Below are 47,304 nucleotides of genomic sequence, written 5' to 3'. Positions count from 1 at the left end.
GCCGTGCCCCGTGCGCCCCGCTCACCGGCCAGGCCCGGTCGGCCGCAGGACCGCCGCCCGGCCCGGCGGGCCGCGGGGCGGTCGGCGCCGTGAGCCGTGGGGCCCCTGCGACCGCTGTGACGCAAGCGATGCAAGCGAGCACGGTCAGCGATAAGCAGAGCGTGACCGCCCCGAGCCGCGGCCGAAGGCGCCCGCGGATGCCGCCCGGAAGGCTTCGCCGGCGGGCGGGAGATCGTGTGGGGCGCCGCACGGGACGCCGGGTGAAGGTCATGGCGGCACTCTGGCCCGGCCGGCGGATTCGTGGGGATCTTGCCCAGGATCTGTGGACTACTCGCGGGTTGTGCACAACGCCGTCACCCGGGCCTTCCCCGGTCCCGTACACTTCTCATGGCGATCCGGGTGACCGGATCGACTTCGCACGCCCCGCTACCGGCGCGTCAGTCCCTTTCGGGCAGCCCGGTGGCCGTGTCTCTCGGTCCGCGGAACGGTTCCTCGCAAGGGCGCCTTCCACGGCGGACACGTCGGGGCGTCAGGAGCGGCGGCCGCCCGGCCGCCGTGGAACCGAGTATTTCAAGGAGCGCGGCCATGGCCGTCGTCACGATGCGGGAGCTGCTGGAGAGCGGCGTCCACTTCGGTCACCAGACCCGTCGTTGGAACCCGAAGATGAAGCGTTTCATCTTCACGGAGCGCAACGGCATCTACATCATCGACCTGCTCCAGTCGCTGTCGTACATCGACCGCGCCTACGAGTTCGTCAAGGAGACCGTCGCGCACGGCGGCTCCATCATGTTCGTCGGTACGAAGAAGCAGGCCCAGGAGGCCATCGCCGAGCAGGCGACGCGCGTCGGCATGCCGTACGTCAACCAGCGCTGGCTGGGTGGCATGCTCACCAACTTCTCCACCGTCTACAAGCGCCTGCAGCGTCTCAAGGAGCTCGAGCTCATCGACTTCGAGGATGTGGCCGCGTCCGGCCTCACCAAGAAGGAGCTGCTCGTCCTCTCCCGCGAGAAGACCAAGCTGGAGAAGACCCTCGGCGGTATCCGCGAGATGCAGAAGGTGCCCAGCGCCGTCTGGATCGTGGACACCAAGAAGGAGCACATCGCCGTCGGTGAGGCGCGCAAGCTGCGCATCCCGGTCGTCGCGATCCTCGACACCAACTGCGACCCCGACGAGGTCGACTACAAGATCCCGGGCAACGACGACGCGATCCGCTCCGTCACCCTGCTGACCCGTGTGATCGCCGACGCCGTCGCCGAGGGCCTCATCGCCCGTTCCGGTGTCGCCACCGGTGACGCGAAGGCCGACAAGGCCGCCGGCGAGCCCCTCGCCGAGTGGGAGCGCGACCTGCTCGAGGGCGAGAAGAAGGCCGACGACGAGGCCGAGAAGCCCGCCGAGGCCCCCGCCGCCGAGGCTCCGGCCGTCGAGGCCCCCGCCGCCGAGGCCGAGGCCGAGAAGCCGGCCACGGACGCCGAGCAGGGCTGACACCTTAAGTCCCGGTAGTTGAACGGCGGGGGCCGGCGCGAGACGCGCCGCCCCCGCCGTGCACCCGTAGTCACACCGACTTTCGAGAGAGATTCACCATGGCGAACTTCACCGCCGCTGACGTCAAGAAGCTCCGTGAGCTCACCGGCGCCGGCATGATGGACTGCAAGAAGGCGCTGGACGAGGCGGCCGGCGACCTGGAGAAGGCCGTCGAGATCGTGCGCGTCAAGGGCCTCAAGGGCGTTGCCAAGCGCGAGAGCCGCACCACCTCGAACGGTGCCGTCGTCTCCGTCATCGCCGACGACAACACCTCCGGTGTCATCGTCGAGCTGAAGTGCGAGACGGACTTCGTCGCCAAGGGTGACAAGTTCGTCGCCGTGGCCAACGCGCTGGCCGCCCACATCGCCAAGAGCGCCCCGGCCGACGTCGACGCCCTGATGGCGTCCGAGATCGAGGCCGGCAAGACCGTCCAGGCGTTCGTGGACGAGGCCAACGTCACCCTCGGCGAGAAGATCGTCGTCGACCGCTTCGCGCAGTTCGCCGACGGTTTCGTCTCCGCGTACATGCACCGCACCGCGGCGGACCTGCCCCCGCAGGTCGGTGTCCTCGTCGAGCTCGACAAGGAGAACGCCGAGGTCGCCAAGGACATCGCGCAGCACATCGCCGCCTTCGCGCCGAAGTTCCTCTCCCGCGAGGAGATCCCGGCCGACGTCGTCGACAACGAGCGCCGCGTCGCCGAGGCCACCGCTCGCGAGGAGGGCAAGCCCGAGGCCGCCCTCCCGAAGATCGTCGAGGGTCGCGTCACCGGCTTCTTCAAGGAGAACGTGCTGCTGGACCAGGCGTTCGCCAAGGACAACAAGAAGTCCGTCCAGAAGATCCTGGACGAGGCCGGTGTCACGCTGAAGCGCTTCGCGCGCATCCGCGTCGGCGCCTGAGCCGTCAGCAGGGCAGCGATTGACCTGCGACCCGCTAGGGTCGTACGCAGCCGACCCTCCACCGGTCGGCCGCTGATGTGACGAGGAGGCCATTGCCGAACAGGGATCTGATAAAGACCCAACCGGCAATGGCCTTCTTCGTATGTGCACGAGGAGATCTCCAATGAATCAGGGTGCGGACGCCCGGCAGGCCGCCGACGACAAGAGTGCTGACCACGGCAAACGCCGTCGGTTCATGCTGAAACTGTCCGGCGAGGCCTTCGCCGGCGGCGGGGGCCTCGGTGTCGACCCCGATGTGGTGCACGCCATCGCCCGCGAGATCGCGGCGGTCGTCCGCGAGGGGTACGAGATCGCGGTCGTCATCGGCGGCGGCAACTTCTTCCGCGGCGCCGAGCTCCAGCAGCGCGGCATGGACCGGGCCCGCTCGGACTACATGGGCATGCTCGGCACCGTGATGAACTCGCTCGCCCTCCAGGACTTCCTGGTCAAGGAAGGCGTCGAGACGCGGGTGCAGACCGGCATCACCATGGGCCAGGTCGCCGAGCCGTTCATCCCGCTGCGCGCGGTGCGCCACCTGGAGAAGGGCCGCGTCGTCATCTTCGGCGCCGGCATGGGCATGCCCTACTTCTCCACCGACACCACCGCCGCCCAGCGCGCCCTGGAGATCCACGCCGAGGCGATCCTGATGGGCAAGAACGGCGTCGACGGGATCTACGACTCGGACCCGAAGAAGAACCCCGGCGCGGTGAAGTTCGACGCCCTCGAGTACGGCGAGGTGCTCGCCCGCGGCCTGAAGGTCGCCGACGCCACCGCCATCTCCCTGTGCATGGACAACAAGCTGCCGATCCTGGTCTTCGAGCTGCTCGCCGAGGGCAACATCGCCCGTGCGGTCAAGGGTGAGAAGATCGGCACGCTCGTGAGCGACGAGAACACGCGGGCCTGACGACCCGCACGCCGTCAGGTCGGGCACGCCCGATACGGACGGCAACTCCGTGCCGTGGGAAGACCTCGGCACGGGGATGGACAACTGCCTGCCGGTCGGACACCGTGCAGGAGAAGACGCGCGCAGGGGCGAGGCTCTGCTTACTGATAACACCAGGAGCAAGTGGTGATCGAAGAGATCCTCCTCGAGGCCGAGGAGAAGATGGAGAAGGCCGTTGTGGTCGCCAAGGAGGACTTCGCGGCGATCCGCACCGGGCGTGCGCACCCGGCGATGTTCAACAAGATCGTGGCGGACTACTACGGTGCGCTGACGCCGATCAACCAGCTGGCGTCCTTCTCGGTGCCGGAACCGCGCATGGCGGTCGTGACGCCCTTCGACAAGAGCGCGCTGCGCAACATCGAGCAGGCGATCCGCGACTCCGACCTCGGCGTCAACCCGAGCAACGACGGCAACATCATCCGGGTGACGTTCCCGGAGCTCACCGAGCAGCGCCGCAGGGACTACGTCAAGGTCGCCAAGACCAAGGCCGAGGACGCGAAGATCTCGATCCGTTCCATCCGCCGCAAGGCCAAGGAAACCCTCGACAAGCTCGTCAAGGACAAGGAGTCCGGCGAGGACGAGGTGCGCCGCGCGGAGAAGGAGCTCGACGACACCACCGCGAAGTACGTCACGCAGGTGGACGAGCTGCTCAAGCACAAGGAAGCCGAGCTCCTCGAGGTCTGATGAACGACACATCCTGGGGGGCTCCGTCGAGCGCCGGATACTGGGGGTCCACCGACCGGGGGCCCTCCTCTCCGGCGCCCTCGGCGGGTCCTGTGCGCGAGGCGGGCGTCGCGGCGCAGACTCGCCCCATGCCCACCGTGCCCGCCTCAGGCGGAGACCAGGACGACCGTGACCAGCGGGCCGCACACCTTCGCGGCCCCCTGTTCCGCGATGAACAGGAGTTCGACATCCACCCCCAGGAACCGGCCCCGGTGCCTGACTCCCCTCAGGCACCGAAGGCGGGAAAGAAGAGCGCCGGCCGTGATCTGCGGGCCGCGATAGGGGTGGGGGTGGGCCTCGGCGCGGTCATCCTGGCCTCCCTGTTCATCTACAAGCCCGTCTTCCTCGGCGTCATCGTGCTGGCCGTCGTCGTCGGGCTGTGGGAGCTCACCTCCCGCCTCGCCGAGCGCAAGAGCATCAAGGCTCCCTTGGTGCCGCTGGCGCTCGGTGGCGCGGCCATGGTCATCGCGGGCTATGTGGACGGCGCCGAGGGCGCCTGGATCGCCATGGCCTTCACCGCCCTGGCGGTGCTCGTATGGCGCATGACGGAACCGCCGGACGACTACCTCAAGGACGTCACGGCGGGCATCTTCGCGGCGTTCTACGTGCCCTTCCTCGCCACCTTCGTGGCGCTGATGCTCGCGGCCGGCGACGGCGCGTGGCGGGTGCTGACCTTCCTCATCCTGACGGTGGTCAGCGACACCGGGGCGTACGCGGTCGGCTGGAAGTTCGGCAAGCGCAAGCTGGCGCCGCGCATCAGCCCCGGCAAGACCCGCGAGGGGCTGCTGGGCGCCGTCGCCTTCGCCATGGTGGCGGGCGCCCTGTGCATGCGCTTCCTGATCGACGACGGGGTGTGGTGGCAGGGTCTGCTGCTCGGCCTGGCCGTCGCCGTCAGTGCCACGCTCGGCGACCTCGGCGAGTCCATGATCAAGCGTGACCTCGGGATCAAGGACATGGGCGCGCTGCTGCCGGGCCACGGCGGGATCATGGACCGGCTGGACTCGCTGCTGCCCACCGCACCGGTGGTCTGGCTGCTCATGGTGGTCTTCGTCGGTGGCGCCTAACCGCGCACACCGCCTCTGACCTGGCGTTTCATCGACAGGCCGGTACGGTACGGGGTCCGTTGTCCACAGGGCGGCGGGCCCCGTCCGTATGTCTGCGACACTGGTAGAACCATGCCTGTACCCGGAGAACTCACTTTCGTCGCGCCGCGTGGGGCCAAGAAGCCCCCGCGGCACCTTGCCGACCTCTCGCCCGCCGAGCGCCGTGAGGCGGTTGCCGCGATCGGCGAGAAGCCGTTCCGCGCCAAGCAGCTGTCCCAGCACTACTTCGCCCGGTACGCGCACGACCCCGCGGCATGGACCGACATCCCGGCGGCGGCGCGCGAGAAGCTCGCCACCGAGCTCCTGCCGGAGCTGATGAGCGTCGTCCGGCACATCTCGTGCGACGACGACACCACCCGCAAGACCCTCTGGCGGCTGCACGACGGCAAGCTGGTCGAGTCCGTGCTGATGCGCTACCCCGACCGGGTCACCATGTGCATCAGCTCGCAGGCCGGCTGCGGCATGAACTGCCCGTTCTGCGCCACCGGCCAGGCCGGCCTGGACCGCAATCTGTCGACCGCCGAGATCGTGCACCAGATCGTCGACGGCATGCGCGCCCTGCGCGACGGCGAGGTGCCCGGCGGCGCCGCCCGCCTGTCCAACATCGTCTTCATGGGCATGGGCGAGCCGCTCGCCAACTACAAGCGGGTCGTCGGCGCCATCCGCCGCCTCACCGACCCCGAGCCCGACGGCCTCGGCCTCTCGCAGCGCGGCATCACCGTCTCCACCGTCGGCCTGGTCCCGGCCATGCACCGCTTCGCCGACGAGGGCTTCAAGTGCCGCCTCGCCGTCTCGCTGCACGCGCCCGACGACGACCTGCGCGACACCCTGGTGCCGGTCAACACCCGCTGGAAGGTCCGCGAGGTCCTCGACGCCGCGTGGGAGTACGCCGAGAAGTCCGGCCGCCGGATCTCCATCGAGTACGCCCTGATCCGCGACATCAACGACCAGGCATGGCGCGGCGACCTCCTCGGCCGGCTCCTCAAGGGCAAGCGCGTCCACGTCAACCTCATCCCGCTCAACCCGACGCCGGGCTCGAAGTGGACGGCCTCCCGGCCGGAGGACGAGCGGGCGTTCGTCGAGGCCATCGCGGCGCACGGCGTGCCCGTGACCGTCCGCGACACCCGTGGCCAGGAGATCGACGGCGCGTGCGGGCAGCTGGCGGCCACCGAGCGCTGAGCCGCCCGCCGGAGGCGCACTGATACTGTGCCTTCGCACAAGTGAACAATCCGACAGGGGAGCGCGCGAGCGCTGAGAGTGCGGCACGGCCGCAGACCCTCGGACCTGATCCGGGTCATACCGGCGTAGGGAGTCAGCACCACCATGAACACCAACCTCCGGCGTGCCCTCGGCGCGACCGTCGTGGCCGCGCTCGGCCTGCCCCTCCTGGCCGCCTGCGGCGGCTCGGGCGGCTCGGGAGCCTCCGAGGAGGCCGACGGCGGCAAGACCGTCACCCTCGTCTCGCACGACTCCTTCGTCGCCTCGGAGGGGGTGCTGAAGGAGTTCACGAAGCAGACCGGCTACACGGTCAAGGTCGTCAAGGGCGGCGACGCCGGCCAGGCCGTCAACCAGGCGATCCTCTCCAAGAAGCACCCCCAGGGCGATGTCTTCTTCGGCGTCGACAACACACTCCTGTCGCGCGCGCTCGACCAGGGCCTCTTCGACCCGTACGAGGCCAAGGGCCTGGACCGGGTCCCCGGGAAGCTTCAGGCCGACGCCGCCGAGCACCGGGTCACCCCGGTCGACACCGGTGACATCTGCGTCAACTACGACCGCGCGTACTTCACCGAGCACAAGCTCGCCCCGCCGCAGTCCTTCGACGACCTGATCAAGCCGGAGTACAAGAACCTCCTCGTCACCGAGAACGCGGCGACCTCCTCTCCCGGTCTCGCCTTCCAGCTCGCCACCGCCGCCAAGTACGGCGACGACGGATGGCAGGACTACTGGAAGAAGCTCAAGGCCAACGGCGTCGAGGTCGTCAGCGGCTGGGAACAGGCATACAGCGAGCGCTTCTCCGGCTCCGCCGGCGGCAAGAAGGCCAAGGGCGACAAGCCGCTCGTCGTCTCCTACGCCTCCAGCCCGCCCGCCGAGGTCATGGGCGTCGAGCCCGCGCCCAAGGAGGCCCCCACCGGGGTCGCGACCGGCACCTGCTTCCAGCAGACCGAGTTCGCCGGGCTGCTCAAGGGCGCGAAGAACACCAAGGGCGGCAAGGCCCTCATCGACTTCCTGCTGAGCAGGACGTTCCAGGAGGACATGCCCCTCCAGATGTTCGTCAGGCCCGCCAGCCAGGACGCCGCGCTGCCCGAGCTGTTCACCAAGTACGGCGCGAAGGTCACCGACCCGCAGACCCTCGCCCCGGAGAAGATCGCCAAGAACCGTGAGCAGTGGGTCAAGGCATGGTCCTCGATCGTCCTGAAGTAGCTCCGCGCGAGACCGGGCGGGCCACCGTCCGCCCGGCCTTCCGGCAGTCGGCGGTGCGGCTCGGCCTGATGGCCGTGCCCGTCGCCTTCTTCGCGGTCTTCTTCGCCTACCCGGTCACCGCCATCGTCTCCCGCGGTCTGAAGGACGGCGGCCGGTGGCAGTTCGGGCGGATCGGCGAGGTGCTCACCGATCCGGCGATCGGGCACGTCCTGTGGTTCACCACCTGGCAGGCGGCCGCCTCCACCGCCCTGACGCTGGCGGTCGCGCTGCCCGGCGCGTACGTCTTCGCCCGTCTCGACTTCCCCGGCAAGCGACTGTTGCGGGCCCTGGTCACCATTCCCTTCGTCCTGCCGACCGTCGTGGCCGGCTCGGCCTTCCTGGCCCTCCTCGGCCGCGGTGGACTCCTGGACGAACTGTGGGGCGTGCGCCTGGACACCACCGTCTGGGCGATCCTCCTCGCCCACGTCTTCTTCAACTACGCCGTCGTCGTACGCACCGTCGGCGGCCTCTGGGCGCAGCTCGACCCCCGTCAGGAGGAGGCCGCACGGGTGCTGGGCGCCGGCCGCCTCACGGCCTGGCGGCGGGTCACCCTGCCCGCCCTCGCGCCGGCCGTGGCCGCCGCGGCGCTGATGGTCTTCCTCTTCACGTTCACGTCCTTCGGCGTCGTCCAGATCCTCGGCGGTCCCCGCTACGCCACGCTGGAAGTGGAGATCTACCAGCAGACCGCGCAGCTGCTGGACCTGCCGACGGCCGCGGTGCTCACGCTCCTGCAGTTCGTGGCGGTCGCCGTGCTGCTGGCCGTGCACGCCCAGGCCGTACGCCGCCGGGAGTCGGCCCTGAGGCTGGTCGACGCCGCGCACACCTCCCGCCGCCCGCGCGGCCCGGCCCAGTGGACGCTGCTGGGCTGCGTGCTGGCCGTGATCGCGCTGCTGATCCTGCTGCCGCTGGCCGTGCTCGTCCTGCGCTCCTTCGACGGCCCCGACGGCTACGGCCTGGCCTTCTACCGCGCCCTGGCCTCCGCGGGCGGCAACGGCGGCACCTTCGTCGTCGCCCCTCTGGAGGCCATCGGCAACTCCCTGGCCTACGCGCTGGCCGCCACCGGTATCGCGCTGGTCATCGGCGGTCTCGCCGCCGCCGCGCTGACCCGGCGCGCCGGCCGGCTCGTGCGCGGCTTCGACGCGCTGCTGATGCTGCCGCTCGGCACGTCGGCCGTGACCGTCGGCTTCGGCTTCCTGATCACCCTGGACGAGCCGCCGCTGGACCTGCGCACGTCGTGGATCCTGGTGCCGCTGGCCCAGGCCCTGGTGGGCGTCCCCTTCGTCGTACGGACCGTGCTTCCGGTGCTGCGCGCCGTGGACGCCCGGCTGCGCGAGGCCGCCGCCGTACTCGGCGCGTCACCGCTGCGGGCCTGGCGCGAGGTGGACCTGCCGCTGGTCGGGCGGGCCCTCGCCGTGGCGGCGGGCTTCGCGTTCGCCGTGTCGCTGGGGGAGTTCGGGGCCACCGTCTTCATCGCCCGCCCCGACAGCCCGACCCTGCCGGTGGCCGTGGCCCGGCTGCTCGGCCGCGCCGGTGAGCTCAACTACGGGCAGGCGATGGCTCTCAGCACGATCCTGATGCTGGTGTGCGCGGTGGCGCTGCTGGTGCTGGAGCGCGTCCGCACCGACCGTTCGGGGGAGTTCTGATGTCCTTGCTGCGACTGGACGGCGTCACCGTCCGCTTCGGCGAGCGCCCGGCGCTCGACGCGGTGGACCTGGAAGTCGCCGAACACGAGACGGTCTGCGTGCTCGGGCCGAGCGGAAGCGGGAAGTCCACGCTGCTGCGGGTGGTCGCCGGGCTCCAGCGCGCCGACGCCGGGCGGGTGCTCCTCGCGGGGCGGGACCAGGGCGGTGTGCCCACGCACCGGCGCGAGGTGGGCCTGATGTTCCAGGACCACCAGCTCTTCCCGCAGCGCGACGTGGCCGGCAACGTCGGCTTCGGCCCGCGCATGCGCGGGGCGGGCCGCGCGGAGACGCAGCGCCGGGTCGCCGAGCTGCTCGACATGGTGGGCCTGCCGGGCGCCGGCCCGCGGTCCGTCGCGGCGCTCTCCGGCGGCGAGCAGCAGCGCGTGGCGCTCGCCCGCGCGCTCGCCCCCCGGCCGCGGCTGCTGATGCTCGACGAGCCGCTCGGCCAGCTCGACCGGAGCCTGCGCGAGCGGCTGGTGGTGGAGCTGCGCGAACTCTTCGCCCGGCTGGGCACGACCGTGCTCGCGGTCACCCACGACCAGGGCGAGGCGTTCGCGCTCGCCGACCGGGTGGTGGTGATGCGCGACGGGCGCGTCGCCCAGGCGGGGACGCCGCTGGAGGTCTGGCAGCGGCCGGCGTCGGAGTTCGTGGCCCGGTTCCTGGGCTTCGACAACGTCGTCGGGGCCACGGTGAGCGGTGAGCGCGCCAAGACGCCGTGGGGGACGGTCCCGGTGCCGGCGGGGACCCGCGAGGGCGGGTGCCGGCTGCTCGTACGGCCCGCCGGTGTGCGCCTGGCGCCGGAGGGCGAAGGGCTGCCCTGCACGGTGTCCGGGCGGACGTTCCGCGGCGACCATGTCGCCCTGCTGCTGCGGCCCGCCGACGGGCCCCGGCTGGAGGCGGCCTGCGGGCTGCGGGGCGCGCCCGAGGTGGGTGACCGGGTGGGAGTCGTGTTCGACGCGGCCGAGGTCGTGGTGCTGGAGAGTGCCTGAGGCTCGGTCCTGAACGTAAGACCTTGAACGTAGGTAAGGGGCCGCTGCCCGGGCAGCGGCCCCTTACCTACGTCCGCCGAGGCGTCAGCCGGTGGCTGTCGGCGCGAGGTTCTTCGCTTCCGATTCCGACTCCGGCGTGCCGCCCTCGGGCTCGCCGAACCAGGCGACCGCGACGGCGCCCGTCACGGCCAGCAGGAAGCCGAGGATCGCCACCCAGGCGAAGCCGGCCCGGGACGTGTCGCCCAGCCACAGCACCCCGATGATGCCCGGCAGCACCGTCTCGCCGACGACGAGGGCCGCCGTGGCGCCGTTGACCGAACCTATCTGCAGGGCGACCGTGTGCAGGTACATGCCGACGGCGCCGGATATGAGGATGGCGTACAGCGCCGGGTCGGCGATCAGGGTCGGCAGGTCGAACGGGTCGATGCCGTCGAGGATGCGCACGCCCACGCCGATCGCGCCGAAGCCGAGGCCGGACAGCAGACCGGCCAGGATCGCCGCCCGCGAGCCCATCAGGCGCACGGCGACGGTGCCGCCGCCCATCAGCACGACGGAGATGATCAGCAGCCACCAGTGGGTGGACATGGCGGCGTCGCCGCCGCCCTCATGGCCCGCGGCGGTCGCCAGCAGCACCAGCGCGGAGCAGACGACGCCGATCGACATCCACTCCGGCCTGTTCAGCCGGATGCCCAGGAGCTTGACGCTGAGCAGGGCCGTGACGACGAGGTTGGCGCTGATCACCGTCTGGGAGAGGAAGAGCGGCAGCATACGGGCGGCGAGCGCGCCGAGCGCGAAGCCGACGAAGTCCAGGACCGTACCGACCATGAACTCCCAGGTCACCGCGGCCTTGGCGGTGGACGACAGACTCGGTCCGCCGTGCTGGGTGGTGCCGGTGGCGGAGGCCGCCGCGGCCTCCCGGCGGGCCGATTTGCGCGATCCCACGGCTTGCAGGACCGAGCCCGTTCCATAACAGGCCGAGGCCGCGACAGCCGTCACAAGGCCGATGATCACCAATAGCTCCGTTCGCCCGATAAACCGTCGTGCTCCTGAACCAGACGCGCATTTCGGCGACGAAGTTGCTTTGGGTCAAGAAAAGGTCAAGAAGTCGTCGTCGCGGGTGGACTCACCGGCCCCGCGCCGACGCACATCATCCCTCACCGCGTCATGGGCAGCGCCGCGAGCTCCGCGATCGCCCACGTCAGCGGGGACAGCGCGGCCAGCAGCACGACCCCGCGCAGCACGGCCGCGCCCCGCAGCATGGAGGCCGGAATGCCCAGGCTCACCAGGCCGGCGGTGGTGTCGCCGCGGCCGCGGCGGCTGTCCAGCGCGGCGGTGACGGCGGTGGCGGTCACACAGGCCATCACCAGCGCCGCGCCCAGGCCGGTGAGCGGCCCGAAGGGCCGGGGCCCCGACGACTCCCAGGCCGCGCCGTACAGCTCGGCGGCGGCCAGGGCACCGGAGGCCACCGCGCACAGCACGCCCAGCGGCCGGCCGACGCGGGTGGCGGCGTCCTGCAGTATGCGCCCGGCCAGCAGCCGCACGGCGCCGGGCCGCCCGGCCGCCAGCAGCACCCCGCACCAGTGGGTCAGACCGGGTCCGGCCAGGACGAGCCCGAGGGAGGCCAGCAGCCAGCCGCCGATGACACCGGGCGAGGCGCCCTCCGAGCCCGGCAGCGCGATCAGGGTGTCGGGGTCCGGGGCCGGGCCACGGCCCACGTACGCCTCCATGGCGAGACCGACGGCGATGATGGCGATGCCCCAGGGCAGGCCCACGTACGTCGGCCGGGGCGCCGCGGGAGGGGCCGGGGGAGCGGCCGACGGGACGGGGGTCTCCTCGTCGGTCGGCGGGGTGGGCCGGGAGCGCTCCGGGCGCGGGCGCAGCGCGACGGCGCACGTGCCCGCCGCGAGCGCCGGCAGGAGGGCGAGCAGCGTCAGGGCCGCGCCCCACGGCAGCGGGGCCCGTCCGTCCAGCAGGCCGGACGCGGAGCCGCTCAGCGGGGTGCCGCCGAGGTCGCCGCGCAGCTCCAGGTAGACCAGCAGGGCGAAGCCGCTGCCGAGGGTGCAGGACAGGGCCGTCGAGGCGGCGGCGAGCAGCGACATCCGCACCGGGCCGAGCCCCGCGGCGTCCAGACCCTCCCGGGGAGCGGTGGACGGGTCCGTACGGGCCACGGCGAGGGCGAACTGCACGACGGCGGCCAGCGGGACGGCGCACCACACCAGCCGTACGAGCGACTGCCCCGTGGCGTGCGGATGGGCCACCGCGTATCCGAGGGTGCACAGCAGCAGGAATCCGACGCCCGCCGCCGCGGCCGCGACCAGCAGTCTGCGCAGGACGACGAGCGGATGCGCGCCGCGCGCTAGGCGGAGACTGAGCACGCCGCCCTGCCCTCGCCGTCGGGCGCGTCCGGCGCCGGGATGCCGCTGGCCCGCCGGCCGTCGGCCAGGGCGACCGTGCGGTCGGCCAGGGTGGAGATCTCGTCGTCCAGGCCCGCGATGACGACGGTGATGTGGTGCGAGCGCGCGGCCGTGGTCAGGGTGCGCAGCACCTGGGCCCGGTCGGCGCTGTGCAGGGTGGCGGTCGGCTCGTCCGCGAAGATCACGGTCGGCTCGCCGGCGAGCGCCCGCGCGACGGCGATCCGCTGCCGTTCCGCCGTCGTCAGCGCCTTGGGGCGCTTGCGGGCGCAGTCGCCCACGTCGAGGCGCTCCAGCCAGTCCACGGCGGTGCGCTTGGCGGCCCGGTGGCCGACGCCGCGCAGCAGCAGCGGCAGGGCGGCGTTCTCCCAGCCGGTCAGTTCGGGTACGAGGTGCGGTCCGTTGTCGATCCAGCCGAACCGTTCGCGGCGCAGCCGTTCACGGGAGGCGCGGGAGAGGGTGTGCACGGGCGCGCTGTTGAACCACACCTCGCCGGGATCGGGCAGGATCTGCCCCGACAGGCACTTGAGGAGCGTGGTCTTTCCGGAGCCGCGGGGCCCGGTGACGGCGAGGATCTCGCCCTCGCGCACGCCGATGGAGACACCGGTGAGTGCGGGGGAGCCGCTGTATGCGTAATGCAGGCCGCGTGCCCAGAGCACGTCGTTGTCCGGCGGGGCCACCATATCGAGCACCTCGGGTCGCTGAAGGGTCCGTTCCCCTGACCGGCTGAACGAACCGGAGGCCATTGGGTCACTGGCACCGTACGGAACCGGGATCCTAGCCCTCTCCCAGGCTCGGCGCTGGAGCGCCTCACTTTCCTCCGGTCGGCCTCATTCCCGGGTGCCCCGGACGGGCCGCCGTATGCGCGGGCGACATGGTGAAGCCGTGGCCCACGCGCGCGTACTGCGAAGGGGGGTCGCGCGGGGCCACGGCGGAGGGGACGGGCCGGGGGAGCGGGGCCCGTCCGGGGCGGATCAGATCTTGGTCCACGCCTCCGTGAGCACACCGCGCACGATCTGCTCGATCTCGTCGAACGTGGACTGGTCGGCGATCAGCGGCGGCGACAGCTGGATGACCGGGTCACCGCGGTCGTCGGCCCGGCAGTACAGCCCGTTCTCGAACAGCTGCTTGGACACGAAGCCGTAGAGCAGCCGCTCGCACTCCTCCGGCGTGAAGGACTCCTTGGTGGCCTTGTCCTTCACCAGCTCGATGCCGTAGAAGAAGCCGTTGCCGCGCACGTCGCCGACGATCGGCAGGTCGTGCAGCTTGGACAGGGTCGCCAGGAAGGCCGACTCGTTGTCCAGGACGTGCTGGTTGAGGCCCTCGCGCTCGAAGATGTCGAGGTTGGCCAGCGCGACCGCGGCGGAGACCGGGTGGCCGCCGAAGGTGTAGCCGTGGAGGAAGGTCGCGTCGCCCTTGAAGAAGGGCTCGGCGATCCGGTCGGAGATGATCGCCGCACCGATGGGGGAGTAGCCGGAGGTCATGCCCTTGGCGCAGGTGATGATGTCCGGTACGTAGCCGAACTTGTCGCAGGCGAACATCGTGCCGAGGCGGCCGAAGGCGCAGATGACCTCGTCCGAGACGAGCAGCACGCCGTACTTGTCACAGATCTCGCGCACCCGCTGGAAGTAGCCGGGCGGCGGCGGGAAGCAGCCGCCCGCGTTCTGTACGGGCTCCAGGAAGACGGCCGCGACGGTGTCGGGGCCTTCGAAGAGGATCTCCTGCTCGATCTGGTCGGCGGCCCAGCGGCCGAACGCCTCGGGGTCGTCGCCGTGGATCGGGGCGCGGTAGATGTTGGTGTTGGGCACCTTGTGCGCGCCGGGCACGAGCGGCTCGAAGGGCGCCTTGAGGGCGGGCAGGCCGGTGATCGACAGCGCGCCCTGCGGGGTGCCGTGGTAGGCGACGGCCCGGGATATGACCTTGTACTTCGTGTGGTTGCCGGTCAGCTTGTGGTACTGCTTCGCCAGCTTCCACGCCGTCTCGACGGCCTCGCCGCCGCCGGTGGTGAAGAAGACCTTGTTGAGGTCGCCCGGGGCGTAGTTCGCCAGCCGCTCGGCCAGCTCGATCGCCTTGGGGTGGGCGTAGCTCCACACCGGGAAGAAGGCCAGCTCCTGCGCCTGCTTGTTGGCGGCCTCGGCCAGCTCGACGCGGCCGTGGCCGGCCTGCACGACGAACAGGCCGGCGAGCCCGTCGAGGTAGCGCTTGCCCTTGTCGTCGAAGATGTAGGTGCCCTCACCGCGCACGATGGTCGGCACGGGGGCGTTCTCGTACGACGACATGCGGGTGAAGTGCATCCACAGGTGGTCGTACGCCGTCTGGGAGAGGTCCTTGCTCACGGCTATCGGGTTCCCCATGTGTAGGTCTGCTTGCGGAGCTTGAGGTAGACGAAGCTTTCGGTGGAACGCACGCCCGGGAGGGTACGGATGCGCTTGTTGATCGTCGCGAGGAGATGGTCGTCGTCCTCGCAGACGATCTCGATGAGGAGATCGAAGGAGCCGGCCGTCACCACGACGTACTCCACCTCGTCCATCGCGGTCAGGGCGTCGGCCACCGGGTCGAGGTCGCCGTCGACGTTGATGCCGACCATCGCCTGCCGCCGGAATCCGACGGTGAGCGGGTCGGTGACGGCGACGATCTGCATCACGCCCTGGTCCTGCAGTTTCTGCACCCGCTGGCGTACGGCCGCCTCGGACAGCCCGACGGCCTTGCCGATCGCCGCGTACGGACGGCGGCCGTCCTCCTGGAGCTGTTCGATGATCGCCAGGGAGACGGCGTCGATCGGCGGCGTGCCCTGCACGCCCTTCGGGTCTGCGCTACGTGTGGCCACGGAGACCACTGTGCATGGGACTCGGCCGTGAAGCAAGCCTAAATCGATGAAATTCGTTGTTGATGATGCTTGGAATAACTGATTCCGTTGTTCATGGCTAATGGGTATGTCGAAAGCGTCGCCCTACTGACTAGGCTGGGGTATCTCACCCACCGGACAGCTACAAGAAGAAGGGGTGGCAACAAGTGACCACCGAGCTGCGTCGTCTTCGCAACTACATCGACGGAGAGTTCCGGGACGCCGCCGACGGGCGGACCACCGAGGTGGTCAATCCGGCCACCGGCGAGGCGTACGCCACCGCCGCGCTGTCCGGCTCCGCCGACGTCGACGCGGCCATGGCCGCGGCCGAGGCCGCGTTCCCGGCCTGGCGCGACCTGGTGCCCGGCGAGCGCCAGAAGGTGCTCCTCAAGATCGCCGATGCCTTCGAGGCGCGCGCCGAGGAACTGATCGCCGCCGAGTCCGAGAACACCGGCAAGCCGCTGGGGCTCACCCGCAGCGAAGAGATCCCCCCGATGGTGGACCAGATCCGCTTCTTCGCCGGCGCCGCCCGCCTGCTGGAGGGCCGCTCCGCCGGTGAGTACATGGAGGGCATGACCTCCATCGTCCGCCGGGAGCCCGTCGGCGTCTGCGCGCAGGTCGCGCCGTGGAACTACCCGATGATGATGGCGGTGTGGAAGTTCGCCCCGGCGCTCGCCGCGGGCAACACCGTCGTCCTCAAGCCCTCGGACACCACCCCCGCCTCCACGGTCCTCATGGCCGAGATCATCGGCGGGGTGCTGGAGGAGCTGGGCCACCCCAAGGGCGTCTTCAACGTCCTCTGCGGCGACCGTGAGACCGGCCGCCTGATGGTCGAGCACCGGGTGCCGGCCATGGCCTCGATCACCGGCTCGGTGCGCGCGGGCATGCAGGTCGCCGAGTCCGCCGCCAAGGACGTCAAGCGCGTCCACCTGGAGCTGGGCGGCAAGGCGCCCGTCGTCGTCTTCGAGGACGCCGACATCGCCAAGGCCGTCGAGGACATCTCCGTCGCCGGCTACTTCAACGCGGGCCAGGACTGTACGGCCGCGACCCGGGTGCTCGTCCACGAGTCGATCCACGACGAGTTCGTGACCCAGCTCGCCAAGGCCGCGGCCGGCACGAAGACCGGTCAGCCGGACGACGAGGACGTGCTCTACGGGCCGCTGAACAACGCCAACCAGCTCCGCCAGGTGGCCGGCTTCATCGAGCGGCTGCCCGCCCACGCCAAGGTCGAGACCGGTGGCCACCAGGTCGGCGAGAAGGGCTACTTCTACGCCCCGACCGTCGTCTCCGGGCTGAAGCAGGACGACGAGATCGTCCAGCACGAGGTCTTCGGCCCCGTGATCACCATCCAGTCGTTCACGGACGAGGAGCAGGCCGTCGGCTACGCCAACGGCGTGGAGTACGCGCTGGCCTCCTCGGTGTGGACGAAGGACCACGGGCGCGCCATGCGGATGTCCAAGAAGCTGGACTTCGGCTGCGTGTGGATCAACACGCACATCCCGCTGGTCGCGGAGATGCCGCACGGCGGATTCAAGAAGTCGGGCTACGGCAAGGACCTGTCGGCGTACGGCTTCGAGGACTACACCCGCGTCAAGCACGTGATGACGTCGCTGGACTGAGCGACGGCGTGAGCACGGCGGCGGCCCCACCGGTTTCCCGGTGGGGCCGCCGCCGTTTTCCGTGACCTCGTGGGTCCCATGCCGCCGGAAACTGCCCCGACCGGTTTACCTAACTGCACTGCACGGTGTAGTTTACTTTCATGTCCTCCCTCCTCTCGCGGTCTTCCCGGACCCGGCGGCCCAGCCCCGTCCTCACGGTGCTCGTGGTCCTGCTGGGCTTCCTCACGCTGCCCATGTCCATGTCCGGCACGACCGTCGCCATCCCGCGCATCGGCGAGGAGCTCCACGCCTCCGGCGCGTCGCTCCAGTGGGTGGTGACCGGGTACTTCCTGACGGCCTCCTCCTTCATGCTCGTCTCCGGCTCGCTCGGCGACCTCTTCGGCCGGCGCAGGATCTTCGCCCTGGGCGCCGCGGTCTACACGGTCGGTGCGCTGGGCAGCGCCACCGCGGGCGACATCGCGCTGCTCGACGTGGCCCGTACGCTCTCCGGCGCCGGTGCCGCCGGGGTGATGGCCGGCGGCGGCGCGATCCTGGCCGCCACGTTCGAGGGCGCCGCCCGGACCCGGGCCTTCGCCGCCATGGGCACCATCTCGGGCATCGGCCTCGCGACGGGGCCGACGCTGTCGGGCTGGATGGTCGGGGGGCTCGGCTGGCGGGTCACCTTCGGGCTCTTCGCCGCCGCCGGTCTGGTCATCCTCCTCGGCGTCGCCTTCGTCGGCGAGTCCCGCGCCGAGCACCGCCCGAAGGTCGACCGGCCGGGCGTGGCGAGCTTCATCGGCGGTCTGGCCCTGCTGATGTTCGGCATCACCCAGGGCGCGCAGGCCGGCTGGGGCAGCCCGCGCGTCCTCGGTCCCGTCGGGGGCGGGCTCCTGCTGCTGGCGGTGTTCGTGGCCGTCGAGCGGCGCAGCGATCACCCCGTGCTCGACCTGACGCTGGTCCGCGACCGCCGCTTCATGGGCTGGTGCCTGGCCGCGCTCGCCGTTCCGGTGGGCTCCTCCGGGGTGCTGGTGTTCCTGCCCACCTACCTCCAGGGCGCCAACGGCCTCTCGGCCCGGGACGCCGGCCTGAGCATGCTGATGCTGACGGCCCCCGTGCTCTTCCTGCCCGCCGCCGGCGGCAGGCTCGTCAACCGGGGCGTCCCCGCCCGGTACCTCGCCGGACTCGCCCTCGTCCTCCTCGCGGGCGGCAACGCCTGGCTCACCGTGCTCCACCCGGGCATCTCCTCCCTCGCCCTGCTCGGCCCCCTGCTCGCCATCGGCACGGGCAACGGCCTGGTCGCCGGTATCATCGACGCCCAGGCGATGAGCCTGGTGGAGCCTGCCCGGGTCGGCATGGCGGCCGGATTCCTCAACACCGTCAAGGGCGGCGGCAACGCCCTGGTGCTGGCCGTGATCGGCGCGGTGCTGACCAGCTTGATCCAGGCCCGTACGGGCTCGGGCGAGCTGGCCGGGCGGATCGCCGCCGGGGACCTCTCCGGGCCCGGAAGGGCGCTGCACGCGGCACAGTTCACCGACGCCTGGCACATCGTCCTCTGGTCGGTCGCCGCCCTGTGCGCCCTGGGAGCGTTCACCGTCCACGCGCTGCTCGCCCCGGGGGCCCGTCCCGTCACCCTGCCGGGAGATGCGGCCGACTCCCGGACAGGCCGTACATTGTCCGCGAAGATCTGACCAGCCATGCTGCCGAAATGCGAGTGAGCCCCGTGAAGACGCTGTCCCGCCGGTCCCTGCTGCGCGCGCTGGGCGCCGGCACGGGGGCCGCCGCACTCGCCGGATGCGGGGTGCCCGCCGCGTACGTCGGGCCGGGCGACCGGTCCGCGATGGACCGTTCCGGCAGCGACAAGCGGCTCGTCTTCGCCAACTGGCCGCTCTACATCGACACCGACGACGAGGACGCCCGGCGGCGGCCCACGCTGGAGGAGTTCGAGAAGAGCAGCGGCGTCTCGGTGAAGTACACCGAGGAGATCAACGACAACGACGAGTTCTTCGGGAAGATCAGTCCGGCACTGATGAACCATCAGGACACCGGCCGCGACCTCGTCGTCGTCAGCGACTGGATGTGCGCCCGCTACGTCCACCTCGGCTGGGTCCAGGAGATGGACCGCTCCCGGCAGCCGAACGTCGCCCGCCACCTCGACCCGCTGCTGCGCAAGGCCCCCTTCGACCCCGGCCGCCGGCACGCCGTCCCCTGGCAGTCCGGCATCACCGGCATCGCGTACAACCGCAGGAAGCTGGGGCGCGAGATCCGGCACACCTCGGAGCTGTGGAAGAGCGACCTGCGCGGCCGGGTCACCCTGCTGGCCGGGATGGACGAGGCGTTCTCCCTGCTCATGCAGGGCAACGGCGCCGACGTCACCCGCTGGACCGCCGACGACTTCCACACCATGACCGACCAGCTGCGCCGGCTCGTCCGCGCCCGCCACATCCGCCGCTTCACCGGCAACGACTACATCAAGGACCTCTCCTCCGGCGACGTCCTGGCCTGTCAGGCGTACTCCGGCGACGTCATCCAGCTCCAGGCCGACAACCCCGACATCGAGTTCGTCGTTCCGGAGGAGGGCGCGGAGCTGTGGGCCGAGAGCCTGATGATCCCCAACCTCGCCCGCCACAAGCGCAACGCGGAAGCGCTCGTCGACCACTACTACCAGCCGGAGGTCGCAGCCGAACTCGCCGCCTCCGTGAACTACGTCTGTCCCGTCCCGGCCGCGCGCGACGTCCTCGCCTCGGCCAAGGACAAGGAGTCCGCCGAGCTGGCCGAGAACCCCCTGATCTTCCCCAGCGACGACATGCGCAAGAGGCTGGCCACGGCCCGCGACATGACGTCCAGGGAGCGCCCGGGCTTCGCCAAGGAGTGGAACGGGATCGTCGGCCTCTGAGCCGGCCGGCGGAGCCGTACGAGCGGTACGCGGAGCCGTACGGGGGCGGTGCGCGAGGCTATCGGGTGGCGCGGGGCTTCGCGCGGACGTGCATGCGCTCGCCCTGCGCCCCGAACAGGCTGAGCACCTCCACCGGCGCCTCGCCGGTGCTGCCGAACCAGTGCGGCAGCCGGGTGTCGAACTCCGCGGCCTCCCCCACCTTGAGCACGAGATCGTGCTCGGCGAGCACCAGCCGCAACGTCCCGCCGAGCACGTACAGCCACTCGTAACCCTCGTGCGTCCGCAGCTCCGGCGTGCTGCGGGAGGCCCCGATGACCATCTTGAACGCCTGCAGGCCGCCCGCCTGCTGGGTCAGCGGCACCACCGTCGAGTCCCCGCGCGCGAGCGGCTTCAGCCGCACCCGCGGGTCACCGACCGGTGGCGCGCCGACCAGCTCGTCGAGCGGCACCTGGTGGGCGTGCGCGATCGGCAGCAGCAGTTCCAGGCTCGGCTTCCGCCGGCCCGACTCCAGCCGGGACAGCGTGCTGACCGAGATCCCGGTGATCTCCGACAGGGCGGCGAGGGTGCAGTCGCGCTGCTTGCGGATGCGCTTGAGCCGGGGCCCGACGGCGGCGAGGACGTCTTCCATCCCCTCATTGCAGAAACGGCAACAAGCTTTGTCAAACGGGCCCGCCCGGTCGCATGGTCGGCGGTAGGAGCCGGACCGACGACAAGACGCCGAGCTGAGGGAGCACCCGCGATGAACGACTTCGACTGGGCCGCGATGGCCGACATGCTGGAGCTGGAGGGCGAGACGCACAGCCCCTACGTACGGCAGGCCTTCGAGGAGCTGCGGCACCTGAGGCCCGCGCGGATCCTGGACATCGGCAGCGGCCCCGGAGTCGCCGCCTGCCGGCTGGCGGCGCTGTTCCCGGAGGCCGAGGTCACCGCGGTCGACGGGGCGCCGGAGCTGCTGGCCCGCGCCGAGGAGCGGGCCGCGCGGGACGGTGTCCGGCTGCGGACCCGGGCGGCCGATTTCCCGGAGGGGCTCGACGGCCTGGGGCCGGCGGACCTCGTGTGGTCGGGGCAGGTCGTGCACCACGTGGGCGACCAGCAGGACGCGTTGCGGCGACTGGCCGGACTGCTGAGCCCCGGCGGCACGCTGGCCGTCGTCGAGGGCGGTCTGCCGCCCCGCTCGCTGCCGCGCGACCTGGGCTTCGGGCGCCCCGGGCTGGAGGCCCGGCTGGACGCGGCGACAGCGGACCGGTTCGACCGGATGCGGGTGGAGCTGCCCGGATCGGTGGCGGTGGTGGAGGACTGGCCCGGCATGCTGCGGACCGCCGGACTCACGGGCGTGCGCTCCAGGACGTTCCTCGTGGACCACCCCGCGCCGCTCGCCGAGGGGCCGCGCCGGTCGGTGCGGCGGTCCCTGGAACGGCACCGCGGGCTGCTCGCCGAGCGTCTGGAGACCGAGGACCTGGCGACGCTGGACCGGCTGCTCGACCCGGCGGACCCGGCGGGCGTCGACCACCGTGCGGACCTGTTCCTGCTGACCGCCAAGACCGTCCACTTCGGCCGCCGGCCCGAGAGCTGACCCCGTCCGTCCGCCGGCTCGGTCCGCCAATCGCCCGTCGGTGAAAGGGCGTTGAAGCGGACCGAATCCGCGCCTCCTCGTACCCCGCACTACGGATTCCGTCGTAAGTCAAGGTCTTGACCGATGATCTTGTGAATCGTCAGACTGGCGCCGTCGCCGACGGCACATCGGCGTGCAGACACTTACGGGGGAGTGATCGCACTGGACGGCAACAGGTCCCGCCTGCCTGAACGGCCCGCCCTGAGGGAGGCCCTGGCCGCCCTTCCGCGGGCCGCCGCCGGGGACGGGTTCGGGCCGGACATCGACGCGGCGCACGAGGTGATGCTGGCGCCGGGCACGGGGCGGGAGGCGCGGGAGGCGGCCCTGCTCGCCTGGCTGCGGCGCTCGCAGCCCTGCCTCTTCGGGCGGCTCGCGGCCCGGGCCTGGAAGGGTGCGGGCGCCTCGAAGGGCCTCGGCCTCGACATCTGCTGGATCCTGGAGGACGACCTCGACCGCGGCCACGACCACCTCGCCGCCAAGATCTGGACGGCGCGCGCCGCCTGGAAGCGGCGGGCGGTCACCGGCCAGAGCAGCGCCTTCCTGATCGTCTTCAACGACGAACGGCTCGCCCGCGCGCTGCCCGGCCCCGAGTTCGCCGAACTGTGCCGGAGCCTGGCGGACGCCTATCTCTCCGAATGCGCCCCGGTCGAGTTCGACACCGTCTACGCCGAAGCGGTGCCCCTGCACCAGGCCGACGGTTCCCTGGTCCTCTTCAAGGCCAGCACCCAGCTCTTCTACACCGGGGCCCATCAGCGCCGCAATCACGACCGCCGGATCCCCGGCGGCGTGGTGATCTCGGTCAACGCCCCCGGCCACTACGCCCATTCGCTCGTCACCCGGGGCCTGGCACCCGACCTCGGCGCCGCCATGGAGTTCGTCCGCGAGACCGCTGCCCGCACCATCGGCAACGGCGGCATCGGCCACCCCAGCGGGCTCGGCAGCAGCTGGCACAACGCCCCCGGCGACGGCTGTCCCGCCGGCCGCGACACCTTCTCCGCCGCCTATCAGATCGACGTCCTCGTGCAGAAGGACGTCGTCAGCGACCGCACCCCACGACTGACCGGGCATCACGAGGACGAGATCTGGCCCTCGCTGCGGCTGGACTACCTCACGGCCAAGGAGTTCTCGGTCGGCGACCCCGACCACGGCTGGTCCAACGGCCTGCCCATCGGCGACGACGCCCTGCTCACCAACCCCTGGGAGCCGGTCGTCGCCGCCAACACCCCCGACTTCGACTACTGATCACCCCTACGGACACCCGCGAAGCGCCACCGCCGGGACGGAGACTTCCATGATCGTCAGGGATATGAGCGACAGCCGGCTCACCGACGCCTACGGCATCCGCTACCAGCAGGTCTACCCGCACGGCGGCGAGGACCTCGCCGACTGGGGCCTGGGCCGCGCGGTCGTCCCGCCCGGCGGCGAGACCGAACCGCACGACCACCACGAGGAACACGAGGCGTTCGTCCTGATCTCCGGCAGCGGCCTGATGGTCATCGACGACGAGACCCGGCCCGTCACCGCGCCCTCGGCCGTCCTCATCCCCAACGGCTCCCGCCACCAGCTCAAGAACGCCTCGGCCACCGAACCGCTCGTCTTCCTCTCGCTGTACTGGCCGCCCTCCATGGGTCCCGTGGACCTCTAAACCGCCCGGAGAACCCACCATGCCCCAGCGCACCCTCGTCACCGCGGCACCGCCCACGCCCAACGGCGACCTGCACCTCGGCCACCTCTCCGGCCCGTACTCCGGCGCCGACACCCTCACCCGCGCGCTCCGCCTGCGCGGCACGCCCGCCCGCTACCTCACCGGCTCCGACGTCCACCAGAGCTACGTGCCGCTCAAGGCCCGCGCCCTGGACCGCGAACCGCTCGAACTGGCCGACCGCTACGCCGATGTCGTCGCCGCCATCTTCGCCTCGGCCGGCTTCGAGGCCGACACCTACGTCCGCCCCCAGCACTCGGCCACGCACCAGGACGCCGTACGGGAGTTCATCAGCACCCTCCACGCCACCGGCCGCATCGTGCCGCGCACCGAGGAATGCCTGCACTGCGACACCTGCGACCGCTACCTCTTCGAGGGCCACGTCAGCGGCGGCTGCCCCCGCTGCGGCGCCGACAGCGACGGCAACTCCTGCGAGGAGTGCGCCTGGCCCAACATCTGCACCGACCTCACCGACCCCGTCTGCAACACCTGTGGCGCCACACCCGGCACCCGCGTCCACGAACGCCTCGTTTTCCCCTTGAGCCAGTACACCGACCGGCTCCGCGCCTTCCACGCCGCCACCGCCATGAGCCCCCAGCTGGAGGAGCTGTGCGCCGGCCTGCTGGACGGCGTCCTGCCCGACATCCCCGTCACCCACCCGACCGACTGGGGCACCCCCGTCCCCGTCGCCGGCTTCACCTCCCAGCGCGTCTACGTCTGGGCCGAGATGGTGCCCGGTTACTTCGCCGAGCTGATGGAGGCCCGGCGGGCGGAGGGAACCGACCCCGGGGGCTGGCGCGAGGAGTGGAACGCCTCGCGGATCGTGCAGTTCTTCGGCTTCGACAACGGCTACTTCCACACCGTGCTCTTCCCCGCGCTGATGATGGCCTACGACGACGGGCTGCGCCTGCCGGACGCCTTCGTCACCAACGAGTTCTTCCAGCTGGACGACGCGAAGTTCTCCAAGAGCCGGGGCCACGCCATCTGGGCCGACGCCCTGCTCGGCCGGGTGCCCGCGAGCGTCGTCCGCTTCGCCCTCGCCCACGACCGGCCGGAGACCGCCCGCACCTCCTTCACCTGGGACCGCTTCCGGCGCCTGGCCGACGAGGAACTGGCCGGCGCCTGGCAGGGCTGGCTCGACGGGCTCTTCCACCGCGTCGGCTCCGTCGGCGGCGGCCGGATACCCGCGCCCGGCGCACCCACGCCCGCCCAGGCGGCCTTCGCCACCACCGTCGACGCGCTCGCCGCGGACTGCCTCGCCGCCTACCGCGCGGAAACGTTCTCCCCGCAGCGCGCCACCCGCTGCCTCGGCGAACTCGTCCGCCAGGCCACCGCGTTCGCCGCGGGCCAGTCCCGGCTGATCGCCGACCGCCCCGGCAGCGACCGCGCCCGTACGGCCGTGGCGCTCGAAGCGCGCGCCGCCCGCGCCCTGGCCGCCTGCTCCCACCCCCTCATGCCGGACTTCGCCCGCGACCTGTGGCACGCGCTCGGCCTGCCCGGCGAACCCACCCGGTCCCACGACGCCCCTCTTCCCGCGGGTCCCGTCGCCCCCGGCCCGCACCCCTTCTTCACCCCGCTGCCGACCGACATCGCCGGCCAGGTGATGGGCGGATGACCCGGGGACGCGCGTGAGGAGCGCACTCGTCATCGGCGCCGGCGTCTTCGGGCTGTCCCTCGCCCGCGAACTGGCCGCCCGCGCATGGCACGTCGACCTCGTCGACCGGCACCCCGCCGGCGCCGGGCACGGCCCCTCGTACGCCGACACCCGCATCCTGCGCTGCGCCCACGGCACCGACGCCTTCTACGCCACCTCCGCCCGGCGCGCCCGGACGCTCTGGCGGGAGCTGGAGGGCGAGTCCGGCACGCCGTTCCTCCACACCACCGGGGTGCTGCTCCTCGCGAGCGGCACCGACACGGCCTGGGAACGCGCGAGCCTGGACACCCTGCGCCGCCTCGGCATCCCCGCCGAGCACCTGCCCGCCGCCGCCCTGGCCGGCCGCTTCCCGGGCGTGGACGGCGACGGCGTCTCCTTCGCCGTCCACGAACCCGACGGCGGCGTGCTGGAGGCCCGTACGGCCATGCGCGCCCTCGCCGCGTCCGCCGCCCGGCGCGGCGTCCGCACGACCGTGGGCACCGCCGTGCCCGAGGGCGACGGCGCCCGCGTCGACGGCGAACACCTCGGCGCCGACCTCGTGGTGTGGGCCGTGGGCCCGGACCTGCCCGCGCTCTTCCCCGGCCGCACCCCCGTCGTCACCGAACGCCAGGACAGCTACCGGCTCCCCGCGCTCGGCCCCTGGGCGGCCGGCGGGCCCGCCTGGATCGACCGGTCGGCGCGGCTGTACGGCGTGCCGGCGATCGGCGGCACGGCCACGGTCAAGATCGTGCCCGACACCGAGGCCACCGGGGCCGCGGAACTGCCCTCCGACGCCCGGCGATACGTCGCGGCCCGCTTCCCCGGCCTCGCCGCCGCACCCGTCGTCCGGCGCGAGGAGTGCGCGTACGCCTGGTCGCCCGACGAGCACTTCCTCCTCGACCGGCTCCCGGGCGCCCGCCGCACCTGGCTGGTCGGCGGCGACTCCGGACACGGCTTCAAACACGGGCCCGCGTGGGCGGCGTACGTCGCCGGTGTCCTCGAAGGAACCACGACCGCCCTCCCGCGCTTCGCCCTCCAACGGCCCCTCGACCCACCGCGAGAACCGAGAGAACAGTCATGAGCGAGCAGCAGCACGAGCAGCGCCCCTGGACACCCGCCTGCGCCGCCGTCGCCGAACGGCTGACGGCCGGCGCGCCCGTCGTCGTCGGCGGCCGGAGCTGGCGGGTGGCCGGGCGGGTCCTCGCCACCGACCACGAGGAGACCTGGCTCGAATGCCTGCTCCGGGACGGCCCGGACACGGCCTGGCTCGCCGTCGAGACCCTCACCGGCGACCCCCGGCTGTCCCTGTGGCACCGGACGACGGCCGCCACGGCCGGCTTCGACCCGGCCACGGCCGTGCTGCGCGGTACGGCCCTGACGGAAACCGGGCGCGGCGAGGCCCGCTTCACGACGGAGGGCGACCTCACCCCGGCCGGTGTGGGCCTACCCGCCGCCGGGACGCTCGTCTACCGCGAGTACGAGGGCCCCGAAGGGCGCGTGGCGGCAGCGCGTTTCGGCCCGGACGGACCGTGGCTCGTGGGCACGGGGACGCCGTTGGGGGGCGCGGAGGCGCTCACGGACGCGGAGGCCGGCCCCGCGCCCGTCGGTGGTGACCCCTCCGACGGCGCCTGGTGGGCGGAGTTCTTCGGGGACATCTACACCGACTCCGACATCGAGCAGCAGGACCCCGGACTCACCCGCGACATGGTCGCCTGCGTCACCCGGCTCGTGCCGCCCGCCGGCCGTCCCCGGCTGCTGGACCTGGCCTGCGGTACCGGCCGGCACGCCGTGCCGCTCGCGGGCGCCGGCTACCGGGTCACCGGGGCCGATCTCTCCGCCGACTACCTCGGCCAGGCCCGGCGCCGCGCCGAAGCCGCCGGGCGCGACGTCACGTTCGTACGGGCCGACATGCGCGATCTGAGCGCCTTCCCCGACGGGTGCTTCGACGCCGTGACCAACCTGCACACCAGTTTCGGGTTCTTCCACGACGCGGCCGAGGACCAGCGGGTCCTCCAGGAGGTGCGGCGCGTCCTGGCACCCGGCGGGCGGTTCCTGATCGACGTCGTCAACCGGGACGCCTTCCTGCGCCAGACCAGCGAGGTCTTCGGTGTGCCCGAGGACCAGTACGTCATCCGCAACTTCGACGACTCGACCGGCCGGACGTTCCTCCACGAGGAGGTCTTCGACCCGCTGACCAGCCGTATCCGCTGGACCGTCACCGAGCCCACGACCGGCCGCTCCTCGACCGCCGACTACCGCGTCTTCAGCGCCCACGAGCTCCTCGCCATGCTGCGGGCCGCCGGACTGCGCGTCGAGACGGTGCACGGGGACTACGACGGGTCGCCGTTCACCGTCCACGCGCCCAGCATCGTCTGCCTCGCCTCCGCACCCTCCTGAACAGCCCCCCGACGCCCCGAACTCCCCTCCCACGATTGGTGACCCCGCGCATGCCCACCGCACTCCACCGCATGATCAACCAGCAGGCCGCCGCCCTCGACCACATCGCCGGCCTCGACCTGGCCGAGCGCGCCGCCACCCTCACCGCCGCCCGCCGGGTGATCGTCACCGGCACCGGCACCAGCCAGCACGCCGCCGAACTCGGTGCCGCCATGCTGGAGCGCGCCGGGCTCGACGCCCGCTGGGTGCCCGCCGTCCAGTGGGCCCGGTGGAGCGCCGGCCCCCGCCCCGGCGACGTCCTGGTGGTCATCACCCACACCGCCGAGACCGCCTTCGCCGTACGGGCACGGGCCGCCGCCCTGGAGGCCGGCATCCCCGTCGTCCCGATCACCGGCGCGGGCCGCGGCTGGCCCGAGGCGATCGAGACCGTCGCCCCCGAGGAGTCCGAGACCTACACCGTCAGCTACACCTCCGCCCTCGGCGTCCTCGCCCGCCTCGCCCACCTCGCCGGCGCCCCCGACGGCTCGCCCGAGGACCTGCGGCGCACCGCCGGCCAGGTCCGGGTCCACTGCGCCGCCCCCGGCATCGACCACATCCCCGTGCCCGCCCGCAGCCTGGCCCTCATCGGCTGCGGACCGTGGGGCGTCACCGCCCGCGAGGGCGCGCTCAAGATCCGCGAAGGCGCCCGCATCCTCGCCGAGGGCTTTGACTCCGACCGCTTCCTGCACGGCGCGGCCGTGCCCTACACCGCCGCCGACGGCCTCGTGCTCCTCGAACCGGCCGCCGACGCCGACGGACTGACGGCCGCCCTCGGCAACGCCGCCCGCGCGGAGGGCATCGCCACCACCACCCTCGAAGCCCCCGCCGGCGACCCGCTGCCGCCCCTCCTCGCCCAGATCCCCATGACCGTACGGCTGCAACTGCTGGCCGACCGCTACGCCGCGCTGCGCGGCCAGGACCCGGACGAGGCCATCGTCGGCGCCTGGGCCGACAGCGCCCTGTGGCGGATGGGCACCCCGGGCCGGTGAACCCGCCCCTGTCCGCCCGCCTCGCCCGTCCGTCGCGCCACCAGGCAGCGCTGCTCACGGCCGCCCTGTTCTGGGGCAGCTCGGCCACGTTCACCAAGTCCGCGCTGGACGCGCTGCCGCCGCTGACGCTGCTGGTCGTCCAGCTGGCGTCGGCGACGGCCGTGCTCTGGGCGGCCCTGCTGGTCCGCGGCGGCGGGCGCCCGCCCGGCCGGCGGTGGCTGGCCCGCCTGGGCCTGCTCGGCCTGCTCGAACCGGCCCTGGCCTACGCCTTCTTCACCTTCGGCCTCACCCGTACCACCGCCTCCAACGCGTCGCTGCTCAGCGGCCTGGAGTCGTTCTTCGCCATCGGCATGGCCTGCCTGTTCCTGCGGGAACGACTGACCGGGCGGGCCTGCGCGGCGCTCGTCCTCGCCCTGGCGGGCGTGGCCACCCTGGAGGGCCTGGGCTCGGGCTTCGCGCCGCACGCGGGGGACGGGCTGGTGCTCGTCGGCGTGCTGTGCGCGGCGGCCTACGTCATGCTCGCCGCCCGGACCGCCGAGCACGTGGACGCCCTGACTATGACGGCGTACCAGTTCACCTTCGGGCTGCTGTTCACCCTGCCGTTCGCGGCCGCGCGGTGGGCGGACGGCAGCGAGTCCCTGCCCGCGCACGTCACCGCGGGGGCCTGGACGGAGGCGGGGCTGTCGGGGGTCGTGGGCTACGCGGGCAGCTTCCTGCTCTACAACTACGCGATCAAGGCGGTACGGGCCACGACGGCCGCCATGGTCCTCAACCTCATCCCCGTCTTCGGCATCGCCTGCGCCGGGGTCGTCCTCGGCGAGCGGCTGACCGGCGTCCAGGTCGCCGGCGCCGCGCTGATCGTCGGCGCGGTCGTGGTCTTCTCCACGACGGAGGCCGGTGACGCGGCGGAGGCCGGTGACACGGGGAAGGCCGGCGATGCGGGCGACGGCGGTGACGCGGGGGGCCTCCCCGCCGGGGCGTCAGCCCGGCAGCAGTGACCGCAGGGCGCCGACGCGGTTCGTGGTGATCGCGTCGACCCCCGCGGCCAGCAGCCGCCGCATCGTGAAGCGGGTGTCCGCGGTCCACGCCGAGACCAGCAGCCCCTGGGCGTGGTCGCGCGCCACCAGCTCCGGACTCACCAGCCCGAAGCGGTAGTTGAGCCAGCGCGGCCGCAGCCCGGCCAGCAGCGACTCACGCGGCGGCACCAGGGTCGTCCAGGTCAGCGCGGTCTCCGCGGCCGGGTCCGCCCGGCGCACGGCGAGCATCGACGCCGGCCCGCCGCAGTAGTACACCCGCCCGGCCGCGCCGCTCGCGTGGACCTCGGCGACTGCCGCCCCGGCGGCCGAGGGGTCCGGCAGGTCGACGAACAGGCGCGGCCCGGAGGCGTCCGCGCCGAGGCCGTCGAGCGCGAGCGCCTCGCGCAGCGTGGGCACCGCGCCGCCGGTCAGTCCCCGCAGCTCGGCGGCCGAGAGCGAGTCCAGCAGCCGCCGGTGGCCCCACAGCCGCTCCAGCGTCGCGTCGTGCAGCAGGACGGGCACGCCGTCGCGGGTCAGCCGGACGTCGATCTCCACGGCGCCCGCCCCCGCCCGCAGCGCGGAGCGGAGCGAGGCGAGGGTGTTCTCGCGGTGGACGTACGGATCACCGCGGTGGGCGACGGCGGTGAACGCGGCCGGGCCGGTCGGATCGGTCATGGGGCCATTGTCACCCGGAGTGGATCTCCCGCGCCGCCGGCCCGCCGCGCCCGCCCGTCGTCGACCGGTCCGCGGTCAGGGTCGCCAGGACGTGGTGTAGGTGTCGATCTCCGCGCGCAGCGCCGCCTTGCCGGCCCCGTCCATGAACGAGGCGTCGACGGCGTTCTTCGCGAGCTCGGCGACGCCCTTCGCGTCGAGCTCCAGGAGGCGGGCGGCGACCCCGTACTCGCGGTTGAGGTCGGTGCCGAACATCGGCGGGTCGTCGCTGTTGATGGTGACCAGCACGCCGGCCGCGACCATCTCCTTGACGGGGTGCTCGTCCAGGTCGGCCACGGCCCGGGTGGCGAGGTTGGAGGTCGGGCAGACCTCCAGCGGGATGCGGTGCTCGGCGAGGTGGGCCAGCAGCTTCGGGTCCTGTGCCGCGCTCGTGCCGTGCCCGATGCGCTCGGCGCGCAGGTCGTTCAGGGCGTCCCAGATGGTCTGCGGGCCGGTCGTCTCGCCGGCGTGCGGGACGCTGTGCAGCCCCTCGGCGATGGCGCGGTCGAAGTAGGGCTTGAACTGCGGCCGGGGCACGCCGATCTCGGGGCCGCCGAGCCCGAAGGAGACCAGGCCCTCCGGCTTGAGCTCGCAGGCGATCCGGGTCGTCTCCTCGGCGGCGTCCAGACCGGCCTCGCCCGGGATGTCGAAGCACCAGCGCAGCTCGACGCCCAGCTCGGTCGCCGCCGACTTACGGGCGTCCTCGATGGCCTCCACGAACGCCGCGTCGGGGATGCCGCGCCGGGTCGAGCTGAAGGGAGTGACCGTCAGCTCGGCGTAGCGGATGTTCTGCCGGGCCATGTCACGGGCGACCTCGTACGTCAGCAGCCGCACGTCCTCCGCGTCGCGGATCAGGTCGACCACCGAGAGGTAGACCTGGACGAAGTGCGCGAAGTCGCGGAAGGTGAAGAAGTCGGCGAGGGCCTCGGGGTCGGTGGGCACCGGCGAGTCGGGGTGCCGGGCGGCCAGCTCGGCGACGATGCGCGGTGAGGCCGAACCGACGTGGTGGACATGCAGCTCCGCTTTGGGGAGCCCCGCGATGAACGAGTCGAGAACGGACATGCAGGCCTCCAGGGCGCTCGGTCGACGGCCGGATCATCGTATGCGCGACGGGTACGGCCGCTGTGCTCAGGCCGTAGCATGACGGAGTAACGACTGGGGAGGACCATGTCCGACAAGGCCGCCGCCGAGCAGCCGCCGCAGCGGGACCGCGACCCCTGGGCTCCGCCGGAGCGGCAGGTGTCGCTCGACAAGCCGGGCACCGCGCAGGTGCCCGGACAGCGCACCGCCGACCGGCCCCCGGTGCCGGCCCACCCCGCACAAGCGCCGTACGCCGCACCGGCCGTGGCCGCCGCGCCGCCGGCCTCCCAGGTGCCGCCGGTGCCGCCCGCGCCGACCGGTCCGGGCACCCCGAGCGCGTACCGCGGCGGACCCTACGGCCAAGGCACGTACGCACAGGCCGCATACGCCCAGGGCCCGTACGGCGCCGTCCCGTACGGCCAGGCGCCCTACGGTGGCCCCGTCGCCTACGGGCCGCGGGCGTACGAGCCGGGCTCCTACGGCTATCCGGCGTCGGCCCCCTACGGGCCGGGCATGCCGGGCGCCGGCCCGGCGGACGAGAACGGCCTGGGCATCGCCGCCCTCGTGCTGGGCATCGTCGGCACGGTCCTGTCGCCCTCGGTCGTCCTCGGTGTCGTTCTCGGCATCCTCGCGATCGTCTTCGGGGCGATAGGCCGGTCCAAGGCGAGCGGCGGCCGGGCCACCAACAAGGGACAGGCCCTGACGGGACTGATACTCGGCGGTGTGGCCCTGGTCCTCTCCGTGGTGATGGTCTTCGTCTACATCAACGTCGGCGACAGCACGGACGACGGACCCACTCCCGAGGACGACCCCGACGCGACCTACGGCGCCTACGTGTCGGCGCCGGTGCTGGTCGTGGACCGCGCCGCCAGCCGCTGACGGGCCTCCATCAGCGCGAAGCCCAGCAGGTTCTCCCCGCGCCAGCGCGCCGGGTCCTGCGCCCGCTCGTCGTCGGCTGCCAGCCCTATGCCCCATATCCGGTCCAGCGGGCTCGCCTCCACCAGCACCCGTTCGCCCGTGCCGAGCAGATAGGCGGTCAGTCCGGCGTCCTGCGCGAACTTGTGGACGCTGCCCTCGACCACGAGCCCGAAGCGGTGGCGGCGCCACCGCTCCTCGTCGAAGCCGCGCACGGTCCGGCCCGCGTCCTTGGCCTGCTTGGGGTGCGTGGCCGCGAGAACCCGGGCCTCCGCCTCCTCGTCGCCGAACAGCCGGGCCTTGCCCGCCATCATCCAGTGCTCGGCGGTGGCGTAGCCGGTCCCGTCCACCGTGAACGGCGACGGCCACCACTGGCTGAAGCAGCTCGCCCCCACGCTGCCGTCCGGGCGGGGCCGGTGGCCCCAGAAATACACGTACGTGAAGCGCTCGCCGCGAGCCACGGCGGCCGTCAGCTCCTCCACCGACCGCGGTCCGTCGGCGCCCTTGTCCCCGTTGATCGTCATGCCGGCATTCTGGCATCCGCCTCTGACATCGCCTCCGACATCGGAACCGGGCTGCTCCGGGCGAACCTTCCCCATAGCATTGCCCGGTGCAGTTCAACGGAGGGGAGAACCTTTATGTCTGATTACCAGCAGAATCCTTATGGCTCGCCGCAGCAGCCCCAGCAGCCGCCGCAGCCGCCCGGTTACGGCTACCCGAACCAGGGCTACCCGGCACCCCAGTCCGCCTACCCGGCCGCCCCGCCGGTGCAGCCCTACCCCGGTTCCCCGGGCGGCTACGCGGCCCCGATGCAGCCCAACAACGGCCTGGGCACGGCCGGTCTGGTCTGCGGCATCGTCGGCGCGGTGTGCAGCCTGCTGGTCTTCCTGTGGTTCTTCGGAATCATCCTGGGCATCCTCTCGATCATCTTCGGCGCCGTCGGCCGCTCCAGGGTGACCAAGGGCGAGGCGACCAACCGCAGCGCCGCCACCACCGGTGTGGTCCTCGGCGTCGTGGCCCTGGTCCTCCCGGTTCTGTGGTTCGCCTTCTTCGCGAGCCTGATCGGCATCGGCGGTCTGTGAGTCGGCCGCTCCATCACTGAATCCGTTGCGGCGTGACATCGCCGCGACGGAATCACTTGTCGACACCCATCTCCTCTGTCAGGATCGGCATCCGATGCGCGATCGGCGGAGGAGTGTGCGATGAGCCAGCGGTTCGATGCGACAGAGCGGTTCGCCGAGGGTGCGCAGTGCATCGGGGGCCGGCCGCGGCACGGCACCTCCGGTCGCGAGCACACGGTGATCGACCCGGCCACCGGGGACGAGCTCCTCGGCTACGAACTGGCCGGCCCCGCCGACGTCGACGCCGCTGTCGCCGCCGCCGAGCGGGCCCTGCCCGAGTGGTCGCGGGCCACACCGGGCGAACGCTCGGACGCCATGCACCGCTTCGCGGGCGTACTCGCCGACCGGGCCGGGGACCTCGCGCGTGCCGAGTCGGCGCAGTGCGGCAAGCCCATCCGGCTGACCACCGAGTTCGACGTGCCGGGCACGGTCGACAACACCGCCTTCTTCGCGGGTGCCGCCCGCCACCTGGAGGGCCGGTCCGCCGGCGAGTACAGCGCCGACCACACCTCGTACGTCCGCCGCGAGCCCATCGGCGTCGTCGGCTCGATCGCGCCCTGGAACTACCCGCTCCAGATGGCCGCCTGGAAGGTCCTCCCGGCGATCGCCGCCGGCAACACCGTTGTCCTCAAGCCCGCCGAGCTGACGCCGCTGACCTCGCTGATGTTCGCCCGGGCGGCCTCCGACGCCGGGATACCGGACGGCGTCGTCAACGTGGTCAGCGGTGCCGGCCAGGACGCCGGGGAACACCTCGTCGGCCACCCGTCCGTCGCCATGACCTCCTTCACCGGCTCCACGCCCGTCGGCAGGCGCGTCGCCGAGATCGCCACCCGCACCGTCAAGCGGCTCCACCTCGAACTCGGCGGCAAGGCGCCCTTCGTCGTCTTCGACGACGCCGACCTGGAGGCCGCCGTGCACGGCGCGGTCGCCGGCTCGCTCATCAACACCGGCCAGGACTGCACCGCCGCTACGCGCGCGTACGTGCAGCGGCCGCTGTACGAGGCGTTCGTCGCCGGCGTCGCCGACCTCCTGGCCGGTGTGCGCCTCGGCGACCCCTTCGACCCCCGCACCGACCTCGGGCCGCTCATCTCCCACGCCCAGCGCGACCGCGTCGCCGGTTTCGTGGAGCGGGCGCGCGCGTACGCCACCGTCGTCACCGGCGGCCGGGCGCCCGGCGGCGACCTCGCCCGGGGCGCGTACTACCTGCCGACGCTCGTCACCGGTGCCGCGCAGGACAGCGAGATCGTCCAGGCCGAGATCTTCGGACCGGTCCTCGTCGTGCTGCCCTTCGACGGCGACGACGAGGGCATCGCGCTCGCCAACGACACGCCCTACGGGCTCGCGGCGTCCGTGTGGAGCCGCGACGTCTACCGCACGGGCCGCGCCACCCGGGAAATCAAGGCCGGCTGCGTCTGGGTGAACGACCATATTCCGATCGTCAGCGAGATGCCGCACGGCGGATTCAAGGCGTCCGGTCACGGAAAGGACATGTCGGCTTATTCCTTCGAGGAATACACGCAGCTCAAACATGTCATGAGCGACAACACCGCGATCGCCCGGAAGGCGTGGCACCGCACCGTCTTCGCGGCGGACTGATTCCGGCCCGGGTCCGGCTCCGCCGTGCCCCTGGGGCAAGGATTGACAGGTGCATGATCGCCCGCATGATCCGATGTGAGCCGTCGCGTAACCAAAAGGAAACAACGGAATCCCTTGTTGAGGGCCGTCGCTTCTGTCAGGATCCCCGCTCAAAGCCCCTCGCAGCTACGGAAAGGGCACCTCGCATGGAGCGGTACCAGCCACGGACGACGCTCACCCGCCGAGCCCTGCTGCGCGCCGGTGGGGCGGGTGCGCTCGGCCTCGGCGCCCTCGCCGGCTGCGGCATTCCCCCCGCCCGCCGCACCGGCGGGGAGAGCGCTTCGCAGGATCGTTCCGAAACCGAGCGGACCCTCGCGTTCTCCAACTGGACCGAATACATCGATCTCGGCGAGGACAACAAGAGCCGCCCCACTCTCGATGAATTCCGGCGGCAGACCGGTATCAAGGTCGCCTACACCGAGGACATCAACGACAACGTCGAATTCTTCGGCAAGGTCAGCAAACAGCTCGCCGCCGGCCAGGACATCGGCCGCGACCTGATCTGTGTCACCGACTGGATGGCCGGCCGCATGATCGGCCTCGGCTGGACACAGCGCCTCGACGCCGCCCGGATGCCCCACGCCTTCGCCAACCTCGCCCCCGGCTTCCGCAGCCCCGACTGGGACCCGGGCCGCGTCCACTCCTACCCCTGGACCGGCATCCCCGCCGTCATCGCCTACAACCGCAAGGCCACCGGCGGCCGCACCGTCGACTCCGTCTCCCAGCTCCTGGACGACCCCCGGCTCAAGGGCCGCGTCGGACTGCTGTCGGAGATGCGCGACACCGTCGGACTCACCCTCCTCGACATGGGCAAGCGACCCGAGGACGTCACCGCCGACGACTACGCCGCCGCCATCGCCCGCCTCCAGAAGGCCGTCGACAGCAAGCAGATCCGGCGCTTCACCGGCAACGACTACACCGGCGACCTCAACAAGGGCGACATCGCCGCCTGCGTCGCCTGGGCCGGCGACCTCGTCCAGCTCCAGGCCGACAACCCCGACATCCAGTACGCGATCCCCGACGCGGGCTACATGCTCTCCAGCGACAATCTCCTGGTCCCGCAGAACGCCCGCCACAAGCAGAACGCCGAACGCCTCATCGACTTCTACTACCAGCCCAAGGTCGCCGCGCGGCTCGCCGCCGCCATCAACTACGTCAGCCCCGTGGCCGGCCTGCGCGAGGAGCTCGCGAAGATCGACAAGGGGCTCGCCGACAACAGCTTGATCATCCCCAGCGACGCCATGGTGGCGAAGGCGCACTCCTTCCGCTCCCTGTCGGCCGCGGAGGACCAGGTGTTCGAGGCAAAATTCTCCGAGCTCACCGGCGCCTGACCGCCGAACGGGCCACCGGCGCGGCGGCCCGCCCCGGACATATGAGAACGTACGCGGCTGTACGTGCCGTACGCGCTCCGCCCCCGAGACCCTGGACCTTGCACCCATGACAGCTACCGCCCCGACCGTCAGCAGCGGCACGGACGTCCGCCTCGCCGGAATCAGCAAGCGCTACGGCGCCTTCACCGCCGTGCACCCCCTCGACCTCGCCATCCCGGCGGGCTCCTTCTTCGCCCTCCTCGGCGCGTCCGGCTGCGGCAAGACCACCACCCTGCGCATGATCGCCGGCCTGGAGGACCCCACCACCGGCACCGTCGAGCTCGCCGGCAAGGACGTCACCGGCCTCCCGCCGTACAAGCGGCCCGTCAACACGGTCTTCCAGAGCTACGCGCTCTTCCCCCACCTCGACATCTACGAGAACGTCGCCTTCGGCCTCCGCCGCCGCGGCGTGAAGTCGGTCAAGAAGCAGGTCGGCGACATGCTCGACCTCGTCCAGCTCGGCGACTTCGCCCGCCGCAGGCCCCACCAGCTCTCCGGTGGCCAGCAGCAGCGCGTCGCCGTCGCCCGTGCCCTGATCAACCACCCGCAGGTGCTGCTCCTCGACGAGCCGCTGGGCGCCCTCGACCTCAAGCTGCGCCGCCAGATGCAGCTGGAGCTCAAGCGCATCCAGACCGAGGTCGGCATCACCTTCGTGCACGTCACCCACGACCAGGAGGAGGCCATGACCATGGCCGACACCGTCGCGGTCATGAACGGCGGCCGGGTCGAACAGCTGGGCGCCCCCGCCGACCTCTACGACACGCCCCGCACCACCTTCGTCGCCAACTTCCTCGGCACCTCCAACCTCATCACCGCCGACGTCCTGGACGCCTCGGGCGACGACGTCCTGCTGCGTGCCGGGGACACGAAACTCGCCCTGCCCTCGGCCCGATGTACCGCCACCGCCCGGAGCGGGCAGAAGCTTTTGGTCGGCATACGCCCGGAGAAGATCACCCTCACCCACGCCGACGACGCCGGCACCGTTCCCGACGGCCGCAACAGCGTCCGCGGCCGCATCACGGAGTCGAGCTTCATCGGCGTCTCCACCCAGTACCTCGTCGACAGCCCCGCCGCCCCCGGCCTGTCCGTCTACGAGCAGAACGTCGAACGCGACGGCCGCCTGGTTCCCGGCGCCGAGGTCGTCCTGCACTGGAACCCCGGGCACAGCTTCGGCCTGGACGCCGCGCAGAGCGTCGAGGCCGGCACGGACGCGGGGGAGGGGACCTGATGGCGATCCTCACGACGACCGACACCGACAAGCCCCCCGCCGCCCTCCCCGCGGCCGCCCGCCGCAAGAAGCTCGTCCCCTACTGGCTGCTGCTGCCCGGCATCCTCTGGCTGCTCGTCTTCTTCGCCGCGCCCCTGGTCTACCAGGCGTCCACGTCCGTACAGACCGGCTCCCTCGAAGAGGGCTTCGAGGTCACCTGGCACTTCGCGACCTACTGGGACGCCCTGACCGAGTACTACCCGCAGTTCCTGCGCTCGGTCGGTTACGCCGCCACCGCCACCGTGCTCTGCCTCGCCGCCGGCTATCCGCTCGCCTACCTGATCGCCTTCCGGGCCGGCCGCTGGCGCAACCTGCTGATGATCCTGGTCATCGCGCCGTTCTTCACCAGCTTCCTCATCCGCACCCTGGCCTGGAAGACGATCCTCTCCGACGGCGGGCCCGTCGTCTCCGCCCTGGGCACCCTGCACGTCCTCGACCTCACCAGCGCCCTCGGCATCACCGAGGGGCAGCGCGTCCTCGCGACACCGCTCGCCGTCGTCTGCGGCCTGACCTACAACTTCCTGCCCTTCATGATCCTGCCGCTGTACACCTCGCTCGAACGCATCGACCCCCGGCTCCACGAAGCGGCCGGAGACCTCTACGCGCACCCCCTGACCACCTTCCGCAAGGTGACCCTCCCGCTGTCGATGCCCGGCGTCGTGGCCGGCACCCTGCTCACCTTCATCCCCGCCACCGGCGACTACATCAACGCCGAACTGCTGGGCTCCACCGACCAGAAGATGATCGGCAACGTCATCCAGTCCCAGTTCCTGCGCGTCCTGGACTACCCGACCGCCGCCGCGCTGTCCTTCATCCTCATGGCGGGCATCCTCGCCATGGTCACGGTCTACATCCGCAAGTCCGGGACGGAGGACCTCGTCTGATGACCACGTCGACCCGCTGGCTGCGCCGCAACCTCGTGGTGATCGCGGGCCTGGCCACGCTCGCCTATCTGATCCTGCCCAACGCCGTCGTCACGGTGTTCTCCTTCAACAAGCCCAACGGCCGCTTCAACTACGAGTGGCAGCGCTTCTCCACCGACGCCTGGACCGACCCCTGCGGCGTCGCCGACCTGTGCGGCTCGCTCTCGCTCAGTCTGGAGATCGCCGTCTGGGCGACCATCGGGGCCACCGCCCTCGGCACGATGATCGCCTTCGCGCTCGCCCGCTACCGCTTCCGCGCCCGGTCCTCCGTCAGCACCCTGCTGTTCCTGCCGATGGCCATGCCCGAGGTCGTCATGGCCGCGTCGCTGGCCACCCTGTTCCTCAACATGGGCGTCACCTTCGGCTTCTGGACCATCCTCATCGCCCACATCATGTTCTGCCTCAGCTTCGTGGTGACGGCGGTCAAGGCACGGGTGATGTCCATGGACCCACGGCTCGAACAGGCCGCGCAGGACCTCTACGCCACCCCGCTCCAGACCTTCCTGCGGGTCACGCTCCCCATCGCCGCCCCCGGCATCGCGGCGGGCGCCCTGCTCTCCTTCGCCCTGTCCTTCGACGACTTCATCATCACGAACTTCAACGCCGGCTCCACTGTGACCTTCCCCATGTTCGTCTGGGGATCCGCACAACGGGGCACACCCGTTCAAATCAATGTCATCGGAACGGCGATGTTCGCCGTCGCCGTGCTGTGCGTCCTCGTCGGTCAGCTGGCCGGGAGACGCCGTAAAAGGAGCTGAGAACATGGCCCCTCGTGCCATGAACCCTGCACAATCACTCTCCGACGCCGCCCCCCGGCCCTACTGGCTCGACGACCCCTCCCGGCCGGAGGCACTCCCCGCCCTTGTCGGTGACGAGCGCTGCGACCTGCTCGTCGTCGGCGGCGGCTACTCCGGGCTGTGGACCGCGCTCCTCGCCAAGGAGCGCGACCCCGCCCGCGACGTCGTCCTCATCGAGGCCCAGGAGGTCGCCTGGGCGGCCTCCGGCCGCAACGGCGGCTTCTGCTCCTCCTCCCTCACCCACGGCTGGGCCAACGGCCAGTCCCGCTGGCCCGGCGAGCTCACCACCCTGGAGCGGCTCGGCCGCCGCAACCTCGACGAGATCGAGGCAGCCCTCGCCCGCCACGGCATCGACTGCGACTTCGAGCGCACCGGCGAGATCGACATCGCCACCGCCCCCCACCAGGTCACCGAACTCCGCGAGGCCGCGGCGGAGGTCACCGCCCTCGGGCTGCCCGACTACGAGTACCTCGACCGCGACGCCCTGCGCACCGAGGTCGACTCCCCGACCTTCCTGGCCGGCCTCTGGGACCGCACGGGCGTCGCCATGCTGCACCCCGCCAAGCTCGCCTGGGGCCTCAAGCGCGCCTGTCTGGAGCTCGGCGTGCGGATCTACGAGCACACCCCCGGCGACGAGCTCTCCTCGCGCGGCCCCGGCGTCGCCGTCCGCACTCCCTACGGCCGGGTCTTCGCCCGCCACGCCGCGCTCGGCACCAACGCCTTCCCCTCGCTGGTCAAGCGGGTACGCCCGTACATCGCCCCGGTCTACGACTACGCGCTGATGACCGAACCGCTCACCGCCGAGCAGCGCGCCGCCATCGGCTGGAAGGGGCGGCAGGGCCTCGGCGACGCGGCGAACCACTTCCACTACTTCCGCATCACGCCCGACCACCGGATCCTGTGGGGCGGCTACGACATCGTCCACCACTACGGAGGCGGCGTCCGCTCCGAGTACGAGCACCACCCGGCCACCTACCGCAAGCTCGCCGAGCACTTCTTCCGCTGCTTCCCCCAGCTCGAAGGGATCCGCTTCACCCACTCCTGGGGCGGCGCCATCGACACCTGCGCGCGCTTCTCGGCGTTCTTCGGCACCGCGCACGGCGGCCGCGTCGCCTACGCCCTCGGCTACACCGGGCTCGGCGTCGGCGCGAGCCGCTTCGGCGCCGACGTCATGCTCGACCTGCTCGCAGGGGAGCGCACCGAGCGGACCGAGCTGGAGATGGTCCGGGCCAAGCCCCTGCCGTTCCCGCCGGAGCCGGTGCGGTCCCTGGGCATCGGCATCACGCAGTGGTCGATGACCAGGGCCGACGAGAACGGCGGCCGCCGCAACCTGTGGCTCAAGGCCATGGACAAGGTCGGCATGGGCTTCGACAGCTGACGCACTCCGGGGCACGCCGGCTTCCGGGCCCGGCGACGGCGTGCGCCACGAGCTCCCGAAACCCGCGTCATGATTCGCGGCCGGTGCCCTCCCTTCCGTGTACGCAGAGCAAGCGGACACGGAGAGGGAGGCATCGCATGAGTGGCGACGCGGGGACGAGGAGCGCACTGGAATGGCTGGCCTCGGCAGCGCCCGACCCGGAGATCTGCCGCCGGGAGTGGGAGCGCAACCCCCTCGGGGTGTCGCTCCTGCCCGCCGGGCGGGTCTGGGACGTCCTGATCCTCCCCAGCGGGCTCGGCTACCCGGCCCTCGACGTCCTCGGCCGCCGCGCCGACCGGATCGGCCCGGTCCTCGCCGACTTCGGCGGCGGCCGCCTGGGCTTCTTCGTACCTCCGGGAACCGTCGCCGGCTGGCTCGCCGGCGGGGTGCGCGGCGCCGGGCCCGGCACCTGGATCGTGGTCCCGCACCCCGGCCGGCCCGCCTCCGGCGGCGTCCGCTGGATCGTGCCGCCCGACGGTACGGGCACGCTCACGGACCCGGTGGCCCTGGAGCTGTCGATGCACGAGGCGGCCGCCGGTCCGGCCGGCGAGGACCGCCCCGGGCGGGGCGGGTGAGCACGGACGCCAGCGCCCACAGCAGCACCCCGGACAGGCACCAGCCGCCGAGCACGTCCAGCGGCCAGTGGTAGCCCCGCCGGACCAGCCCGATGCCCACCCCCGCGTTGAGCACCACGCACGCGGCCGTGAGCACCCGGCGGCCGCGCGGAGCGCCGGCCGGGAGGAGCACGAGCAGGGCCGCCGCGCCGTAGGCGACCGCCGCCGTGGCCGTGTGGCCCGAGGGGAAGAAGCCGCCGTGCGCGCCCGACGCCGCCATCGCCGGCGGGCCGGGCCGGGCGATCCAGGACTTGAGCGGGACCACCAGCGCGGGGACCGCCGCCATCGCGAGCGCGGCGCCGAGCACCGGCGGCCACCGGCGGGGCGCGCGGGACCGCAGCACCGACACGGCCATGGCCGCCACCAGGACGGGCACGGCGACGGTCGCGTTGCCGAGGTCGGAGAGGAACTGGGCGAGGCCGCCGGGGAACGCCGAGGCGGCCACCGCGCGCCCGAGCCGCTCGTCGAGGGCGCGCACCGGCCCGTGCGCGGCGACCTGCCAGGAGAAGAGCGCCAGCAGCAGCGCGCACAGGGCGGGGAAGAGGCCGCGAAGGGCCGGAGGACAGGCCGGCGGCCCCGGAACAGGGGGGGAAGTTCCGGGGCCGCCGTGGGGACCGGGGTGCCGCGCGCCCCGGGGGGTTTGGGGCGGGCGGCCATCCGATCGGTGAGGATGTCCGGAGCCGAAGGCTCCAGTGGTGTGCGCGATGGCACGACCGGGCCGGAACTGGGGATGCGCCGGCGCGGCGGTGTCCGCAGTCCCCTGCGGACGGGGTGTTGCATTCATCTGCAGAAACCGTACGGCAGGTCGCGCGTCCCGGACAGCCGGATCACCCGTCCACCACCCGCCCCGCACAGGTTCTTCACCCCATCCCGCCATTACTGCCAGTTACAGGCGGGCGAACGCGCCCTCGATGATGTCCAGGCCCTCGTTGAGCAGGTCCTCGCCGATCACCAGCGGCGGCAGGAAGCGCAGCACGTTGCCGTACGTACCGCAGGTGAGGACGATCAGGCCCTCCGCGTGGCACGCCTTGGCGAGGGCGCCGGCGGCCGCCGCGTTCGGGGTCTTGGTGCCGGACTCCACCAGCTCGATCGCGATCATCGCGCCGCGGCCGCGGATGTCACCGATGATGTCGTACTTCTCCGCGATCGCGGCGAGGCGGCCCTTCATGACCTCCTCGATGCGCTTGGCCTTGCCGTTCAGGTCCATCTCGCGCATCGTCTCGATGGAGCCGAGCGCCGCCGCGCACGCCACCGGGTTGCCGCCGTACGTGCCGCCGAGGCCGCCTGCGTGCGCCGCGTCCATGATCTCGGCGCGGCCGGTGACCGCGGCGAGCGGCATGCCGCCCGCGATGCCCTTGGCCGTCGTGATCAAGTCCGGGACGATGCCCTCGTCCTCGCACGCGAACCACTGGCCGGTGCGGCAGAAGCCGGACTGGATCTCGTCCGCGACGAAGACGATGCCGTTGTCCTTCGCGAACTGCGCGATCGCCGGCAGGAAGCCCTTGGCCGGCTCGATGAAGCCGCCCTCGCCGAGCACCGGCTCGATGATGATCGCGGCGACGTTCTCCGCGCCGATCTGCTTGGTGATCTGGTCGATGGCCTGGGCGGACGCCTCGGCGCCACAGTTCTCCGGGCCGGTCGGCCAGCGGTAGCCGTACGCCACCGGCACGCGGTAGACCTCGGGCGCGAACGGGCCGAAGCCGTGCTTGTACGGCATGTTCTTGGCGGTGAGCGCCATCGTCAGGTTGGTGCGGCCGTGGTAGCCGTGGTCGAAGACGACGACCGCCTGGCGCTTGGTGTGGGCGCGGGCGATCTTGACCGCGTTCTCGACGGCCTCGGCGCCCGAGTTGAACAGCGCCGACTTCTTGGCGTGGTCGCCCGGGGTCAGCTCGGCGAGCTGCTCGCAGACCTCCACGTAGCCCTCGTACGGGGTCACCATGAAGCAGGTGTGGGTGAAGTCGGCGAGCTGCGCGGCCGCGCGGCGCACGACGGCCTCCGCGCTGGAGCCCACCGAGGTCACGGCGATGCCCGAGCCGAAGTCGATGAGGGAGTTGCCGTCGACGTCCTCGATCACGCCGCCGCCGGCGCGCACGGTGAAGACCGGCAGCACCGAACCGACGCCACCGGCCACGGTCTGGAGCCGGCGGGCCTGGAGCTCAAGGGACTTCGGGCCGGGGATCGCGGTGACGACGCGGCGCTCCTGGGGGAGGGACGGTCCTCCGGTCAGTGCGGTCATGAGTGGGCTCCAGGGGGGAGATCGCGGACTTTTAGTCGCAGGCTAGGTGGGCGCACCGGCCTCGGGCATGTTCCGTTCGGGAGAAGTGCGCGCGCCGCCTTGTCCGTACCGGACATGGCGGGGCTCCCGCCATTACATTGAGCGGCGGCGCGAGACGCGACAGCGACACGACGGCTGGTGGGGGCAAGGGGCATCGATGGACACCGAGGGCGCATACGACTCTCCCGGTACACGGGACGCCGGCACACGGGACGGCCGGCTGCCGCACCAGGCCGCCGCGGGGCCGCTACCCGCCCTGCCCCCCTTGCCGCCCCTGCCGCCCGCGGTGCCCCGCCCCGCCCCGGCGCCGGAGCTCCATGACCGGGCGGCCGGGCAGCCCGCGCGGGCCGGCCAGTCACCCTTCCTCACCTGGCTGCGCACTCCCCGCCCCGCCGCCGCCCCGGGCGTCTGGCTGTACGGACACCGGCCCAAGCCGCCGGAGGAGCCCGGCCGGCTCCCCGGCCGGCAGCTGCTCAGCGGCGCCGTCATCGCCCTGCTCTGCGGCTGGCTGATCGGCTCGCTGCTGTGGAACGGCTACCTCGGCCCCTACTGGCTGTGGCCCCTGTCGGCCCTGACGCCCGACTCCTGGCACCGCGGCATGACCGCCGTGTGGACCGTCTACATCTACTACGTCCTCTGGCTGGGCGCCCTCGTCGTCGTCTTCGGCCGCCTCGGCCGCTGGCCCCAGGTCTGGCGCCGCTACGGCACGCCCCTGCTGCGCCGTTTGTGGGACGACGACGGCACCGCCCCGGCCGCCGCGCCCGGCGCCGCCCCCGGCCAGGACCCCGCCGACTGGCCGCAGCTGCGCGCGGCCGGTGCCCACGACGCCGCCGAACGGCTGGCGGCCGAGGCCCGCGGCGGGCTGATGAACGACGTCGACCACGCCCGGATCGAGCGCGCCTGGCAGTCCGTACGGACCCGGCCCGGCCGGCTCGCCTCCTTCACCGAGACCGTGCTGCGCCAGGGCGCCGCCGCCTGCGCGCACCCCTCCGGCGCCCGCGACCTGCCCGTACGCGCCGCCCAGCACGACCTGGTCACCCGGCAGGTGCGGATCGGCACCGCCGCCGACGACACGCGCAACCCCTACGAGCACCGCGGCGCCGGCTACGCGCTGGACCCCGCCCTGCTGGGCACCTCCCTGCTCGCCGTCGGCCCGCCCGGCTGCGGGAAGACCGACCGGCTCGTCCGGCCCGTCCTGGAGTCGCTGTGCCTCCAGGCGCTCGCCGGGCGCGCGGCCGTCGTCGCCGTCGGCGCGGCGGGCACGGGCCTGGCCCCCGACGAGTCGTTCGACATCGTGGTGCGCATCGGGCGGCCGGACTCCGCGTACGACCTCGATCTGTACGGCGGCACCGACGACCCCGACGAGGCCGCCGCGGTGCTCGCCGAGGGGCTCGTCGGCGACCTCACCGCCGCCCTCCCCGGCGAGGGCGGCCGCCGGGCCACGACCGCGCTGGCCCAGGTCCTCGGCCCGTACCACGCGGTCCACGGCCGCTTCCCGTCCGTCCCCGAACTGCGCGAGCTCCTCGACGGCTCGGCCGCCGCCGTCGCCGCGCTGCGCGACGCCCTCCGGGCCGGCGGGCACGACGCGCTCGCCCGGGAACTGGACGCGCGCGAACGGCAGGCGCACCGCCCCGGCGACGCCGGCCCCCTGCTCGCCGACCGGCTCGCGCTCCTCGACCGGCCCGCCTTCGCGCGCTTCTTCGACACCACCCGGCCCGGCCGGACCTTCTCGCTGCGCACCCTCGAACACCCGCTGCGCGTGCGGATCGACCTGCCCGAACGCGGCCACGCGGAGGCGTCGCGGATGCTGGCCCGGCTCGTCCTGGCCCAGTTCACCGAGTGCGCGGTCGCCCGCGCCGACCGCTCCCTGTTCGCCTGCCTGGTCCTGGACGACGCCACCCACGCCGTCACTCCCGAGACCGTCCGCGGCCTCGGGCGGCTGCGCTCGGCCCACGCCGGGGCCGTGCTCACCCTCCGTACGCTCGACGACGCACCCGAGACGCTGCGCAGCGCGCTGCTGGGCTCCGTCGGCTGCCGGATGGCGTTCTCCGGGGTGACCACCTGGGACGGGGCGCGGTTCGCGGAGGTGTGGGGCAAGGAGTGGGTCGAGACCCGCGACGTCACCGACCGGCAGATCATCGCCCACGAGCCGCTGACGCGGGCCTCGCACATCGTCCGGCGGCTGGTCACGGGCCGGGCGGTCACCGCCCAGTCGGTGACCGTCCGCACGGTGGAGCGGGAGCGCTGGTCCGCCTCGGAGCTGGCGCACGCGGTGCCCGCCGGGCACGCGGTGCTGTCCGTGACGTCCGTACGGGGCGCCAGCGCGCCGCCGGTACTGGTCGACCTCCTGCGGTGAACGGGGGCGGACCGTGTCGTTCGCGTTCCCGGCGATTCCTCCACTGAGGCAGAATCGGGAACAGCCGTTCATACGGGACGGCGCGGTCGTCGCCTCCCGACCCTTCCGCCCCTCCTGCTTCTTCTCGCCCGAAGACGCCCTCCCGAAGGTGCCATGCCTCCCACGCTCGCCTCACTCGTCCACCACTCCGCGCTCAAGCTCGCCGTGCTCGCGGGGGAGGACCGGCTGGACACGCCCGTCCGCTGGGCGCACGTCAGCGAGCTGGTCGACCCCGTGCCCTGGATGGACGGCGGAGAGCTCCTCCTGATCACCGCGATGAAGATCGACGCGGAGGATCCGGAGGGGATGCGGGCGTATGTGCGCAGGCTGGTCCGCGCCGGGGTCGTGGGGCTCGGCTTCGCCGTCGGCGTCAACTACGAGCAGGTGCCGCGCGCCCTGGTCGAGGCGGCCGAGGGCGAGGGGCTGCCGCTGCTGGAGGTGCCCCGCCGCACGCCGTTCCTCGCCATCAGCAAGGCCGTCTCGGCGGCCATCGCCGCCGACCAGTACCGCGCGGTGACCGCCGGGTTCGAGGCGCAGCGCGAGCTGACGCGGGCCGCGGTCGGCGCCGAGGGACCCGCCGCCCTGCTGTCCCGGCTCGCCGCGCACCTCGACGGCTGGGCCGCGCTGTACGACGCGTCGGGCGCTGTCGTGGCCGCCGCCCCCGACTGGGCGGCTCGCCGCGCGGCCCGGCTGACCCGGGACGTCGAACGGCTGCGGGAACGGCCCGCGCCCGCGACCGCCGTACTCGGCACCGACCCCGCCGAGGAGGGCGCCGACCGCGTCGAGCTCCAGTCTCTCGGCTCGGGACGCCGCGCCCGCGGCGTCCTGGCCGTCGGCACGGCCGCCCCGCTGGGCACCGCCGAGCGCTACGCCGTCCAGTCCGCGATCGCGCTGCTCACCCTCACCACGGAGCGCTCCCGGGCCCTCCAGGCCGCCGAGCAGCGGCTGGGCGCGGCGGTGCTGCGGATGCTGCTCGCCGGCGAGCCCGACCACGCGCGGGCCGTCGCCGGCGATCTGTACGGCGGGCTGCTGGACGCGCCCTTCCGGATGCTGGTCGCGGAGGCGGTGACCGACGCGGGCACGCCGTCCGGCGAGGAGGGCACCGAGCCGTCGGGCGAGCCCACGGCCGCGCCGGACCCGCTCGGGGTGCTCGCGGACGCGGTCGAGACCGCGGCGGGCCGGGTGGCGGAGGCGGTGCTGGTCGTCCCCGACGGCGAGCGGCTCATCGTCCTCGCGCCGGACGGCGGCGCGGCGGTCGTCGCCTGCGCGGCGCACGCCCGCGCCATAGAGGCC

General features: G+C 72.4%; 42 protein-coding genes and 1 riboswitch. Of the genes, 31 read left to right on the top strand and 11 right to left on the bottom strand.

All coding sequences use genetic code 11. The annotated features are described in order from the left end of the window. Positions 1 to 585: 585 nt before the first annotated feature. The 9 genes from rpsB (at position 586) to J7E86_RS07730 (ending at position 10,356) form a co-directional block, all read left to right on the top strand. The gene (rpsB, locus tag J7E86_RS07770; RefSeq protein WP_215080787.1) at positions 586 to 1,482 is read left to right on the top strand and encodes a 30S ribosomal protein S2; all 897 of its coding nucleotides are present in this window, start codon (positions 586 to 588) and stop codon (positions 1,480 to 1,482) included. A 98-nt stretch (positions 1,483 to 1,580) separates the two neighbouring features. Then, on the top strand, positions 1,581 to 2,417 hold the full coding sequence (gene tsf / locus J7E86_RS07765; RefSeq protein ID WP_215080786.1) for a translation elongation factor Ts: 837 nt from the start codon (positions 1,581 to 1,583) through the stop codon (positions 2,415 to 2,417). Positions 2,418 to 2,580: 163 nt separating this feature from the next. Continuing rightward, positions 2,581 to 3,360: a UMP kinase gene (gene pyrH / locus J7E86_RS07760; protein WP_215080785.1), complete on the top strand. Its 780-nt coding sequence runs from the start codon at positions 2,581 to 2,583 to the stop codon at positions 3,358 to 3,360. 165 nt (positions 3,361 to 3,525) lie between these two features. Beyond that, complete coding sequence (gene frr / locus J7E86_RS07755) at positions 3,526 to 4,083, top strand: ribosome recycling factor (protein WP_215080784.1); 558 nt, start codon at positions 3,526 to 3,528, stop codon at positions 4,081 to 4,083. Further along, complete coding sequence (locus tag J7E86_RS07750) at positions 4,083 to 5,186, top strand: phosphatidate cytidylyltransferase (RefSeq protein ID WP_215080783.1); 1,104 nt, start codon at positions 4,083 to 4,085, stop codon at positions 5,184 to 5,186. Before frr ends, J7E86_RS07750 begins: the two co-directional genes overlap by 1 nt. Before the next feature lie 111 nt (positions 5,187 to 5,297). After that, positions 5,298 to 6,404 (top strand): 23S rRNA (adenine(2503)-C(2))-methyltransferase RlmN, encoded by a 1,107-nt coding sequence (gene rlmN, locus J7E86_RS07745; protein ID WP_215080782.1) that lies wholly within the window; start codon positions 5,298 to 5,300, stop codon positions 6,402 to 6,404. A gap of 45 nt (positions 6,405 to 6,449) precedes the next feature. Further along, positions 6,450 to 6,553, top strand: a riboswitch (TPP riboswitch). Beyond that, on the top strand, positions 6,549 to 7,646 hold the full coding sequence (locus tag J7E86_RS07740) for a thiamine ABC transporter substrate binding subunit (RefSeq protein ID WP_215080781.1): 1,098 nt from the start codon (positions 6,549 to 6,551) through the stop codon (positions 7,644 to 7,646). (Overlaps the previous riboswitch by 5 nt.) Before the next feature lie 68 nt (positions 7,647 to 7,714). Continuing rightward, entirely contained in the window at positions 7,715 to 9,328 is a 1,614-nt protein-coding gene (locus tag J7E86_RS07735; protein ID WP_215080789.1) for an iron ABC transporter permease, read from the top strand. Continuing rightward, positions 9,328 to 10,356 (top strand): ABC transporter ATP-binding protein, encoded by a 1,029-nt coding sequence (locus J7E86_RS07730; RefSeq protein WP_215080780.1) that lies wholly within the window; start codon positions 9,328 to 9,330, stop codon positions 10,354 to 10,356. The genes J7E86_RS07735 and J7E86_RS07730 overlap by 1 nt, the downstream gene beginning before the upstream one ends. An 84-nt stretch (positions 10,357 to 10,440) precedes the next feature. Here J7E86_RS07730 and J7E86_RS07725 read toward each other — a convergent pair whose 3' ends face one another. The 5 genes from J7E86_RS07725 to J7E86_RS07705 form a co-directional block, all read right to left on the bottom strand. Continuing rightward, on the bottom strand, positions 10,441 to 11,367 hold the full coding sequence (locus J7E86_RS07725; RefSeq protein ID WP_215080779.1) for a hypothetical protein: 927 nt from the start codon (positions 11,365 to 11,367) through the stop codon (positions 10,441 to 10,443). A 143-nt stretch (positions 11,368 to 11,510) separates the two neighbouring features. Beyond that, positions 11,511 to 12,731, bottom strand: coding sequence for a hypothetical protein (locus J7E86_RS07720; protein ID WP_215080778.1), 1,221 nt, complete (start codon positions 12,729 to 12,731; stop codon positions 11,511 to 11,513). After that, the gene (locus tag J7E86_RS07715) at positions 12,713 to 13,450 is read right to left on the bottom strand and encodes an ABC transporter ATP-binding protein (protein ID WP_215080777.1); all 738 of its coding nucleotides are present in this window, start codon (positions 13,448 to 13,450) and stop codon (positions 12,713 to 12,715) included. The genes J7E86_RS07720 and J7E86_RS07715 overlap by 19 nt, the downstream gene beginning before the upstream one ends. Before the next feature lie 291 nt (positions 13,451 to 13,741). Further along, the gene (locus tag J7E86_RS07710) at positions 13,742 to 15,121 is read right to left on the bottom strand and encodes an aspartate aminotransferase family protein (protein ID WP_215080776.1); all 1,380 of its coding nucleotides are present in this window, start codon (positions 15,119 to 15,121) and stop codon (positions 13,742 to 13,744) included. After that, entirely contained in the window at positions 15,106 to 15,594 is a 489-nt protein-coding gene (locus tag J7E86_RS07705) for an Lrp/AsnC family transcriptional regulator (RefSeq protein ID WP_215080775.1), read from the bottom strand. The genes J7E86_RS07710 and J7E86_RS07705 overlap by 16 nt, the downstream gene beginning before the upstream one ends. 185 nt (positions 15,595 to 15,779) lie before the next feature. On the opposite strand from J7E86_RS07705, the gene J7E86_RS07700 reads away from it, so the two are divergent. The 3 genes from J7E86_RS07700 to J7E86_RS07690 all read left to right on the top strand — a co-directional run bounded on the left by J7E86_RS07700 (position 15,780) and on the right by J7E86_RS07690 (position 20,103). Beyond that, positions 15,780 to 17,231, top strand: a complete 1,452-nt coding sequence (locus tag J7E86_RS07700) for a gamma-aminobutyraldehyde dehydrogenase (RefSeq protein WP_215080774.1) — start codon at positions 15,780 to 15,782, stop codon at positions 17,229 to 17,231. A 140-nt stretch (positions 17,232 to 17,371) separates the two neighbouring features. Continuing rightward, positions 17,372 to 18,898 (top strand): MFS transporter, encoded by a 1,527-nt coding sequence (locus tag J7E86_RS07695; protein WP_215080773.1) that lies wholly within the window; start codon positions 17,372 to 17,374, stop codon positions 18,896 to 18,898. Between the two features lie 17 nt (positions 18,899 to 18,915). After that, positions 18,916 to 20,103 (top strand): spermidine/putrescine ABC transporter substrate-binding protein, encoded by a 1,188-nt coding sequence (locus tag J7E86_RS07690; RefSeq protein WP_251018802.1) that lies wholly within the window; start codon positions 18,916 to 18,918, stop codon positions 20,101 to 20,103. 58 nt (positions 20,104 to 20,161) lie between these two features. On the opposite strand, the gene J7E86_RS07685 is transcribed toward J7E86_RS07690, so the two are convergent. Next, entirely contained in the window at positions 20,162 to 20,731 is a 570-nt protein-coding gene (locus J7E86_RS07685; RefSeq protein ID WP_215080772.1) for a helix-turn-helix domain-containing protein, read from the bottom strand. Between the two features lie 111 nt (positions 20,732 to 20,842). On the opposite strand from J7E86_RS07685, the gene J7E86_RS07680 reads away from it, so the two are divergent. The 8 genes from J7E86_RS07680 (at position 20,843) to J7E86_RS07645 (ending at position 29,473) form a co-directional block, all read left to right on the top strand. Then, positions 20,843 to 21,676: a trans-aconitate 2-methyltransferase gene (locus J7E86_RS07680; protein ID WP_215080771.1), complete on the top strand. Its 834-nt coding sequence runs from the start codon at positions 20,843 to 20,845 to the stop codon at positions 21,674 to 21,676. 192 nt (positions 21,677 to 21,868) lie between these two features. Continuing rightward, complete coding sequence (locus J7E86_RS07675; RefSeq protein WP_215080770.1) at positions 21,869 to 22,957, top strand: hypothetical protein; 1,089 nt, start codon at positions 21,869 to 21,871, stop codon at positions 22,955 to 22,957. 49 nt (positions 22,958 to 23,006) lie between these two features. Next, on the top strand, positions 23,007 to 23,360 hold the full coding sequence (locus tag J7E86_RS07670; RefSeq protein ID WP_215080769.1) for a cupin domain-containing protein: 354 nt from the start codon (positions 23,007 to 23,009) through the stop codon (positions 23,358 to 23,360). Between the two features lie 19 nt (positions 23,361 to 23,379). Next, complete coding sequence (locus J7E86_RS07665) at positions 23,380 to 25,032, top strand: methionine--tRNA ligase (protein WP_215080768.1); 1,653 nt, start codon at positions 23,380 to 23,382, stop codon at positions 25,030 to 25,032. Positions 25,033 to 25,045: 13 nt separating this feature from the next. Further along, the gene (locus tag J7E86_RS07660; RefSeq protein ID WP_215080767.1) at positions 25,046 to 26,131 is read left to right on the top strand and encodes an FAD-dependent oxidoreductase; all 1,086 of its coding nucleotides are present in this window, start codon (positions 25,046 to 25,048) and stop codon (positions 26,129 to 26,131) included. Next, positions 26,128 to 27,447 carry a DUF4178 domain-containing protein gene (locus J7E86_RS07655; RefSeq protein ID WP_215080766.1) on the top strand — a complete coding sequence of 440 codons (1,320 nt, stop codon included), beginning with the start codon at positions 26,128 to 26,130 and terminating at the stop codon, positions 27,445 to 27,447. Before J7E86_RS07660 ends, J7E86_RS07655 begins: the two co-directional genes overlap by 4 nt. 50 nt (positions 27,448 to 27,497) lie before the next feature. Beyond that, entirely contained in the window at positions 27,498 to 28,475 is a 978-nt protein-coding gene (locus tag J7E86_RS07650) for an SIS domain-containing protein (protein ID WP_215080765.1), read from the top strand. Further along, positions 28,472 to 29,473, top strand: coding sequence for a DMT family transporter (locus tag J7E86_RS07645; RefSeq protein ID WP_215080764.1), 1,002 nt, complete (start codon positions 28,472 to 28,474; stop codon positions 29,471 to 29,473). Before J7E86_RS07650 ends, J7E86_RS07645 begins: the two co-directional genes overlap by 4 nt. On the opposite strand, the gene J7E86_RS07640 is transcribed toward J7E86_RS07645, so the two are convergent. Both J7E86_RS07640 and J7E86_RS07635 read right to left on the bottom strand, forming a co-directional pair. Further along, the gene (locus tag J7E86_RS07640; RefSeq protein ID WP_215080763.1) at positions 29,456 to 30,166 is read right to left on the bottom strand and encodes a glycerophosphodiester phosphodiesterase; all 711 of its coding nucleotides are present in this window, start codon (positions 30,164 to 30,166) and stop codon (positions 29,456 to 29,458) included. The genes J7E86_RS07645 and J7E86_RS07640 overlap by 18 nt on opposite strands. Before the next feature lie 75 nt (positions 30,167 to 30,241). Next, positions 30,242 to 31,264 carry an adenosine deaminase gene (locus J7E86_RS07635; RefSeq protein ID WP_215080762.1) on the bottom strand — a complete coding sequence of 341 codons (1,023 nt, stop codon included), beginning with the start codon at positions 31,262 to 31,264 and terminating at the stop codon, positions 30,242 to 30,244. Positions 31,265 to 31,369: 105 nt separating this feature from the next. On the opposite strand from J7E86_RS07635, the gene J7E86_RS07630 reads away from it, so the two are divergent. Further along, positions 31,370 to 32,161 carry a DUF4190 domain-containing protein gene (locus tag J7E86_RS07630; protein ID WP_215080761.1) on the top strand — a complete coding sequence of 264 codons (792 nt, stop codon included), beginning with the start codon at positions 31,370 to 31,372 and terminating at the stop codon, positions 32,159 to 32,161. On the opposite strand, the gene J7E86_RS07625 is transcribed toward J7E86_RS07630, so the two are convergent. Continuing rightward, positions 32,113 to 32,721 (bottom strand): NADAR family protein, encoded by a 609-nt coding sequence (locus J7E86_RS07625; RefSeq protein WP_215080760.1) that lies wholly within the window; start codon positions 32,719 to 32,721, stop codon positions 32,113 to 32,115. The genes J7E86_RS07630 and J7E86_RS07625 overlap by 49 nt on opposite strands. Before the next feature lie 114 nt (positions 32,722 to 32,835). Here J7E86_RS07625 and J7E86_RS07620 point away from each other — a divergent pair, with 114 nt between their 5' ends. From J7E86_RS07620 to J7E86_RS07585, 8 genes are all read left to right on the top strand, one after another. After that, positions 32,836 to 33,279 carry a DUF4190 domain-containing protein gene (locus J7E86_RS07620; RefSeq protein WP_215080759.1) on the top strand — a complete coding sequence of 148 codons (444 nt, stop codon included), beginning with the start codon at positions 32,836 to 32,838 and terminating at the stop codon, positions 33,277 to 33,279. Between the two features lie 120 nt (positions 33,280 to 33,399). Further along, the gene (locus J7E86_RS07615) at positions 33,400 to 34,914 is read left to right on the top strand and encodes a gamma-aminobutyraldehyde dehydrogenase (protein ID WP_215080758.1); all 1,515 of its coding nucleotides are present in this window, start codon (positions 33,400 to 33,402) and stop codon (positions 34,912 to 34,914) included. A 185-nt stretch (positions 34,915 to 35,099) separates the two neighbouring features. Further along, positions 35,100 to 36,284: a spermidine/putrescine ABC transporter substrate-binding protein gene (locus J7E86_RS07610; protein ID WP_215080757.1), complete on the top strand. Its 1,185-nt coding sequence runs from the start codon at positions 35,100 to 35,102 to the stop codon at positions 36,282 to 36,284. A 106-nt stretch (positions 36,285 to 36,390) separates the two neighbouring features. Further along, entirely contained in the window at positions 36,391 to 37,551 is a 1,161-nt protein-coding gene (locus tag J7E86_RS07605; protein ID WP_215080756.1) for an ABC transporter ATP-binding protein, read from the top strand. After that, on the top strand, positions 37,551 to 38,474 hold the full coding sequence (locus J7E86_RS07600; protein ID WP_215080755.1) for an ABC transporter permease: 924 nt from the start codon (positions 37,551 to 37,553) through the stop codon (positions 38,472 to 38,474). The genes J7E86_RS07605 and J7E86_RS07600 overlap by 1 nt, the downstream gene beginning before the upstream one ends. Further along, the gene (locus J7E86_RS07595) at positions 38,474 to 39,271 is read left to right on the top strand and encodes an ABC transporter permease (protein WP_215080754.1); all 798 of its coding nucleotides are present in this window, start codon (positions 38,474 to 38,476) and stop codon (positions 39,269 to 39,271) included. The genes J7E86_RS07600 and J7E86_RS07595 overlap by 1 nt, the downstream gene beginning before the upstream one ends. A gap of 19 nt (positions 39,272 to 39,290) precedes the next feature. Beyond that, entirely contained in the window at positions 39,291 to 40,688 is a 1,398-nt protein-coding gene (locus J7E86_RS07590) for an NAD(P)/FAD-dependent oxidoreductase (RefSeq protein ID WP_374223774.1), read from the top strand. A 137-nt stretch (positions 40,689 to 40,825) separates the two neighbouring features. Next, a complete protein-coding gene (locus tag J7E86_RS07585; protein WP_215080752.1) occupies positions 40,826 to 41,302 on the top strand; it encodes a bifunctional DNA primase/polymerase in 477 nt (158 codons plus the stop codon). Here the strand turns inward: J7E86_RS07585 and J7E86_RS07580 are convergent. Together J7E86_RS07580 and gabT are read right to left on the bottom strand one after the other, a co-directional pair. Beyond that, on the bottom strand, positions 41,217 to 41,819 hold the full coding sequence (locus J7E86_RS07580) for a phosphatase PAP2 family protein (protein ID WP_308312509.1): 603 nt from the start codon (positions 41,817 to 41,819) through the stop codon (positions 41,217 to 41,219). The two genes, J7E86_RS07585 and J7E86_RS07580, sit on opposite strands and share 86 nt — an antisense overlap. A gap of 408 nt (positions 41,820 to 42,227) precedes the next feature. Beyond that, positions 42,228 to 43,577 (bottom strand): 4-aminobutyrate--2-oxoglutarate transaminase, encoded by a 1,350-nt coding sequence (gene gabT / locus J7E86_RS07575; RefSeq protein WP_215080750.1) that lies wholly within the window; start codon positions 43,575 to 43,577, stop codon positions 42,228 to 42,230. A 196-nt stretch (positions 43,578 to 43,773) separates the two neighbouring features. Between gabT and J7E86_RS07570 the strand changes: the two genes are divergently transcribed. Together J7E86_RS07570 and J7E86_RS07565 are read left to right on the top strand one after the other, a co-directional pair. Then, the gene (locus tag J7E86_RS07570) at positions 43,774 to 45,972 is read left to right on the top strand and encodes an ATP-binding protein (RefSeq protein ID WP_215080749.1); all 2,199 of its coding nucleotides are present in this window, start codon (positions 43,774 to 43,776) and stop codon (positions 45,970 to 45,972) included. Positions 45,973 to 46,125: 153 nt separating this feature from the next. Beyond that, on the top strand, positions 46,126 to 47,304 hold a 1,179-nt coding region (locus J7E86_RS07565; RefSeq protein ID WP_215080748.1), incomplete at its 3' end, for a PucR family transcriptional regulator ligand-binding domain-containing protein.

This window comes from Streptomyces sp. ISL-11, assembly GCF_018614525.1.
In the GTDB taxonomy this organism is placed as follows: Bacteria; Actinomycetota; Actinomycetes; order Streptomycetales; family Streptomycetaceae; genus Streptomyces.
The sequence above is the reverse complement of the archived record's forward strand: the minus strand, read 5'-3'. Positions and strand labels throughout refer to the sequence as shown.

Coding starts and splice junctions, on each gene's coding strand:
- rpsB (WP_215080787.1), top strand. CDS start 586: ATGGCCGTCGTCACGATGCGGGAGCTGCTGGAGAGCGGCGTCCACTTC.
- tsf (WP_215080786.1), top strand. CDS start 1,581: ATGGCGAACTTCACCGCCGCTGACGTCAAGAAGCTCCGTGAGCTCACC.
- pyrH (WP_215080785.1), top strand. CDS start 2,581: ATGAATCAGGGTGCGGACGCCCGGCAGGCCGCCGACGACAAGAGTGCT.
- J7E86_RS07750 (WP_215080783.1), top strand. CDS start 4,083: ATGAACGACACATCCTGGGGGGCTCCGTCGAGCGCCGGATACTGGGGG.
- rlmN (WP_215080782.1), top strand. CDS start 5,298: ATGCCTGTACCCGGAGAACTCACTTTCGTCGCGCCGCGTGGGGCCAAG.
- J7E86_RS07740 (WP_215080781.1), top strand. CDS start 6,549: ATGAACACCAACCTCCGGCGTGCCCTCGGCGCGACCGTCGTGGCCGCG.
- J7E86_RS07735 (WP_215080789.1), top strand. CDS start 7,715: ATGGCCGTGCCCGTCGCCTTCTTCGCGGTCTTCTTCGCCTACCCGGTC.
- J7E86_RS07730 (WP_215080780.1), top strand. CDS start 9,328: ATGTCCTTGCTGCGACTGGACGGCGTCACCGTCCGCTTCGGCGAGCGC.
- J7E86_RS07715 (WP_215080777.1), bottom strand. CDS start 13,450: ATGGTGGCCCCGCCGGACAACGACGTGCTCTGGGCACGCGGCCTGCAT.
- J7E86_RS07710 (WP_215080776.1), bottom strand. CDS start 15,121: ATGGGGAACCCGATAGCCGTGAGCAAGGACCTCTCCCAGACGGCGTAC.
- J7E86_RS07695 (WP_215080773.1), top strand. CDS start 17,372: ATGTCCTCCCTCCTCTCGCGGTCTTCCCGGACCCGGCGGCCCAGCCCC.
- J7E86_RS07690 (WP_251018802.1), top strand. CDS start 18,916: ATGCGAGTGAGCCCCGTGAAGACGCTGTCCCGCCGGTCCCTGCTGCGC.
- J7E86_RS07685 (WP_215080772.1), bottom strand. CDS start 20,731: ATGGAAGACGTCCTCGCCGCCGTCGGGCCCCGGCTCAAGCGCATCCGC.
- J7E86_RS07680 (WP_215080771.1), top strand. CDS start 20,843: ATGAACGACTTCGACTGGGCCGCGATGGCCGACATGCTGGAGCTGGAG.
- J7E86_RS07670 (WP_215080769.1), top strand. CDS start 23,007: ATGATCGTCAGGGATATGAGCGACAGCCGGCTCACCGACGCCTACGGC.
- J7E86_RS07665 (WP_215080768.1), top strand. CDS start 23,380: ATGCCCCAGCGCACCCTCGTCACCGCGGCACCGCCCACGCCCAACGGC.
- J7E86_RS07655 (WP_215080766.1), top strand. CDS start 26,128: ATGAGCGAGCAGCAGCACGAGCAGCGCCCCTGGACACCCGCCTGCGCC.
- J7E86_RS07650 (WP_215080765.1), top strand. CDS start 27,498: ATGCCCACCGCACTCCACCGCATGATCAACCAGCAGGCCGCCGCCCTC.
- J7E86_RS07640 (WP_215080763.1), bottom strand. CDS start 30,166: ATGACCGATCCGACCGGCCCGGCCGCGTTCACCGCCGTCGCCCACCGC.
- J7E86_RS07635 (WP_215080762.1), bottom strand. CDS start 31,264: ATGTCCGTTCTCGACTCGTTCATCGCGGGGCTCCCCAAAGCGGAGCTG.
- J7E86_RS07630 (WP_215080761.1), top strand. CDS start 31,370: ATGTCCGACAAGGCCGCCGCCGAGCAGCCGCCGCAGCGGGACCGCGAC.
- J7E86_RS07625 (WP_215080760.1), bottom strand. CDS start 32,721: ATGACGATCAACGGGGACAAGGGCGCCGACGGACCGCGGTCGGTGGAG.
- J7E86_RS07620 (WP_215080759.1), top strand. CDS start 32,836: ATGTCTGATTACCAGCAGAATCCTTATGGCTCGCCGCAGCAGCCCCAG.
- J7E86_RS07615 (WP_215080758.1), top strand. CDS start 33,400: ATGAGCCAGCGGTTCGATGCGACAGAGCGGTTCGCCGAGGGTGCGCAG.
- J7E86_RS07610 (WP_215080757.1), top strand. CDS start 35,100: ATGGAGCGGTACCAGCCACGGACGACGCTCACCCGCCGAGCCCTGCTG.
- J7E86_RS07605 (WP_215080756.1), top strand. CDS start 36,391: ATGACAGCTACCGCCCCGACCGTCAGCAGCGGCACGGACGTCCGCCTC.
- J7E86_RS07600 (WP_215080755.1), top strand. CDS start 37,551: ATGGCGATCCTCACGACGACCGACACCGACAAGCCCCCCGCCGCCCTC.
- J7E86_RS07595 (WP_215080754.1), top strand. CDS start 38,474: ATGACCACGTCGACCCGCTGGCTGCGCCGCAACCTCGTGGTGATCGCG.
- J7E86_RS07590 (WP_374223774.1), top strand. CDS start 39,291: ATGAACCCTGCACAATCACTCTCCGACGCCGCCCCCCGGCCCTACTGG.
- J7E86_RS07585 (WP_215080752.1), top strand. CDS start 40,826: ATGAGTGGCGACGCGGGGACGAGGAGCGCACTGGAATGGCTGGCCTCG.
- gabT (WP_215080750.1), bottom strand. CDS start 43,577: ATGACCGCACTGACCGGAGGACCGTCCCTCCCCCAGGAGCGCCGCGTC.
- J7E86_RS07570 (WP_215080749.1), top strand. CDS start 43,774: ATGGACACCGAGGGCGCATACGACTCTCCCGGTACACGGGACGCCGGC.